Here is a 55507-nt window from a genome sequence, read left to right as displayed (position 1 = left end):
CTGGCGGACCTCGCCGACGCGGTTGTCGCTGGCGAGCGCGGGGGTGGAGAGCAGGGCGGCGGCACCGATGCCGGTGGCGAGCGCGGTGGCGATGATGGCGGTGGCGATCTTGCGCGGGGTCTTCATGGCTTGGCTCCTTCTGGAAAGCGTCCGGAAGCGGACGGTGCCACTATGCGGAGTCGAGCCTGAAACGACGCTGAAAGCGGGCGCGGCGCTCACAGGATCGGCAGCGAGTCCTTCTCGCCGCGCTCGTACACCACGTTGGCGCGACCGACCAGCAGGGGGTCGAGCGGGCCGATGCGGTCGAGGTCCTTGTTGGCGTAGGGCAGCTTGTGCAGCACGTAGCGCATCGCGTTCAGCCGCGCGCGCTTCTTGCAGTCCGACTTCACCACGGTCCAGGGCGAGTCGGCGGTGTCGGTGTAGAAGAACATCGCTTCCTTCGCCTTCGTGTAGTCGTCCCATTTGTCGAGCGATGCGAGGTCGATCGGCGACAGCTTCCACTGCTTGAGCGGGTGTGCCTCGCGCTCCTTGAATCGGCGGCGCTGTTCGTCGCGGCTGACAGAGAACCAGAACTTGATCAGGTGGATGCCGCTGCGCACCAGATTGCGCTCGAACTCCGGCACCTGGCGCATGAACTCGTTGTACTCGTCCGGGCTGCAGAAGCCCATCACGCGCTCCACCCCGGCGCGGTTGTACCAGGAGCGGTCGAACAGCACGATCTCGCCGGTGCTCGGCAGGTGCTGGATGTAGCGCTGGAAGTACCACTGGCCGCGTTCGACTTCCGACGGCTTCTCCAGCGCCACCACGTGCGCGCCGCGCGGGTTGAGATGCTCCATGAAACGCTTGATCGTGCCGCCCTTGCCGGCGGCGTCGCGGCCCTCGAACAGGATCACCACGCGCTGGCCGCTCTCCTTGACCCAGGCCTGCAGCTTGAGCAGCTCGACCTGCAGGCGATACTTCTGCTTCTCGTAGTTCTTGCGCGACATCAGGTTGCGGTACGGATACCCGCCTTCGCGCCAGTCGAGGGCGAGCTCCTCGTCGGGGTGGCGCTCACCGCGCGCGGGCCGCGTTTCGCGCCGGAGCAGGGCCTTGCGCAGCAACTCGACCTCGTCCGCCGAGGCGCCTTCCATGATCGCGCCGAGCGCTTCGGTTGCGGAACGGATGTTGCCGCTCAGTGCGGTCTGCATGATGTCGGCGAGGGCGATCGCCTTCGCGTCCTCGGCGGCGGTGGTCGCCTGCTCCACCTCGAAGTGCTCGATGCCCTGTGCGCTGAGGGCCGGGGCGGTGTCGCCCGCGCTCGCCTTGCGCGGACGGGGCCCGCGCGGGCGGGGCGACTTGCGCGATGCGCGCTTCGAGCCGGCCTCTTCAGTGCCGGCAGGGTCGCCGGTTTCTGCAGCGCTGTCCTTGTCGATCATGCTCATTTCCGGGTCTCCGGCGAAGGGGTGAGGGTGGCTGCGGCGCAGGCGCATGCCGCTTCGGATGCGGTCATTTTATCGCCGTGCAGCGCAATGGGAGGCAGGTGGTCCCGGTAGAATTCCGCTTTTGGACAATTCCTGCCGGGCCCCCCGCCCTGTCTGCCCATGCCACTCACCCCCGAGACCCGCTCCCTGCTCGACATGGTCTACCGTGTCGGTGCGCCCAGGTTTCACGAAATCCCGCTCGCTCAGGCACGCCATTCCTTCGAGAAGCTCCAGTTCGCCTTCGGCGGCGAAAAGCCCGCGGTAGCAGCGGTCACCGAGGTGCCCATGGCCCGCGGCGGCGGCGCGCTGCTCGCACGCCTGTACCGCCCGTTCGACACGCACGCCGACGTGGCGCTGCCGCTGCTCATCTACTTCCACGGCGGCGGCTGGTGCGTGGGCGACGTCGCCAGCTATGACGGGCTGTGCCGCCGGCTCGCGAACGCCTCGCATTGTGCGGTGCTGTCGGTGGATTACCGCCTCGCCCCCGAGCATCCCTTTCCGGCGGCGGTGCAGGATGCCCGCTTCGCCTTCGAATGGACGCTCGACAACGCCGAGCTGCTCGGCATCGACCCGGCGCGGATTGCGCTCGGGGGCGACAGCGCGGGCGGCAACCTCGCCATCGTCAGCGCACTCGCGTTGCGCGACGCGGGTGGTGCGCAGCCGCGCTTCCTGCTGCTCGTGTATCCGAGCACCGAGATCCTCAGCGAGCGGCCCTCGCGCCGGCGCTTCGACGATGGCTACTTCCTCGATCGCGAGACCCTGCAATGGTTCTTCGAGCGCTACCTGCCGGCGGGCGAAACCGAAGACTGGCGCGCCTCGCCGATGCGCGCCGCCTCGCTTGCAGGCCTGCCGCCGATGCTGCTGGTGAGCGCGGAGTTCGATCCGCTGGTCGACGACTGTGCCGCCTTCGCCCAGCGGGTGCGTGAAGAGGGCGGCGAGGTGGAGTACCGCGAGGTGCCGGGCGTGATCCATGGCTTCCTGACCCTGGCCAAGGTCTTTCCGGAGTCGGCGCAGACGGTGGCGCTGGCGGCCTACGCGCTGCGCGAACGGCTCGGCGCGCGCGCGCCGCACGCGGGGGGCTGAGCCGCGGCGGGCGGGAAAATCGCCGCAATGCGGAACGTTTCCGCCCCCACGTCCTTCGGACAGTCAGGCCAACTACAGAGGACAGAGCGAATGATTCCCGACATCGACCATGCCTATCTCGAGGAGGTGCTGCTCCAGCTGCTGGCGATTCCCAGCCCGGTCGGCCTCACCGACGCGGCGGTGCGCTATGCCGCCGGGCGTTTCGAGGCGCTCGAGATCCCCTATGTGCTGACGCGTCGCGGCGCGATCCGCGCCACCCTGGCCGGACGCGAGGAGAGGCCGGCACGCGCGATCGTCGCCCACCTCGATACGCTCGGCGCGATGGTGCGCGCCCTCAAGGACAACGGCCGTCTGGCGATCGTGCCGATCGGTCACTGGTCGGCGCGTTTCGCCGAGGGCGCACGCCTGACGATCTTCACCGATGAAGGCCGGCTGCGCGGCACCTGCCTGCCACTGAAAGCGTCGGGCCATGCCTTCGGCGACGAGGTCGACAGTCAGCCAGTGGGCTGGGACTACGTCGAGGTGCGGGTGGACGCGCCGGTGCACGATCGGGCCGGGCTGGCGGCGGCAGGGATCAACGTCGGCGACTGGATCGCGGTCGATCCCCAGCCCGAGATTCAGCCCGGCGGCTACATCAACTCGCGCTACCTGGACGACAAGGCGGCGGTGGCGGCGCTGCTGACCGCGTGCAAGGCGGTGCGCGACCATGGTCTGGTGCTGCCGGTCGACGTCCATCCGCTGCTGACGCTGACCGAGGAGGTCGGCTCGGGCGCCTCGGCCGCCCTGCACGGCGAGGTGGCCGAGCTGGTGAGCCTGGACATCGCGATCGCCGCGCCCGGGCAGAACACCTCGGAGCATTCGGCGACCGTGTGCATGCAGGACATGTCGGGCCCCTTCGACTACCACCTGACGCACAAGCTGATCGCGCTCGCGAAGACGCACGACATTCCCCTGCGGCGCGATGTCTTCAAGTACTACCGCACCGACGCCGCGGCGGCGGTGGAGGCGGGCAACGACATCCGCACCGCGATGCTCGGCTTCGGCGCAGACGCTTCGCACGCCCAGGAGCGGACTCATCGCGACGCCCTCACCGCGCTGACGAAGATGATCGTCGCCTACATGACGAGCGAGCCGGTGGCGCGCCGCGACTGCCGGCCGATGGGCTCGCTGCAGGGCTTCACCGAGCAGTTGCAGCCCGGCGACATGGCGCCGCCGCAGACGCCGCTGCCGGCGCCGGGTGACTTCCTCGATACCTGCCCGCCGGCGAAGCCCTGAGGCCGCGCCGGCCCCGGGCGCTCAGCGCGTCCGGGTCTGCGTTTGCGGCGCCAGGCGCTCGGCCTCGGGCTTGGCGAAATAGGCCCGGGTCATGGCGACGATGACCGGGCTGAGCAGGATGAGCGAGATCAGGTTGGGAATCGCCATCAGCGCGTTCAGCGTGTCGGCGACCAACCACGCGAAGTCGAGGCTCAGCACCGCCCCGGGCAGGATCGCAAGCGTCCACAGGATGCGGAACGGCTTTTCGCAGCGGGTGCCGAGCAGGTATTCCCAGCACTTCTCGCCGAAGTAGGCCCAGCCGAGGATGGTGGTGAAGGCAAACACCGCGAGCGCGATCGCCAGCAGGTAGCGGCCGACGCCCGGCATCGCCGCCTCGAAGCTCGCCGAGCTCAGCACCGCGCCCGAGGCGCCCGAATCCCACACGCCGCTGACGACGATCGCGAGGCCGGTCATCGTGCACACGATGATGGTGTCGATGAAGGTGCCCATCATGCCGATGAGGCCGGAGAACACCGGGTCGCGGGTGGTGCCCGCCGCCTGCGCGATGCCGGCGGTGCCCAGGCCGGCCTCGTTGGAGAAGATGCCGCGCGCCACCCCCATGCGAACCGCCATCATCACGGTGGCGCCGAGGAAGCCGCCGCCGGCGGCGGTGGGTTGGAAGGCCTGCGTGAAGATCAGATCGAGCGCGGCCGGGATGCGTTCGGAGAAGACGAACAGCACGACGCCGACGCAGAGGATGTAGGCCACGCACATGGCCGGCACCATCAGCTCGGCGACCCGGCCGATGCGGCGGATGCCGCCGAGGATCACCGTGCCGGTGAGCGTCGCGAGCACCAGGCCGCTGACCCAGGTGGGCAGGCCGAAGGCGGTGTGCATCGCGCTCGAGATGCTGTTGGACTGGACCATGTTGCCGATGCCGAAGCCGGCGAGGCCGCCGAAGAGCGCGAACGAGGCGGCGAGCCAGCGCCAGTTGCGGCCGAGCCCGTTCCTGATCGCGTACATCGGCCCGCCGACGTGCTCGCCCTTGGCGTCGACCTCGCGGTAGGTCACCGCGAGCACCACCTCGCCGTACTTGGTCGCCATGCCGACGAGCGCGGTCATCCACATCCAGAACAGCGCTCCGGGGCCGCCGACCGCGATCGCGGTGGCGACGCCGGCGATGTTGCCGGTGCCGACCGTGGCCGACAGCGCGGTCATCAGCGCGGCGAAGGGCGAGATCTCGCCTTCGGCGCGCGGATCGCGGGTGCGGCTGCGCGCGATCATGCGAAAGCCGTAGAGGATGCGGCGGATCGGCATGAAGCCGAGACGGACCTGCAGGAAGAGGCCGGTGCCGAGGATAAGGACGATCATTGGGATTCCCCAGACGATGCCGTTGAGCGTGTTGAAGAAGTCGTTGAGCATCTGCATCGGGGCATTCCTGGTTGTTCTGGAAATGGGCGGGCGGCCTTGTCCATGCCGTCGCGCGTCGGAATTGTAAGGGCGTTTTCCAACGGATGCGGCTGAAAATCGGGCCTGGAATTCAGCCTGTGATGAATCGGTGCTATCGTGCCGCGCCCCGTGCAGCCCCCGTCCGAGCCCGCCCATGACCGACAAGAAATCCGCCGCCGCTCTCGCCGCATTCGTCCTGCTGTCTCTGATCTGGGGCTACAACTGGGTGGTGATGAAGAAGGTGCTCGCCTTCGCCGGTCCGTTCGACTTCTCGGCGCTTCGCACCCTGTTCGGCGCGCTGTCGCTGTTCGGCGTGATGCTGCTGCGGAGGCAGTCGCTGCGGCCGCGCGCGGTCGGCCGGACGGTGGTGCTCGGCCTGCTGCAGACTGCGGCCTTCACCGCGCTGATCCAGTCGGCGCTGATCAGCGGCGGCGCGGGCAAGACGGTGGTGCTGGTGTATTCGATGCCGTTCTGGCTGCTGCCGATGGCGTGGATCGTGCTGGGCGAGCGGGTGCGCGGCATGCAGTGGCTGGCGGTGGCGCTCGCGGTTGCCGGGCTGCTGGCGATCCTCGAGCCGTGGGGGACGCAGGGCAGCGTGCTCAGCAGCGTGCTCGCGCTCAGCGGCGGCGCCACCTGGGCGGTGAGCGCGGTGCTGGCCAAGCGGCTGCGGCAGAAGGTGGCGCTCGATCTGCTGTCGCTTACCGCCTGGCAGATGCTCTTCGGCGCACTCGTGCTGTGCGTGATCGCGCTGGTGGTGCCGGAGCGCCCGATCGACCCGACCGTCTATTTCTGGGGCGCGCTCGCCTTCAACGCGCTCGCTGCGACCGGGCTGTGCTGGCTGCTGTGGCTGTTCATCCTCAATTCCCTGCCGGCGGCGATGGCCGGGCTGTCTTCGCTCGCGATCCCGGTGGTGGGCGTGCTCGCAGCCTGGCTCGAACTCGGCGAGCGGCCGAGCGGCGCCGAGGCGCTCGGCATGCTGCTGGTGGGCGCCGCGCTCGGCGTGGTCAGCCTGCTCGCGCTGCGCAGCCCGCGCCCGCCTCAGGCGGCTTCGTCGAAGCGGTAGGCGTCCATCGCGAGCATGCCGTAGCGCACGTCCTCCGCGGCGAGCCGGCGCGCCTGCGCGTGTTCCCCGGCGGCGCCGCGGGCGAACATCAGCGGCAACAGGTGCTCGTCGGTCGGATGGGCGCGAACGGCATGCGGGGCGCGCGCGCGGTAATCGAGCAAGGCCTCGAGGTCATCCTCGGCGAGGGTGCGGGCGATCCAGTCGGCGAACTCGGTCACGTAGGGCTCGGTGGCCACCGAGCCGTCGCGCCACTCGTGCAGGTTGTGGGTGAGGCTGCCGGAGCCGACAATCAGCGCGCCGGCGGTGCGCAGCGGTGCCAGCGCGCGGCCGAGGGCGAAGTGCTCGCGCGGGCCGAACTGCGGGTGCAGCGAGAGCTGCAGCACCGGGATGTCGGCCTGCGGGAACATGTGCATCATCGGCACCCAGGCGCCGTGGTCGAGCCCGCGCGCGCGCTCGGCGCGGGCCTCGATGCCGGCCGCGGCGAGCGCTTCGAGCGCGCGCTCGGCCCATTCCGGCGAGCCCGGCGCGGGGTAGCTCAGGGTGTAGAGCTGAGGCGGGAAACCGCCGAAGTCGTGAATGGTCTCCGGGTGTTCGGTGCTGGTGACCGACAGTCGCCCACTCATCCAGTGCGGGGAGGCGACGATGATCGCCTGCGGTCGGGGCAGGCGCGCGGCAAGGGCGGCGAGTTCGGCGCCGGCGATGCCGGGCTCGACGGCGAACATCGGCGAACCGTGGGAAATGAACAGCGAGGGCAGGGGCGTCATGCGGGGGCCTCCGTTGGGGTTCAGGGTCTGCGCCAGTCTAGGCCAGCGCGTCCGGCGAATAAACGCCCCGGGACGGGAAGGCGTGTTCCATCGGCGCGACCAATCGCGGTGCAGAGCGGCCGCAGCGTGGGGGCGCGTCGCGACTTTTGCGCGAATCGGCGAGCGGACGCGGCGGCACGGGTCGCGCTCCGGTACACTTCGCGCTTTGCAGCGGTCGGATCGACGATGAAGGATGAGGATTACATGCGCGCCGCGCTCGAGCAGGCGCGCGAGGCGGGTTCCCTGGACGAGGTGCCGGTGGGCGCGGTGGTGGTGTGCGACGGCCAGATCGTCGGCCGCGGCTTCAACCAGCCGATCGGCCGCCACGACCCCACCGCCCACGCGGAGATCATGGCGCTGCGCGACGCGGCGCGAAACCTGGCCAACTACCGGCTGCCGGGCTGCGAGCTCTACGTCACCCTCGAGCCCTGCGCGATGTGCACCGGCGCGATCATGCACGCGCGGATCGCGCGGGTGGTGTTCGGCGCGCGCGATCCCAAGACCGGGGTGGCGGGCAGCGTGCTCGACCTCTTCGCCGAGCCGCGCCTCAACCATCACGCCACGATCGAGGGCGGCCTGCTCGCGGACGAGTGCGGTGCGATGCTGTCGAGCTTCTTCGCCGGCCGGCGCGGCCGGACGATGAACGCATGAGCGCCGGTTGCCGCATCCTGATCGACATTGGCAGCCAGACCTTGTCGCTGTTCGGTGCCGACGGCGCCTGCATCCGCCGCTACCGGGTGTCGACCGCACGCAACGGCGCCGGCGAGCGCGAGGGCAGCGGCTGCACCCCGCGCGGCCGCCACCGCATCCGGGCGAAGATCGGCGGCGGGGCGGCCCCGGGTGCCGTGTTCCGCGGCCGTCGGCTGACCGGCGAGCGGTGGACGCCGGCCTTCGCCGCCGAGCATCCGGGACGGGACTGGATCCTGTCGCGCATCCTGTGGCTGAGCGGCGAGGAACGGGGGCGTAACCGCCTCGGCGAGGTCGACACCATGCGCCGCTACATCTACCTGCACGGCACCGGCGACGACCAGCCGATGAGCGTGCCCCTGTCGCACGGCTGCGTGCGCATGCGCAACCGCGACATCATCGAGCTGTTCGAGCTGGTGCCGGCCGGCACCCCGGTGGAGATCGTCGAATGACGGCAGGGCCTAACATCTCCATCCGCGTCCTCGACTGGGCCGAGGCCGAGCCGAAGGCGATGCCGCTGCGGCTGCAGGTCTTCGTCGTCGAGCAGGGCGTGCCGGTCGAACTCGAGCGGGACGAATTCGATGCGGTGTCTAAGCACGCGCTCGCGGAAACCGCCGCCGGCGAGGCGCTCGCTACCGGTCGGCTGCTGCCCGACGGCCACATCGGCCGCATGGCGGTGGCGGCGTCGTGGCGTGGCCGTGGCCTGGGCGGTGCGGTGCTCGAGGCGCTGGTGGCCGAGGCCGCCGCGCGCGGCATGGATCACGCGCTGCTCAACGCGCAGACTCATGCGCTGGACTTCTACCGGCGGCACGGCTTCGTCGAGGAAGGCAAGGAATTCATGGAAGCAGGCATTCCGCATCGGACGATGCGCCGAACGCTCGAGAGGAACACATGAAAAGCGCGCTGTTCGTCGACTTCGACAATGTCTACTCCGGGCTGCGCAAGCTCGACCAGGCCAGCGCCGACCGCTTCGCGCGCCGGCCGCAGGAGTGGATGAACTGGATCATCGATTCGCTGGCGCTGCCCGAGCACGTCGCGGAAGGCGCCCGCCGGCGGGTACTGGTGCGACGCTGCTATCTCAACCCGCAGGCCTACCAGCGCTTCCGGCCCTCGTTCAACCTGGCCGGCTTCGAGATCATCGACTGCCCGGCGCTCACCGGCGAGGGCAAGACCAGCACCGACATCCACATGGTGCTCGACATCGTCGACCTCCTGCAGCACGAGGCGCACTACGACGAGTTCATCGTGTTCTCGGCCGACGCCGACTTCACCCCGGTGCTGCGCAAGCTGCGGCGCTGGGACCGGCGCACGACGGTGCTCGCGATCGGCTTTCCCTCGGCCGCCTACCGGGCCTCGGCCGACCTGCTGATCGACCAGGACGAGTTCATGCGCGCTGCGCTCGGCTTCCGCGACGAGGACGAGGCGGTCGCGCCGGTCGGGGCGACCGCGGTGGCCGCGGCTGAGTTCAGCGTGGCGATGCCGGCGGCGTCCCCCGCGGAGGGGTTGATCGAGCCGCCGACGCCGGCGGAGGCGAGCGATGCGGACGAGGGGCCGGCGGTCGTCCGGCTCATCCGCGAGGCGGTGACGGCGGCGGCCGAGCCGGTCGCCTGCGGGCGCCTCGCGTCGCTGGTGCTGGCCAGTCATCCGGAGCTCGCGGCCGACTGGAAGGGCAGGGGCTCCTTCCGCCGCTACGTGGAACATCTGGCACCTGCCGGCGTGGCCTTCGACTGGAGCGATTCCGGCGGTCGCGCCTACGACCCGGCGCGCCAGCCGCTCGCCGACCGCATCGTCCAGGGGCCGCAGCTCGACTGGGGCGACTTCGCCGACCTGCTGCCGGCCGCGCGGCAGGTGCACGAGGTCACCGGCGTGCCGCTGCTCCATCCCGACAAGTACCGTCAGGTGTTTGCCGCGCTGGCGCAGGACCTCGGCGAGCGTCCCTTCGAGCTCAACGAGACCAGTAAGCGGGTCCGCGATCGCTGTCGCGAGGCGGGCAACGGCGTCAGTCGCGCCGACGTTACCTTCGTCGTGCGCGGCCTGCTTTTCCGCGGGCACGTCTTCGGCGAAGGCCGCGACGACGTCGGCTCGCTGAGCCGCAAGCTGGCGGACAACGTGCGCTCGCTGTGCCTGCGCGAGCAGATGGTGATCGACGGCGCGCTCGACAGCGCGATCAGGCGCTGGATCGCGGGCGCCTGACCGGGGACGCCCGAGATCGGGCGCCCGAGAAGCGGCGACCGATGGCTGGACAGGGACTTACCTTCAACGGACGGGGCGGAAAGTGGACGAATTACAGAAGCGACGGGCGCAGTACGAACAGGCGGCGCGAGACGACGCGCCGCGCATCGAATGGACCGAAGGCGACGAGACGCGCAGTGCGGTCTGGCGCTCGGAGAGCGGCGCACCGGCGCCACGGCGGGTGCAGGTGGTGGACGACACGATGACCGCCGACACGGCTTTCCGGCTGGCCTCCGAGGGAACGTCGCTGCTGTGGCGCGGCGATTACCACAACGCGCGCCAGCTGCTGCAGGCGATCGCGCGCCGCATCGACGAGCGCCGCACGGGGAAGAAGCCGCGCAAGAAGCCGCCGATCGCGATGCCCGAGGCCTTCCATCTCCACCGCCAGGCGCAGGCGCAGCGCGCGCGCACCCTGGGGATGCTGCTGCTGCCCTTCGACGGCGACTACGCGATCCCGTTGCGGCGCGCGCCCGAGGTCGGCGAAGCGTGCACCGAGGCTTGGGGGCCGGCCCCGGGCGAGCCCTTCGTCGCCTCGCTGCGCGAACTGCTCGGGGTGATCGGCGCCCACGAGTGGCGGCGCAAGGGGGTGGAGATCGCGGCGCTCGGCGCGCGCATCCATCCGCACTATGGGGTGTTCTCGCCGGTACGCGGCGAATACCTCGCGCTCGTGCAGCGAGCGCCGCTGCCGGCGGGCACGCTCGCCTTCGACATCGGCGTCGGCACCGGCGTGATCGCCGCGCTGCTCGCCCGCCGCGGCGTAGCGCGCATCGTGGCGACCGAGCAGGATGCGCGCGCGCTCGCCTGCGCCGCCGACAACCTCGGCCGCCTTGGCCTGGCCGGACGCGTCGAGCTGGTGCACACCGACCTTTTCCCGCCGGGACGCGCGCCGCTGGTGGTGTGCAATCCGCCCTGGCTGCCGACGCGGCCGAGTTCGCCCATAGAAAACGCGGTATACGACCCCGACAGCCGGATGCTGCGCGGCTTCCTCGCCGGGCTCGGCGCGCATCTGGAGGCTGGCGGCGAAGGTTGGCTGATCCTCTCGGACCTGGCCGAGTTGCTCGGCCTGCGCAGCCGTGACGAGCTGCTCGCGCTGATCGAGGCGGGCGGGCTGAAGGTGCTCGACCGGCTCGATATCCGGCCGAGCCATCCCAAGGCAAACGACGCGGGCGACCCCCTCCACGCGGCGCGTGCAGCGGAGACCACCTCGCTATGGCGGCTGGCGGCGGCCTGAGACCGGCGGGCGCGATGACAAGCGAAGGGCGCCCGGCAGGGGAGGCGGCGACCGATGCGGCCCGCGACACCGGCGAGGCGCAGGGGCTGGGCGAGCATCCCTTCGTCGCCGAGCACGCGGGACTGCGCTCCCTGCAGTTCGACGGCCTCACCGTGCAGAGCCTGATGTCGCTCGCCGATCCGAGCGCGCTGATGCTCGACTACACGCGCACGATGATGGGCTTCCTGCTCTTCGTGCCCGCGCCGCGCCACATCCTCATGATCGGGCTGGGTGGCGGCTCGCTGGCGAAGTACTGTCTCGCGCGCCTGCCCGACGTGCGCTTCACCGCGGTCGAGATCGACTCCGGGATCATCGCGCTGCGCGAACGCTTCGGCATCCCGGCCGACGACGAGCGCTTCCGCGTGGTGTGCGCGGACGGCGCCGACTACCTGCGCGATGTGCAGGCGGATGCCGACGTGCTGCTGGTGGACGGCTTTTCGGCACACGGCATGCCGCCGGCGCTCGGCAGCGCCGACTTCTATGCCGACTGCCGGGCGACGCTGGCGCCCGGCGGCGTCCTGGTGGTGAATCACTGGTCGGGCGAACCGCGCTACGGCCTCTATGCCTCGCGCATTCGCGACTGCTTCGACGAACGGGTGGTGGTGGTCGGCGCCGAGGACGGCGACAACCGCATCGTCTTCGCCAGCGGCAGCGGCCGCTTCCCGCCGAGCCGCAGCCAGCTGAGCGGCCGCGCCCGCGAACTCGCCTCCGTCCACCCGGCGCTCGACCTCACCGCGCTCGCGACCCGCATCCAGCAGCGCCTCGACCGCCGCAGCCGGCTCACGCCAGGGCTGTGGAACGACGGCGACGCAGCGGACGATTGAGCCCCACGGCGCCTCCCGGACCCCGGGTAGCAGCGGCGACCGCCGCGTCACCACCGCCGTCGCGGCGGTCGCCGCTCCTACAGCACGTCCCCGGTAACAGCGGCGACCGCCGCGTCACCACCGCCGTCGCGGCGTTCCCCGCGCCTGCCGCACCCCCGCCGCCGCTCAGGTCCAGCCTTCGAGCCGCATCGTCGCCCGTACCAGGCGCTGCTCCTCCTGTTCGATCTCGCGGAAGTTCTCCAGCACGCTGCCGATGTGCTCGAGCGCGGCGCGCTGCGCGCGTTCGGGCTGGCGGTCGATCACCGCCTGGTAGAGGCGGGCGTGCTGGCGGTCGATCTGCCGCTTCTGGGGCGGGCGATGGTAGAGGTTGTTCACCGAGGCGAACACCGAGCTCAGCATCAGGTCGGTGAGCGATTGCAGGGTGTGCACCAGCACCGGGTTGTGCGAGGCCTCGGCGATCGCGCGGTGGAAGGCGTGGTCGAGGCGGGCGTGGCGCTGGGGGTCGGTGCCGGGCGCATCGTCGGCGGCGCCCAGCATCTCCTCGTAGCGACGGCCGATCAGCACGAAGTCGGCCGGGGTGCCGCGCAAGGCGGCGAGGCGGGCGGATTCGCCCTCGAGCAGGGCGCGCACCTCGAGCAGGTCGTAGAGGGTGCGCGGCTGCGAGCTGAACAGGTGCATCAGCGGGCTGTCGTCGGGCGCGCGCGACAGACGGGCGACGAAGGAGCCGCGGCCGTGGGCGGTCTCGATGATGCCCAGGCCGCGCAGCACGCGCAGCCCCTCGCGCAGCGCCGAGCGCGAAACGCCCAGCTTGGCGCACAGGCTGCGCTCGGAGGGCAGGGCCTGGCCCGGCTTGAGCACGCCGTCGACGATCAGGCGCTCGATGCGCTCGGCCACGATGTCGGCGACCTGGCGGCGTTCGAGTCCGGTCGCCGCGTTGGCGAAGCGGTGATCAGTGGTCCGACCCGTGATTTGTAGGGGCGGCATGGGGCTGGGCACGTTTGGCAAGTCGCTGAAAGGAAAGGGTCAAAAAAGTATAGCGGTGACTACAATAGAAAAAAACTGGTCCGACCACTAAAAAACCATTGGACCTTTGCGACCCTCCGCTCTTAGCATTCGCCGAGTTCTGCGCCGAGCGGGCAAATCTGGCTGGCGCCTGCATCGGCAAACCCTGGAGAGCGACACGCATGAACCTGCTCTATGACGAACGCCTCGACGGCCCGCTGACGAAGACCGATCGCCAGACGCTGCTCGCCGAGATGCGCGCGGCGGTGCCCGACCTCGAGATCCTGCATGCCGAGGAGGATCTGCGCCCCTTCGAATGCGACGGCCTGTCGGCATATCGCGCGGTGCCGCTGCTGGTGGTGCTGCCCGCGCGCATCGAGCAGGCCGCCGCGGTGCTCAGGCTGTGTCACGCGCGCCGGGTGCCTGTGGTCGCACGCGGCGCCGGCACCGGCCTGTCGGGCGGCGCGCTGCCGCTCGAGCAGGGGGTGTTGCTGGTGATGGCGCGCTTCAACCGCATCCTCGAACTCAACCCCGCCGGCCGCTGCGCGCGCGTCCAGCCCGGCGTGCGCAACCTCGCGATCTCGCAGGCGGCCGCGCCCTACGGGCTCTATTACGCGCCGGACCCCTCTTCCCAGATCGCGTGCACCATCGGCGGCAACGTCGCGGAGAATGCCGGCGGCGTGCACTGTCTGAAATACGGCCTGACGGTGCACAACCTGCTCAAGCTCGAGGTGCTGACGATCGAGGGCGAGCCGCTCACCCTCGGCGCCGACGCGCTCGACGCGCCCGGCTTCGACCTGATGGCGCTGTTTACCGGGTCCGAGGGCATGCTCGGCATCGTCACCGAGGTCACGGTGAAGCTGTTGCCCACGCCGCGCGTGGCGAGGGTGCTGATGGCGAGCTTCGATTCGGTGGACAAGGCCGGCCGCGCGGTGGGCGACATCATCGCCGCCGGCATCATTCCCGGCGGCCTCGAGATGATGGACCAGCTCGCGATCCGCGCCGCGGAGGAGTTCATCCACGCCGGCTACCCGGTCGAGGCCGAGGCGATCCTGCTGTGCGAGCTCGACGGGGTCGAGTCCGACGTGCAGGAAGACATCGCGCGGGTGCGCGCGGTGCTCGAGCGCGCCGGCGCCACCGAGGTCAGCCTCGCCCGCGACGAGGCCGAGCGCGCGCGCTTCTGGGCCGGTCGCAAGAACGCCTTCCCGGCGGTCGGCCGCATGTCGCCCGATTACTACTGCATGGACGGCACCATCCCCCGGCGCCACCTGCCGCGCGTGCTCAAGGGCACCGCCGAGCTGGCGGAGAAGTACGGCCTGCAGGTGGCCAACGTGTTCCATGCCGGCGACGGCAACATGCACCCGCTGATCCTGTTCGATGCCAACCAGCCGGGCGAGCTCGAGCGCGCCGAGGCGCTCGGCGGCGAGATCCTCGAGCTGTGCGTCGCGGTCGGCGGCACCATCACCGGCGAGCACGGCGTCGGCCGCGAGAAGATCAACCAGATGTGCACCCAGTTCAATCCGGACGAGATCGGCTGCTTCCACGCGGTGAAGGCGGCCTTCGACGCCGAAGGGCTGCTCAACCCCGGCAAGAACATCCCCACCCTAAACCGCTGTGCCGACTACGGCGCGCTGCGGGTGCACGGCGGCAAGCTGCCGTTCTCCGAGCTGGAGCGTTTCTGATGAGTGTCGACATCGTCAATGCCGATTGCAGCGCCGACCTGCTCACCCGGGTAGAGGCGGCGCTCGCTTCGAACACCCCGCTGCGCATCCGTGGCGGGGGCAGCAAGGGTTTCTACGGACGGGCGGTCGACGGCGCGCCGATCGACACCCGCGGCCATCGCGGCGTCGTCAGCTACGATCCGAGCGAGCTGGTGGTCAGCGTGCGTGCCGGCACCCCGCTCGCCGATCTCGAGGCGGTGCTCGCCGACGCCGGCCAGCAGCTCGCCTGTGAGCCGCCGCACTTCGGCGCCGGCGCCACGGTCGGTGGCATGGTCGCCGCCGGCCTGTCCGGTCCGCGCCGCCCGTGGGTGGGCGCGGTGCGCGATTTCGTGCTCGGCTGCCGGGTGATCACCGGGCAAGCCAAGCACCTGCGCTTCGGCGGCGAGGTCATGAAGAACGTCGCCGGCTACGACCTCTCGCGCCTGATGGCCGGCAGCCTCGGCTGCCTCGGCCTGCTCACCGAGGTTTCGCTGAAGGTGCTGCCGCTGCCGCGCGCCTCCGCCAGTCTGCGCATCGCGATGACTCCCGCGACCGCGCTGGCGAAGTTCGCCGAATGGGGCCAGCAGCCGCTGCCGATCAGTGCCGCCTGCCACGAGGGCGAGGCGCTCAACCTGCGCCTCGAGGGGGGCGAGGGCTCGGTCCAGGCCGCGCGCGAGCGCCTCGGCGGAGAGGAACTCGACGCCGGCTTCTGGCGCGAACTGCGCGAGCACCGGCTGGCCTTCTTCGCCGACCCGCGCCCCCTGTGGCGGCTGTCGGTGCCGGTCCATGCCGCGCTGCTCGATCTGCCGGGCGACCAGCTCATCGACTGGGGCGGCGCCCAGCGCTGGCTGAAGTCCGACGCGCCGGCCGAGCGGATTCGCGCCATTGCGACCGACGCCGGCGGGCATGCGGCCTGCTTCACGGCGGGCATGGTCGACAGCCCGCTGCAGCCGCTGCCCGCGGGCCTGCTGCGCTATCACCGCCAGCTCAAGGCGGCACTCGACCCGAAGGGGGTGTTCAACCCCGGGCGCATGTACGCCGAGCTCTGATCCCCGGGAACACGACATGCAAACGAACCTGAGCGAAGTCGCCAAGCGCCTGCCGCGCGCGGAGGAAGCCGAGCGCATCCTGCGCACCTGCGTGCATTGCGGCTTCTGCAACGCGACCTGCCCGACCTATCAGCTCCTCGGCAACGAGCTCGACGGGCCGCGCGGACGCATCTACCTGATGAAGCAGATGCTCGAGGGCCAGCCGATCACCGAGGCGACCCGCATCCATCTCGACCGCTGCCTGAGCTGCCGCAACTGCGAGACCACCTGCCCGTCGGGGGTGGAGTATCACTCGTTGCTCGACATCGGCCGTGCGGTGGCCGCCGAGCTGGCGCCACGCCCGCTGGCCGACCGGCTGCAGCGCGAGGCGCTGCGTGCGGTGCTGCCGCGCCCGACGCTGTTCAAGGCGCTCGGCAGCATCGGCCAGGCGGTGCGTCCGCTGCTGCCCGCCAAGCTCGCCGACAAGCTGCCGAGAACGATCGCCGCTCCCGGGGCGCGTCCGGCGGCGCGCCACGGCCGCAGGATGCTGATGCTCGAGGGCTGCGTGCAGCCGACGCTGTCGCCCAACACCAATGCCGCCACCGCGCGCGTGCTCGATCGCCTCGGCATCAGCGTGGTGGCGGCGACCGAGGCCGGCTGCTGCGGCGCGGTGGACTATCACCTCGATGCGCACCACGCGGGGCTCGAGCGCGCGCGCCGCAACATCGACGCCTGGTGGCCGGCGATCCAGTCCGGCGCCGAGGCGATCGTGCAGACCGCCAGCGGCTGCGGCGCCTTCGTCAAGGAATACGGCAAGCTGCTCGCGCAGGACCCGGCCTACGCGGCGAAGGCCGCGCGGGTCAGCGAACTGGCCAGGGACCTGGTCGAGATCCTGCGCGAGGAGCCGCTGGAGACGCTCGCCAGCGGCAAGGGCAGGCGGCTCGCCTTCCACTGCCCGTGCACCCTGCAGCACGCGCAGAAGCTCGGCGGGGCGGTCGAGGACGTGTTGCGCCGGCTCGGCTTCGAGCTCACCCCGGTGCCGGACGCCCACCTGTGCTGCGGTTCGGCCGGCACCTACTCGATCACCCAGCCCGAACTGTCGCTGAAATTGCGCGACAACAAGCTCGACGCGCTCGAAAGCGGCAAGCCCGAGCTGATCGCCACCGCCAACATCGGCTGCCAGACCCATCTCGACGGTGCCGGGCGCACGCCGGTGCGGCACTGGATCGAACTGGTCGACCAAGCCCTCGCCTGACAAGACCACCACCTGGAGTTTTTTCCGCATGAAGACGAAAGCCATCCTGGGCCACGACGACGTCGCCCGCATCATCGCCGCGGCGCGCGCCGAGGCCGAGAACAACCAGTGGCCGATGGCGATCGCGGTGGTCGACGACGGCGGTCATCCGCTCGCGCTGGTGCGCCTCGACGGCTGCGCGCCGGTGGGCGCCTACCTGGCGATCGAAAAGGCGCGCACCTCAGCGCTCGGGCGGCGCGAGTCGCAGAGCTACGAAGACATGATCAACAACGGTCGCACCGCGTTTCTCTCCGCGCCGGTGCTCAGTGCTACCCTCGGGGGCGGTGTGCCGGTAATCTTCGACGGTCAGGTGATCGGGGCGGTCGGCGTCTCCGGCATGAAACCCGATCAGGACGCCCAGGTGGCCAAGGCCGGCGCCAGCATCGACCTGATGTAAACGTAAACAGAACGAGAGAGAAATCGAGACATGACTGAACGTGTGAATTGTCAGCGCCTCCAGGTTGCGAGCAACCTCCACCGCTTCATCGAAGAGCAGGCCCTGCCCGGTACCGGGGTGGACAGCGCCGCCTTCTGGAAGGGCCTGGATGCGCTGGTACACGACCTGGCGCCGAAGAACAAGGCCTTGCTCGCCGAGCGCGACCGCCTCCAGGCCGAGCTGGACGCCTGGCACCGCGCCAATCCGGGCCCGATCAGCGACATGGCCGCCTACCGCGCCTTCCTCGAGTCGATCGGCTACCTGCAGCCGGAGCCCGCCGCGTTCAGGATCGGCACCGAGAACGTCGATGACGAAATCGCGGTGCAGGCCGGCCCGCAGCTCGTGGTGCCGGTGATGAACGCGCGCTACGCGCTCAACGCCGCCAACGCGCGCTGGGGGTCGCTGTACGACGCGCTCTACGGCACCGACGCCATCTCCGAACTCGAAGGGGCGGAGCGCGGCAAGGGCTACAACCCGGTGCGTGGCGCCAAGGTCATCGCCTTCGGCCGCGCGCTGCTCGACCAGGCCGCGCCGCTCGCCGGCCCCTCGCACACCGAGGCCGCGGGCTACGCGGTGGAGAACGGCCAGCTCGCCGTCACCCTGCAGAGCGGTGCCAGGGTCGGCCTCAAGGACGCGGCCCGCTTCGTCGGCTATCGCGGCGACGCCGCCGCGCCGAGCGCGGTGCTGCTGAAGAACAACGGCCTCCACATCGAGCTCCAGATCGATCGCAACGGCGGCATCGGCAAGACCGACGCGGCCGGCGTCAACGACATCGTGATGGAAGCGGCCCTGACCACGATCATGGACTGCGAGGACTCGGTCGCCGCGGTCGATGCCGAGGACAAGGTGCTCGCCTACTCGAACTGGCTCGGCCTGCTCCGTGGCGATCTCGTCGAGGAGCTCGAGAAGAACGGCAAGCTGATCACCCGCAGCCTCAACCCGGATCGCGAGTACACCGCCGGCGACGGCTCGACGCTGCGCCTGCACGGCCGCTCGCTGCTGTTCGTGCGCAACGTCGGCCACCTGATGACCAACCCGGCGATCCTCGATGGCGACGGCAACGAGGTGCCCGAGGGCATCATGGACGCGGCGGTCACCGGCCTGATCTCGATGCGCGACCTCGAGCGCAAGGGCAACTCGCGCACCGGCAGCATCTACATCGTCAAGCCGAAGATGCACGGCCCGGCCGAGGTCGCCTTCGCCGACGAGCTCTTCGGCCGCGTCGAGGACTTGCTCGGCATCGCCCGCAACACGCTGAAGATCGGCATCATGGACGAGGAGCGCCGCACCAGCGCCAACCTCGCCGCCTGCATCGCCGCGGCCAAGGACCGGGTCGCCTTCATCAACACCGGCTTCCTCGACCGCACCGGCGACGAGATGCACACCGCGATGGAAGCGGGCCCGATGCTGCGCAAGGGCGACATCAAGAACACCCCCTGGATCAAGGCCTACGAGCGCCGCAACGTGCTGATCGGGCTGAACTGCGGCCTGCGCGGCAAGGCGCAGATCGGCAAGGGCATGTGGGCGATGCCCGACCTGATGGCAGGGATGCTCGAGCAGAAGATCGCCCATCCGAAGGCCGGTGCGAGCACCGCCTGGGTGCCGTCGCCGACCGCCGCCACCCTGCATGCGCTGCACTACCACCAGGTGGACGTGTGGGACGTGCAGCGGGAGATGGAGAAGATCGACTACGCCGCCGAGCGCGAGCAGCTGATGAACGAGTTGCTGACCCCGCCGATCGCCGCGCGTGCCGACTGGAGCGCCGCCGAGCGCCAGGAAGAGCTCGACAACAACTGCCAGGGCATCCTCGGCTACGTGGTGCGCTGGGTCGAGCAGGGCGTGGGCTGCTCCAAGGTGCCCGACATCAACGACATCGGCCTGATGGAAGACCGCGCCACGCTGCGTATCTCGAGCCAGCACATCGCCAACTGGCTGCGCCACGGCGTGGTCCCCGCCGAGCAGGTCGAAGAGACCCTGCGCCGGATGGCGAAGGTGGTCGACGGCCAGAACGCGGGCGATCCGGCCTACCGGCCGATGGCACCCAACTTCGACGCCTCGGTGGCCTTCCAGGCCGCACGCGCGCTGATCTTCGAGGGCTGCGCCCAGCCGAGCGGCTACACCGAGCCGCTGCTGCACCGCTACCGGCAGCAGTTCAAGGCGATGACCGCGCGCTGATCGCGCACGCGGTGTGCACAACCGGACCCGAGGAGGGGTCCGGTTTTTTTACGCTTCACATCCCCGTCCGAGCCTTCCTGCAAGCCTAAAACGATACTTTGGAGACGACATCGAGATGAGCCAGACCGTACTTTCACTGCTTGCCTTCCTGCCGCTGGTGCTCGCCGGCGTGCTGCTGATCGGCTTTCGCTGGCCGGCCAAGTACGCCATGCCGGCGGTTTACGTGATCACTGCCGCGATCGGCCTGTGGGCCTGGGAGATGAGCTTCAACCGGGTGCTGGCCTCCACCCTGCAGGGCCTGATCCTGACCGCGGCGATCCTGTGGATCATCTTCGGCGCGATCCTGCTGCTGAACACCCTCAAGCACTCCGGCGGCATCGCCGCGATCCGCCGCGGGTTTTCGGGGATCAGTCCCGACCGCCGGGTGCAGGCGCTGATCGTGGCGTGGCTGTTCGGCTGTTTCATCGAGGGCGCCTCGGGCTTCGGCACGCCTGCCGCGGTCGCCGCGCCGCTGCTGGTGGCGCTCGGCTTCCCGGCGCTGGCGGCGGTCGTGCTCGGCATGATGGTGCAATCGACTCCGGTGTCCTTCGGCGCCGTCGGCACGCCGATGATCGTCGGCGTCCAGGGCGGTCTCGACCGCGTGGCGATGACCGAGCAGCTGGTCGCCCTCGGTTCGAACTGGGAAACCTTCTTCTCCATCCTGGTCGGCCGCGTGGCGACGGTGCACGGCATCGTCGGCCTCCTGATGCCGCTGATCATGGTGATGATCATGACCCGCTTCTTCGGTCGCGAGAAATCCTGGGCCGCCGGCCTCGCGGTGGCGCCGTTCGCGCTGTTCACCGCGGTCTGTTTCGTCGTGCCCTATGTGGCCGCGGGCGTATTCCTCGGCCCCGAGTTCCCGTCGATGATCGGCGCCCTGATCGGCCTCGCGATCGTCGTCCCGGCGGCGAAAAAAGGCTTCCTGCTGCCGAAGAAGACCTGGGACTTCGCCCCGGCCAGCGAGTGGCCGAGCGAGTGGGTGGGCAGCATCGAGATGAAACTCGACCAGCTCGTCTACAAGACCCCGATCTCCACTCCGATGGCGTGGGCGCCCTATCTGCTGCTGGCAGCGCTCCTGGTCGCCTCGCGCATCATCCCCGAGTTCAAGGCGGCGCTGATGTCGCTCAAGTTCGGGTGGACCAACATCCTCGGTGAGACCGGCGTCAGCGGCAGCATCGAGCCGCTCTACCTGCCTGGCGGCATCCTGGTGATGGTGGTGCTGCTGACCTTCTTCCTGCACCGCATGCATTTGAGCGGGCTGGTGAAGGCGGTGGGCGAGTCGAGCAAGACCCTGCTCGGCGCCGGCTTCGTGCTGATCTTCACCATCCCGATGGTGCGGATCCTGATCAATTCGGGGGTCAATGGCGCCGACCTGATGTCGATGCCGGTCGCGATGGCGCAGCTCGTCGCCGATAGCGTGGGCAACGTGTATCCGTTCTTCGCGCCGTGGGTGGGTGCGCTCGGTGCCTACATCGCCGGCTCGAACACGGTGTCGAACCTGATGCTGTCGCAGTTCCAGTACGATACCGCGGTGCTGCTCGGGGTGTCGGGCACGATGATGGTGGCGCTGCAGTCGGTGGGCGCGGCTGCCGGCAACATGATCGCCATCCACAACGTGGTGGCGGCCTCGGCGACCGTCGGCCTGCTCGGCCGCGAGGGCATCACGCTGCGCAAGACGCTGCTGCCGACCCTCTACTACCTCATCATGGCAGGCCTCATCGGGCTCATCGCGATCTACGTGCTCGGCGTCACCGACCCGCTGCACGCGGCGCGCTGAAGGCAGGGCCGCAGCAGAAAAACGAGCGGGCGCCGAGGCGCCCGTTTTTCATGGGTGCGGGCCGCGCCGGGCGCCGCTCAGGCGCCGATCGCGAACTCGTGCGTGACCGCACTGCGCAGCGCGCCGGCCTCGTCCCAGGTCCATTCGCGAAAACGCGTGCCGCCGTCCGCGCCCACCGTGAGCACGCTCGAGCAGCGGGTCCCATAGCCGGGCGCGCGGATGAAGGCCGGGGACAGCCAGCGCTCCCATTCGAGGCTGAGGCCGGTCTCGGGGAGGTGGTGGTCCGGCGCCGGCGTGTCGTCGCGCAGCAGCGCGAGCAGGGGGGCCTCGGCCGGCAGCGCGTCGAGGCCGTTCTCGAGTGCCTTGCGCGCGCGCTCGAGCTTGGGCCAGGGGGTGTCGAGCAAGTGGTTCGACAGGCCGTAGACCCCGGGTTCGAGCAGCCGCACCGCACCGCTCGTGCTCTCGTGCACCCCGAGGCTGAGGCCGTCGCACATCAGCAGGTTGAAGCCGGCGTAGTGCGGGCTTTCGGCGGCGATCGCGCGCAGCGTGTCGAGAGTGTCCTCATCGCCCTCGAGCGCGCTGCGCACCAGCTGGCCGCGCGAGGGCGCGCCGGCGAGACGCTGGCTCGGATCGCGGTAATTGGTCAGCGCGGCGAAGCGGCCGTCGCGGCGCATCCCCATCCAGGTGCCGCCGGCCTCGAGGTCGCGCCCGGCGAGCAGCTCGGGCGCTTCCGGCCACCAGTGTGCGGGCGCGGCCGGGCGCGCGAGGTATTCATCGCGGTTGGCGGCGACGACGAGCGGGTAGCGGGGGTGGACGCGCCACGCGAAGACGATCAGGCACATGGCTCAGTCCGACTCGACGAAGCATTCGAGGTGACGGGCGCTGCCCGGCTCGATGATCTCGTCGAGCCGGTTGGCCTCGACGGCCGCCTCGAGCGCGGCCTCGAAGGCCTGCCTGTCGCGGACGCCGCGGTAGATCTCCATCCAGGTGGTGGCCTCGTCGGCCCGCTGCAGCAGGCGGGTCTCGAGACCGTCGAAGCCGTGCGCGAGCGAGGACTGCATCAGTTTCGCCCTGGCCCGCACCGAACCGGTGTCGAGCCCGCCGCGTACCCGGTAATAGACGAAGTAATCGAAGCTGGTGCCGGCTTCCATCGCGTCCACCTCAGGCGAGCGGGTAGGGCAGGGGGAGCACGCGCAGCGCGGCGCCTGCCGGGCGGCCGAGCTGCAGATCGCCCGCCTCGGCGGCGGCGATCTGGAGCACCGCCAGTGCCTCGAAGCCGCCGTCCGCCGCTGGTGCGACGTTCACCAGCTTGCCCGCCGACTGCTCGCCGAAAGCGGGCGCGAACACGTCCGTGCCGACCTCCGGCGCGGCGCCGGCGGGGATCGCGACGCGGTACATGCGCTTCTTCAGCTTGCCGAGGTAGCGCGTGCGGGCGACGATTTCCTGGCCCGGGTAGCAGCCCTTGGTGAAGGAGACGCCGCCGATGAGGTCGTAATTGACCATCTGAGCGACGAACTCCTCCTGCGTCGCCGGGCTCAGCAGCGGCACACCTGCGCGGATCATCTTCAGCTGCCAGGCGGCGGTGCCTGCCCGTGCGGCGCCGGCGTCGAGCAAGGCAGCGTACACCTCGGCCGCCTGGTCGGCGGCCAGCGCGAGCACGAAGGCGTCGTCGCCGATGCGGATGCAGCGCCGGCCGGCGTCGCCCGCCTGTTTCATCGGTGCGTCCGGCAGCGGCAGGCCGGCGCGCTCGAGTACGCCGGCGGCCTCCGGCCCGGCGAGGCCGACGAGCGCGGTGTCGGCGCTCGCGTCGCTCACTCTGGTCTTGCTGCGCAGCACGTACATCGAGAACTTCTTCGTCATCGCCGGCACCAGCTCGGCCGACATCATGAGCGCATGCCCCTCGGCTTCCGGCCACAGCAGGAAGTTCGTCAACATGCGCCCCTTGGGCGAGTTGAAGCTGTTCCAGCAGGCGGCGTCGGCGGCGAGCTTGAGCACCTCGTTCGACACCAGGTTGTGCAGGAAGGGGGCGGAATCGGGGCCGACGCTGCGGATCAGGCCGAGATTCAGCAGCGGCACGGCGATGGTGACGTCATCGACGAGGCGGGCCTCGGTGGCCGGGTCGTCGAAGGCGAGCGCGTTGCCATCGAGGCGGGCACCCAGTCGGGCGAGATGGTCGGTCCAGGCGGTCATGGTCGGTCGTTCTGTCGGTCTCACATTGGTGGGAAAGGGCCCCGTCCCGCGGCTGCCCGCCGCGGGACGGGGCCCTTGCGCGATGCAGTATTATAGGGGTCCCGTTGCGCGCCGCCAGCGGACGACCGATCCGGTCTCCGTCCCAGCCCGCCTTCTGCCGGAAGCGAATGCGAATGAAACGACTCCTTGTGCGCCTCCTGATCCTCGCCATCTTCGCCCTTGCGGCGATGGCGCTGGCCGGTTGGTGGTATGCGCAGCGCGCACTGCCGCTGTCGGCGCCGGTGATCGACTTCACGGTCGAGCGCGGCAGCAACATGCGCCAGGCCGCGCGTGCGATCCGCGCCGCCGGTGTCGAGGTCGATTCCGACCTGCTCTACTGGCTGGCGCGGCTCGGCGGCAAGGCGGAACGGATCAAGGCCGGCAGCTACGAGGTGCACACCGGCGTCACGCCGTGGTCGCTGATCCTCAAGCTGTCCGACGGCGACGTTTCCCAGTCCTCGGTGGTGCTGGTCGAGGGCTGGACCTTCCATCAGCTGCGCCAGGCGCTGGAATCCCATCCCGAGATGAAGCCCGATACCGCCGGACTCAGCGACGCCGAGATCCTCGAGCGCATCGGTGCCAGCGAGGAGCATCCGGAGGGCCTGTTCTTCCCCGACACGTATCTGTTCGACAAGCGTTCCGGGGGGCTCGCGGTGCTCGCGCGCGCCTACCAGGCGATGCAGCACCGGCTCGCCGACGTCTGGGAAGAGCGCGATCCGGCGCTGCCGCTGAAGTCACCCTACGAGGCGCTGATCCTCGCCTCCATCGTCGAGAAGGAGACGGGGCGTCCCGAGGACCGCGGCCTGGTCGCGTCGGTGTTCGCCAACCGGCTGCGAATCGGCATGCCGCTGCAGACCGATCCCACGGTGATCTACGGCCTCGGCCCCGAGTTCGACGGCCGCCTGCGGCGGCGCCATCTCGACACCGATCATCCCTGGAACACCTATACCCGCCGCGGACTGCCGCCGACGCCGATCGCGATGCCGGGTCCGGCGGCGCTGCGCGCCGCGGTACGCCCTGACGAATCCGACTATCTCTACTTCGTCTCCCGCGGCGACGGCAGCAGCGAGTTCTCGCGCAACCTCGCCGAGCATAATCGCGCGGTGGACCGTTTCATCCGCAACAGGAGCACGCCTTGAGTCCGACGCAGTTCCGCGGCCGCTTCATCACCTTCGAGGGCATCGACGGCGCCGGCAAGAGCACGCAGATCGCCGCCGCCGTCGCCCTGCTGGAGGCGCGCGGCATCGCCGTCGTGCAGACGCGCGAGCCCGGCGGCACGCCGCTCGGCGAACGGCTGCGCGAGCTGCTGCTGCACGAGCCGATGCACCTCGAGACTGAGGCCATGCTGATGTTCGCCGCCCGCCGCGAGCACCTCGCAGCGAAGATCGAGCCGGCGCTGGCGCGTGGGCGCTGGGTGGTATGCGACCGCTTCACCGATGCCACCTATGCCTACCAGGTCGGCGGACGCGGCCTCGACCGGGACAAGTTCGACGTGCTGGAGGCCTGGGTGCATCCGAATCTGCAGCCCGACCTCACTCTGGTGTTCGACCTCTCCCCCGAACTCGCTGCCGCCCGCATGCAGGCCGCGGGCAACGCGCCCGACCGCTTCGAGCGCGAGCAGCGCGCCTTCCACGAGCGGGTGCGCGCGGCCTATCTCGAGCGCGCCGGTCGCGCGCCACAGCGCATCCGCGTGATCGACGCCGGACGCGAGCCGGCCGTGATCCGCGCCGAGGTCGAGGCGATCGTCGGCGGGCTGTGCGCGGCATGATCCACCCCTGGTTGCAGCCGACCTGGACGCGCCTCGTCGAGCTCGGCGGGCGGCTGCCGCACGCGCTGCTCTTCGTCGGCCCGAGCGGGCTGGGCAAGCGCGAGCTTGCGGAGGCTTTCGCCGCCCGCCTGCTGTGCGATGCGCCGCGGCCCGATGGGCATGCCTGCGAGCAATGCGAGCCCTGCCAGTGGCGGCTCGGCGGCAATCACCCCGATCTGCAGCGCGTCGTGCCGGCCGCCGACGCCGTCACCTCGGAGGCGTCGGGTGAGGAGGGCAGCGGGGCGAAGGAGGGCGGCAAGGCCGCCTCCAGCCAGATCGTGATCGAGCAGATCCGTGCGCTGCAGTCTTCGCTCGCGGTCACCGGACACCACAGCGCGCGGCGGGTAGCCATCATCGATCCCGCGGAAGCGATGAATTCCTTCACCGCCAACGCCCTGCTCAAGCTGCTCGAGGAGCCGCCGGCCGGCTGCACCTTCTTGCTGGTGTCGTCCTCGCCGCGACGGCTGCTGCCGACGATCCGCAGCCGATGCCAGCAGTGGAGCTTCGGCCGCCCGGACGCGGCGGAGCTCGCCCGCTGGCGCAGTCGCACCGGAGCCGCGGGAGAGGCGCTGCTCGCACTCGGCGGCGGCATGCCGCTGGCTGCCGAACGCCTCGCCGCCGCCGGCGGCGAGGCCCTGCTGGCGCGCTTCGTGCGCGATATCGGCCCGCTGCGCGCCGCCGACGCATTGCGCCTGGCTGGGCAATGGGAGCAGTGGCTGAAGTCGAAGGAGGCGATCGCCGCCGGCTTCGGCATGCCCGAGCTGGTCGATTGGATGCAACGCTGGGTCAGCGACCTCGCGGCGCTGCGCCTCGGTGGGCGCGTGCGCTTCTTTCCGGCCCAGGACGGCGTTCTGTCGGCGCTCGCGACGCGCTCCAGCATTGCCGCGGTGAGCCGTTGCTACAATGATTTCGCCCAGTTGCGCAGGGTGTCACGCCACCCCCTGAACGCCCGCCTCTTCCTGGAGGACATGCTGCTACGCTATGCGCGCGCAATCACAGGAACCCGACCATGAACGACCCGGTCAGACCCCAAGTCGCACGCCCGAGCGTGCTTTCGCTGAACATCAACTCGAAGTCGGCCCTCTACGCGGCCTACATGCCCTATCTGACCAACGGCGGCATCTTCGTGCCCACCTCCAAGAACTATCAGCTCGGCGACGAGGTCTTCATGCTGCTGCAGCTGATGGATGATCCGCATCGCCACCCGGTGGCGGGGACGGTCGCCTGGATCACGCCCGCCGGCGCGCAGGGCGGCCGGGTGCAGGGCATCGGCGTGCAGTTCTCCGAGGACGCATCGAGCAAGGCGCTGTGCCGTGCGATCGATCAGGTCCTCGCCGCCCATCTCGGTTCCAACCGGCCGACGCACACCCTGTAGGCGCCGTGCGCCCCCGGTCGTCACCCACCCACACGAAGCTCGAAACTGCCGATGTACGTTGATTCACACTGTCATCTCGATTTCCCCGGCCTGCTCGAACGCGAGGAAGAGGTCCTCGGCACGATGGCGGAAAATCGTGTCGGCCAGGCGCTGTGCGTCAGCGTCCGGCTCGAGGACTTCCCGCGCGTACTCGCGCTCGCCGAGCGCCACGACGGGTTGTGGGCCTCGGTCGGCGTGCATCCCGACAATGCCGACTGCGAGGAACCCGACGTCGCCCGTCTGCTCGCGCTCGCCGACCATCCGCGCGTGGTCGCGATCGGCGAGACCGGGCTCGATTACCACTGGCACGAGGACGCCCCGGAGTGGCAGCGCGAGCGTTTCCGCACCCACATCCGCGCCGCCCGCGCCTGCGGCAAGCCGCTGATCGTGCACACCCGCAGCGCGGCCGAGGACACCATCCGGCTCATGCGCGAGGAGGGCGCGAGCGAGGCCGGCGGCGTCATGCACTGCTTCACCGAGTCGTGGGAGGTGGCCGCGGCCGCCCTCGATCTCGGCTTCTACATCTCCTTCTCCGGTATCGTCACCTTCCGTAACGCGAAGGACATCAAGGCGGTGGCGAAGCGGGTGCCGCTCGACCGCCTGCTGATCGAGACCGATGCGCCCTATCTCGCGCCGATGCCGCACCGCGGCAAGACCAACCAGCCGGGCTGGGTGGTGCATGTGGCCGAGGAGATCGCGCGCCTGCGCGAGGAGCCGCTCGAGCGCATCGAGCAGGCCACCACCGACAACTTCTTCCGACTCTTCCGCCATGCTCATCTCTGACAGCAAGTTCGCTCCCGCCCTCCGTGCGCTCGCCGCCGGCACCGCCGCCCTCCTGCTGCTGTTCGCCGGCCCGGCGCGGGCCGCCAGCTTGGACGACGCCCTGATCGCTGCGCGCATGGGCGACACGAAGGAGATCGTCAAGCTCGTCGAGCGCGGGCTCGACGTCGATACCGTCGATCCGAACGGCAATTCGCTGCTCATCCTCGCCGCGCGCGAGGGCAAGGGCGCCACCGTGAGGGCCCTGATCGAACGCGGCGCGCGGCTCGACTACCGTAACCGTGCCGGTGACTCGGCACTGATGCTGGCAGTACTGAAGGATGAGCGCGAGGTCGCCGGGCTGCTGATCGACGCGGGGGCGAGCCTCAACCACGAGGGATGGGCACCGTTGCATTACGCCGCCTTCGAGGGAAGGGTGGAACTCCTCGATCGCCTGCTCGCCGCCGGCGCCGATCCCGAAGCGCTGGCGCCGAACAAGTCGAGCCCGCTGATGCTGGCCGCGCGCAACGGTCATATCGAGATCGTGCGCCGCCTGCTCGCGCTGCCGGTGAACCTCGAGCAGGTCAATGACGCCGGCTTCGACGCCGAGCGCTGGGCGCTGTCGAACGCGAACACCGACATCGCCGAGCTGATCCGCATGGAGCGCGCGCGCCGCCAGGGCGGGCGCTGAAGGACCGATCGTTCGGCCGGGAGCGCAGTCCCACGCCGGAGCGCGGCGGCGAACGCCGCGTCATCGGCCGCAATCGCGGCGGTCGCCGCTTCTACCGGCGCGCATTTCCGGTCGCAGCGCCGGACGCCGCGTCTGCTGCATGCAGCGTGCGACTGCCGGCTGCGGCGCTTGAGGGCGGCGCGGTGGCGATCCAGCCCTCGAGCGGATCGACGTCGGCCGGCAGGCCGTAGCCGGGCGCGCCCCGCTCGAGGCACCAGGCGGCCTGCATGAGCGCGAGCACCGCATCGAGGCGGTCGCCGCCGGCGTCGGCGACCAGGGCCTCGGCCTCACGCCCGTCCACGTCCAGCCGCTTGCCGAGCGGGTGCTCGCCGCGCCGCAGGGCGTCGACCAGAGACTTGCGCACTTGGGCGCGCGCGGGCGTCTGCTTGCGCCGTTCGTCGCTCTTGTAGGGCTGGGCGGTGATCGCGCGTGCGAGCAGCCCGGGATAGGCCTCGACCGCGACGCGGTGGGGATCGGCTTCATGCATGGCGGGCAGCGAGACGCCGGCCGCGAGCAGGCGTGGCGCGCCCTCGAGGAACATCAGGCCGACCGGCGGATTCACCAGCTTGAGCGGGCTGTGCGAGCGTGCCGCGTGGTCGGTGGCGCGATGCGCGTAGCGGCTGCCGATCGGTCGTGTCTCGCGGTAGACGTCGAGCGCGGCGCGGAAAGCAGGCCGCCCCAGCCCGGCGCAATGGGCGACGAGCGCCGGCCAGGCCTGTGGCCAGCCGAGATCGTGCGACGCTTCGCGCGGAAGGCCGAAGGGAAAGTCGAAGGCGCCCAGCCACGGGCCATCGCGCGTGAGGAGGGCTTCGAAGGCCGTCCAGTCGGTGAGGGTCTCGATCCGCTCGAGCACTACGCAAGCCCCGTCGAGCCGGCCGTGAGCGGCCACGATCGGCTTTGCTTGGCGCGGCGCAGAGGTGAAATCCACGCCGAGCAGTCGCCACGCCCGCGCGGCCGGCACGACCGGTACGTCGTCAGCCCCCGCGGCGGTGGGCGGCACGGCGGTCGCGCAGGAAGAGGTGGTTGCCGCGGCGCTCGGTCTCGAACAGGCCGGTCGCCTCGATCAACTCGCTCAGCTTGCGGTAGCCATAGTTGCGCGGATCGAAGGAGGTCTGGTTGGAGATATGCGAACCCACCGCCGACAGGCTGGCCCACCCATCATCCTCGTCGCAGGCGTCCACCGCGTTGCGCAGCAGCGATACGAGCCGGGCGTCGCCGCGCAGCTCGCGCGCCGGACGGGGCGCGGACCCGGGCTCGACGCCGTCCTCGACTTCCGCCTCCACCTCGCCGACGGTCTCGAGGTTTTCCAGGTAGAGGAAGCGGCTGCAGGCGTTGACGAAGGGCATCGGCGTCTTCTTCTCGCCGAAGCCGAACACTTTCAGGCCATTGGCGCGGATGCGCATCACCAGCGGGGTGAAGTCCGAGTCCGAGGAGGCGAGGCAGAAGGTGTCGAGCCGCTGCGTGTACAGCAGATCCATTGCGTCGATGATCATCGCCGCATCGGTGGCGTTCTTGCCCTTGGTGTAGGCGAACTGCTGCATCGGCTGGATGGCGTATTCATGCAGCACGCTCTCCCAGCCTCTCAGACCGACGCTCTTCCAGTTGCCGTAGGCGCGGCGGATGCTGGTGACACCGTGCTTGGCGAGCTCGTCGAGCATGACGGCGATCTTCGAGGCCGGGCAGTTGTCGGCATCGATCAACAGGGCGATGCGGCTTTCCTCACTCATGAGATGGCTTCCTTGGGCGCGAACAGGCGGGCGGCGCGCAGTATGGTGTTGGCGTGGATGGCGACCGTGTCGTCGATGGTGCGAGCATAGCCGCCGGCCATCGCGATGGCCACCGGCACCGCCGCCGCGTGGCAGCGACCGAGCACGCGTGCGTCGCGCGCGGCGAGGCCCTCCATGCTGAGCGCGAGGCGGCCGAGGCGGTCGTCGGCATAGGGGTCGGCGCCGGCGAGGTAGATCACCAGCTCGGGGCGGAAGTCATCGAACACGCGTGCGAGCGCACCGTCGAGCGCGACGAGATAGGCCTCGTCACCGGTGTCGTCGGCGAGTTCGACGTCGAGGTCGCTGCGCTGCTTGCGGAAGGGAAAATTCTTGGCGCCGTGCAGGCTGCAGGTGAAGACCTCGTCCTCGCCGGCGAGGATGGCGGCACTGCCGTCGCCCTGGTGCACATCGCAATCGACGATCGCGACCCGGCAGACGCGCCCCTCGGCGCGCATCGCCAGCGCGGCGATGGCGGCGTCGTTGAACACGCAGAAGCCGGCGCCGAAGTCGCGATGGGCATGGTGGGTGCCGCCGGCGAGATTGGCCGCCCAGCCGCCGGCGAGCGCGCTGCGGCAGGCGGCGAGGGTGGCGCCTGCCGATCGTCGCGAGCGCTCGGCCATCCCGGGCGACCACGGAAAGCCGATGCGGCGCTGCTCGGCGGCGTCGAGCGTGCCGCGCAGCACCCGGTCGACATAGGCAGGGTCGTGGGCACGCAGGATCTCGGCCTCGCTCGCCGCCTCGGGCACCGCGAAGTCGCCCGGCGCGAATGCTCCGCTGGCGAGCAGGCGCTCGCGCAGCCGGGCGTACTTCTCCATCGGGAAGCGGTGGCCGGCCGGCAGCGGCAGGACGAAGTGGTCGGCGTAGAACAGTCTCAAGCGGGCAGCCCGGTCGGTGCGCGGCGCGGGGGAACTCGCGCCGCGGCGGCAAGTCTTGCAAGAGTGATCATTGTAAGGCCGATACGGCTGCGATCGCCCTGGGGGCAGGGCTCCTACCGGGGCGGGGCGCCCGTCGCGGCCACGGATCGGCGTCGATCGCCGGCGCCGTAGGAGCGCAGCCCTCTGCGCGATGAACGGCGGCTGTGCGGGCGATGACGGCTGCGATCGCCCTGGGGGCAGGGCGCCTAGAGGGGGGCGCGTCCAGCGGTGGGCGCGGCTGCCGGGGCGCTTTCCTTTGTTTGTAATAGACTCATGGGTTCCGCGCGCACGCCCGGCGCGACGAAACCATCTGGTGAAGGCATGAGCATCCTCGACATCGTCCGCCCCTACCACGACAAGCTGACCGCCATCAGACGCGACATTCACGCCCATCCCGAGCTCGCCTTCAACGAGCACCGCACGGCCGAGCTGGTTGCGCGCCACCTCGAGCAGCTCGGCATCGAGACCCATTGCGGTATCGGCGGCACCGGCGTGGTCGGCGTGATCCGCGGCGGGCGCAGCCTGCGCGCGATCGGTCTGCGCGCGGACATGGACGCGCTGTCGATCACCGAGCGCAACGACTTCGAACATCGCTCGACGGTCGCAGGCTGCATGCACGCCTGCGGGCATGACGGTCATACCACGATGCTGCTCGGCGCGGCCGAGGTACTGGCGCAGCGGCGCGACTTCGACGGCACGGTGTACCTGATCTTCCAGCCCGCCGAGGAAGGCGAGGCGGGAGCGCGGGTGATGATCGAGGACGGCCTGTTCGAGCGCTTCCCGATGGAGGCGGTATTCGGCATGCACAACTGGCCGGGTCTGCCCGTGGGCAGTTTCGCCGTGCATTCCGGCGCGGTGATGGCGGGCACCGACCGCTTCGACATCCGCGTGCTCGGCGTCGGCGCGCACGCCGCGATGCCCCATCTCGGAATCGATCCGGTGCCCGCGGCCGCGGCCCTGGTGCAGGCGGCGCAGACCATCGTCAGTCGCACACTCGATCCGCTCGATGCCGCGGTGGTCTCGATCACCCAGTTCCACGCCGGCGAGGCCTACAACGTCATTCCCGACCGCGCCGAGCTGTGCGGCACGGTGCGCAGCTTCTCGGCGTCGGTGCAGACCCGCGTGGAGGCCGCTCTGCGCCGGGTGTGCGAGGGGATCGCGACTAGCTTCGGGGTCGAGGTCGAGCTCGAATTCCGCCGCAGCTACCCGCCGACGATCAACACCGTCGCCGAGGCCGCGATGTGCGCCGAGGTCGCCCGCTCGGTGGCCGGTGCGGCGCAGGTGCAGACCGAGCTGCGGCCAAGCATGGGGGCGGAGGACTTCGCCTTCTTCCTCCAGCACAAGCCGGGTGCCTATGTGTGGATCGGCAATGGCCCGGGCGAGGGCGGCTGCACCCTGCACAACCCGCACTACGACTTCAACGATGAGGTGATCCCGGTCGGCGTCGCCTATTGGGTCGAGCTCGCGCGCCGCCTGCTGTCGGAGCCGCGATGAAGAGCCTGCGTCTCGCCGCGCGCATGATGCTGCGCGATCTGCGCGCGGGTGAGCTCCACCTGCTCGGGCTGGCGATCCTGATCGCGGTCGCGAGCCTGACGAGCGTCGGCTTTCTTGCCGACCGGGTGGGGCGCGCGCTCGACCGCGAGGCCAATCAGCTGCTCGGCGGCGATCTCCTGCTGCGTGCCGACCGTCCCTGGCCCGCGGCCTTTGGCGAAGAGGCGGGGCGTCGTGGCCTGCGGCAGACGACCACGGTCCTGTTCACCTCGATGGCGAGCACCACCGAGGCGGCCCAGCTCACCGGGGTGAAGGTGGTGGCGGACGACTATCCCCTGCGCGGCACGGTGCGGATCGCTCCCGGGCCGAACCAGCCGGACGAGGTCGCCGGGCGCGCGCCTGCCTCCGGCGAAGTGTGGCTCGACGAGCGTTTGTTCGCCGAGCTCGGCGTCGCGACCGGAGACCGTCTCGGCCTCGGCCAGTTGGAGTTCCGCGTCGGCGCGATGCTGACCTTCGAGTCGGATCGTGGCGCGAACTTCTTCAGCCTGCTACCGCGGGCAATGTTCAACGCCGCCGACCTCTCCGCCACCGGCCTCCTTGGGCCTGGCAGCCGCGCCACCTGGCGGCTGCACGTGACGGGAAGCCAGGAGGCGGTGGCGGACTTCGAGCGCTGGGCGCGTGCTCGCCTCGAGCGCGGCCAGGTGGTGGAGACGATCGACAATGCCCGTCCCGAGGTGCGCGCCAGCCTCGACCAGGCGCAGCGCTTCCTGCGGCTCGCCGCCCTGCTGGCGGTGATCCTCGCCGCGGTGGCGGTGGGGTTGTCGGCGCGCCGCTTCATGCAGCGCCACCTCGACGGCTGCGCGGTGATGCGCTGCCTCGGCGCACGCCAGTCACAGGTGCTGGCGATCGTGGTCGGTGAGTTCCTGCTCTTCGGCCTGTTCGCCGCGCTGCTCGGCAGCGCGCTCGGGTGGGCGGTGCAGGCGGGCCTGGCGGGCGGCCTGCGTGAGCTGCTCGCGACCGAGCTGCCGGCGCCTTCGCTGCTGCCGCTCGCCCACGGCGTGGTGGTCGGCATGGTGCTGCTGGCGGGCTTCGTGCTGCCGCAGCTGCTGCAACTGGGCAGGGTCAGCACGGTGCGGGTGCTGCGGCGCGAGTTCGATGCCGCCGAGCCATTGTCGGGTGGCGCCTGGGCGCTCGGCCTTGCGGCGCTGCTCGGACTGATCTTCTGGATCGCGGCCGATCTGAGGCTCGGGCTGATGGTGACGCTCGGCTTCGCCGGCGCGCTCGGCCTGTTCGCGCTCGCCGCGTGGGCGGCGCTGCGACTGGCCGGACGCTTCAAGGGCGAGGGCAGCCTGCGCGGTGGCGGCTGGCGCTACGGCGTGGCCGCGCTCGGCCGACGGATGGGCGGCAGCGTCATGCAGGTTACGGCGCTCGGTCTGGGCATGACCGCGCTGCTGCTGCTGACCCTGGTGCGTGCCGACCTGCTCGACAACTGGAGCCGGATGGCCCCGCCCGACGCCCCCAACCGCTTCGTCATCAACATCCAGCCCGACCAGCGCGAGGGAATCGTCGCCCAGTTCGCCGCCGAGGGCCTGCCGGTGCCGAAGATCCAGCCGATGATCCGCGGCCGCATGGACGCGATCGACGGCCGCAGGATCGACCCGGACGCCTACGAGGACAGCCGCACCAAGCGTCTGGCCGAGCGCGAGTTCAACCTCTCCTACGCCGCCGTGCTGCCCGAGGGCAACAAGGTGGTCGCTGGACGCTGGCACGGCGATGCGTCCACGCCACAGTTCTCGGTGGAGAAGGGGCTGGCGGAGACCTTCGGGCTGAAGCTCGGCGACGTGGTGCGCTTCGAGATTGCCGGGCAGATGGTCGAGGCGCCGATCACCAGTGTGCGCGAGCTCGAATGGGACTCGATGCGGGTGAATTTCTTCTTCATCGCCTCCGAGGGCGTGCTCGAAGCCTATCCGGCGAGCCTGATCACCAGTTTCCACCTGCCGGCTGCGGTGCACGATTTCACCACCCGGCTGGTCAATGCCTTTCCCAACCTGTCGGTGATCGATACCGCGGCGGTGCTCGCCCAGGTGCGTTCGCTCACCGACCGCCTGATCGTGGTGGTGCAGTTCGTCTTCGTCTTCGCGGTGCTCGCCGGCCTGGTGGTGCTGTATGCCGCCCTGCAATCGACCCACGACGAGCGCGAGTACGAGCTCGCCATGCTGCGTACGCTGGGTGCGCGCAACCGCCAGGTGCGCCAGGCGCTGCTCGCCGAGTTCCTCGTGCTCGGCGGCGTGGCCGGCGTGCTCGCCGGGCTGGGCGCGAGCGTGCTCGGCTGGGCGCTGGCGACCTGGGTGTTCAGGATGGCCTACGTGCCGAGCGTGCTACCCCTGCTGGTGGCCGTGGTGCTCGGCGCCGCCGGCGTGGTGGCGGGCGGCTGGCTGGGCACGCGCGCGCTGCTGTCGCGGCCGCCGCTGGCGAGCCTGAGGGCGCTCGCGTGAGGGCGTCGGTTTGACGATGCTCGAGCGGTTCTCGCTGGCCGAGCTGGTGCTCGGCGGCCTGTTGCTGCTGGTCTGCCTGCTGCAGGTCTTCGCACTCTGGCGCCAGGCGCGTGCGGCGCGCATGCTGCAGGACGAGATCGGGCTGCAGCTGGCCGAGCAGCTCGAGCAGCAACTCAACGTGCAGCATCGAGAAGTGCTGCGTGACCTGCACGACGGCCTCGGGCGCCAGACCGACCGCATCGGCGAGCATGCGCGCGCCGACCGGGAACTGCTCCAGCGCGGTCTGTCGTCCGCTTCCGCCCAGCTCGCGCGCAGCATCGACAGCTTCACCCGCAGCGTGGATGGCCGCCTGGAGACGCTCGCCGGCCACGTTAACCAGCGGCTCGACGAAGGCTTTCGCAAGACCAACGAAACCTTCGCCAGCGTGATGGCGCGGCTGGCGACGATCGACGAGGCGCAGCGCAAGATCGACGGGCTCACGGTGAATGTGGTCAGCCTGCAGGAGCTGCTCGGCGACAAGAAGGCGCGCGGCGCTTTCGGCGAGGTGCAGCTCGAGGCCCTGGTGCGCAATGCGCTGCCGCCCGACGCCTACGCCTTTCAGGCCACGCTGCCCAACGGCACGCGTGTGGACTGCCTGCTCGAGCTGCCCGAGCCGACGGGCAAGGTGGCGGTCGACGCGAAGTTCCCGCTCGAAAACTACCATCGCATGTTCGAGCCGGCGCTCGCCGAAGGCGATCGCCGCGCGGCGCAGCAGGCCTTCCGTGTCGACATGCGCCGCCACGTCGATGCGATCGCCTCCAAGTACATCCTCGACGGTGTCACCTCCGACGGCGCGGTGCTCTTCCTGCCCGCCGAAGCGGTGTTCGCCGAGGTGCACGCCTACCACCCCGAGGTGGTGGCCTACGCGCAGCAGAAGCGGGTGTGGATCGTGTCGCCGACCACTCTGATGGCGGTGCTCAACACCGCGCGCGCGGTGCTCAAAGACGTCGAGACGCGCAAGCAGATCCATGTCATCCAGGATGCGCTCGGCAAGCTGGCGAAGGACTTCCACCGCCTCGACGACCGCATGGGCGCGCTCGCCCGCCACATCGACCAGGCCCGCCGCGACGTCGCCGACGTGCAGACTTCGAGCCGCAAGATCAGCGCCCATTTCCACCGGATAGAGTCGGCCCAGCTCGACGAGCTGGACGGCCTGGAGGGCAGCGAGAATCGCAGCGAGGGCGACGCCGTCCTGCCTGCACGGTGATCCGGTGCGACACGCCCCGGCCGTGCAGGCGATGAAGGCTGTTATCGCCCTGGGGGCGGGGCTCCTGCATCGGGGGCGTCGGCCGCGGGCATTGCAGGAGCGCACCCCTGTGCGCGATCGCGGTCGTAGTGCCCGGGCGGCAACGACTTGCAACGCCTGGATGCGCCATTCGCAAGGGCGCAGGAGTATCGTTGCGGCATTGCGCGCGGCTTGGCCGCTGGCGCGTGGGCAAAGGCCATGCGTCGCGGTTCATCTGGGAGGGAAGCGAGTTGAGGGCGGGACGGGCAGGGAGGCGGTGGCTGGTTGCGATGGCGATGGTGATGACGGTAGGGCCGGGCGCGGCGGTCGCGGCCGAGCGCAGCTGCGTGGGCGAACTGGGGCGGGTCCGGGTCGAACACGTGCGCGTGCCCGAGGGCGCGACCTGCAAGCTCACCGGCACCTGGATCAAGGGCAACGTGCGCGTCGGGCGCGGTGCCACCCTTCATGCGAACGGAATATGGGTCGACGGCAGCGTGTATGCGCGGGATGCGAAACTGGTGGCGATCGGCCACACCTCCCGGATCGGCGGCAACCTGAAGGTGCGGCAGGGGGAGGTGGCGAGGGTGGTCGACTCGGTGATCCGCGGCGACCTGATGCTGGAAGGCAACCGGCGCGAGACCCATGCACTCGGCAACGTCGTGCGCGGCAACCTGCAGCTGTTCGGCAACAGCGGCGCGGTGGCGGTGTCGGCGAACGAGGTCGGCGGCAATCTCGAGTGCAGGGAGAACCGTCCTGCACCGAGCGGCCGCGACAACCAGGTCGCCGGCGACAAGGAAGACCAGTGCGCCAAGCTGTGAGCGGCGCCGGCGGTCGTCCGGCCTAGCGCTGCGCCGACGGCCGCTCGGCGAGGCGGTCGCGCCAGGCCTGCAGCCGGGGCATGCCCTCCTGGCCGGGGCGGAACCTCATCAGGCCGCGGGCGAATTCCAGCGCACAGAAGGCGGTGATGTCCGCGATCGTGAAGCGCTCGCCCGCGACGTAGGGCTGGCGGCCCAGCTCGGCATCGAACCAGCGTGCGACATCGCGCATCTTCTCGCCCTGGGAGCGGCCGAAATCGGCGAACTGCGGCTGCTCGAGCGGCGCCAGGCCAGGATGGGTGTGGCGGATGCAGTTGGCGATGGTGCCGAACAGGTAGAGCTCCGCGCGGCGGTCGGCCATCTCGATGAAGGCGCGCTCCTCGAAGTCCCGCCCCATCAGGTTCGGCTCGGGCTGAACGCCCTCGAGGAAGGTGCAGATCGCGCGCGTTTCGCCGAGCACCCGGCCGTCGTCGAGTTCGAGCACCGGCAGCTTCGCAAACGGGCTTTTCTCGAGGTAGGCGGGCGACTTGTGCTCGTCGCGGCCGATCTCCACCACCTCCTCCTCGATGCCCTCCAGGCCCTTCTCGGCGATGAACATCTGCACCCGGCGGGGATTCGGTGCGCGCGGCGATACGTAGAGCTTCATGCGTTTCCTCTTCTGTTCGTCGTCATCGGACATGTTCACACACCGCCGCTGCGCGACTGGCCGGTCTCGACCATGGCGCGGGCGTTCTCCGAGAATTCCCGCGCCTTGTCCTCGCCGTCGCTCTCCAGGTCGATGCTCGAGGGCGGGATCTCGATGCCGCGCTGCACCGCCGGGCGCGCGCGGATGCTGTCGCGCCAGCGCTTCAGGTGGGGCAGGCCGTCGAGTTCGACACCCGACCAGCGATGCGTGCGGACCCAGGCCCAGTTGGCGATGTCGGCGATCGAGTAGTCGCCGGCGAGGTACTCGTGGGAGGCCAGGTGGGTGTCGAGCACGCGAAACAGCCTCAGCGTCTCGCCCTGATAGCGGTCGATCGCAGGCTGGATCTTCTCCGGGAAGTAGCGGAAGAATACGTTGGCCTGGCCCATCATCGGGCCGACGCCGCCCATCTGGAACATCAGCCACTGCAGCACCTGGGATCGTCCCTTGGCGTCCCGCGGCATCAGTCGGCCGGTTTTTTCCGCGAGGTAGATCAGGATCGCACCCGATTCGAACACCGCGAAGTCGTCGGCCTCGCGGTCAACGATCGCGGGGATGCGGCCATTGGGGTTGATGGCGAGGAAGGCAGGTGCCTTCTGCTCCCCCGTGGTGAGGTCGAGCACGTTCAGCCGATAGGGCAGGCCGAGTTCCTCGAGTGCGATCGAGATCTTGTGGCCGTTGGGTGTCGCGGCGGTGTACAGATCGATCATCGGTATCTCCTGTTGTCGGGGCAGGCCGACGGCCGCGGCCGCTCAGCCGCCGATGTAGGACATCTCGATTTTGCGCAGGGCGGCGGTCTCTGCGGTGCGGATCTCGGAGTAACGGTCTTCACGGCCCTGCCACACGGCTGCGATCGCTGCGTCGAGGCGTACATCGTCGGCGCCTCCGCGCAGCAGGCTGCGCAGGTCGTGACCGGACTGGGCGAACAGGCAGGTGTAGAGCCGGCCCTCGGTGGACAGGCGCAGACGGGTGCAGGCGGCGCAGAAGGCGTGGGTCACCGACGAGATCGCGCCGATCTCGCCGCCACCATCGACATAGCGCCAGCGTTCGGCCACCTCGCCCGCGTAGTTCGGATCGACGGGCTCGAGCGGGAAGCGGCGACCGATGCGCTCGACCACCTCGCGTGAGGGCAGCACCTCATCCATCTTCCAGCCGTTGGAGGCGCCGACGTCCATGAATTCGATGAAGCGCAGGATGTGGCCGCTGTGGCGGAAATAATCCGCCATCGGTTCGATCTCGTGGTCGTTGGTGCCGCGCTTGACCACCATGTTGACCTTGACCGGACCGAGGCCCGCCTCCTTGGCCGCAGCGATGCCGTCGAGCACCTTCTCGACCGGATAGTCGGCGTCGTTCATGCGCCGGAAGGTGGCGTCGTCGAGCGCGTCGAGGCTGACGGTGACGCGTGTGAGCCCGGCCTCCTTCAGGCGGCGTGCCATCTTGCGCAGCAGCACGCCGTTGGTGGTGAGCGTGAGCTCGACGCCGTCGAGGGCGGCGAGCATCTCCACCAGGCGCTCGATGTCCTTGCGCAGCAGCGGCTCGCCGCCGGTGAGGCGGATCTTGCGCACGCCGCGGGCGACGAACAGCCGCGCCACACGCGCGATCTCCTCGAAGCTGAGCAACTCGCGGCGCGCGAGGAAGGGGTAGTCGCTGCCGAACACCTCGCGCGGCATGCAGTACACACAGCGGAAGTTGCAGCGGTCGGTGACCGAGATGCGCAGGTCGCGCAGGCTGCGGCCGCGGCGGTCGACCAGGGGGGCGCCGGCGGGCGGCGTGGGGCCGGCCTGCGGCGCGAGCGTCCTGGCGTCGTTGATCGGGATGACTTTCATGGCGTCCTGCCTGGCTCGACGGGGGATTATCGGCACAGCTTGGACAGCGCGCAAGCCGTAAGGGTCAGGGGCTTCGCGGCGGCCGCGCGGGCGCGCGTGTATCATGGCCACAGCGCCGTTCCGGCCCCCGGGAGAAGAAGAAACATGTCCGACCTTGCGCCGCTGCCCGCTGCGGCCCTGCGCACCAGCTGCGATCCCGCCTGCTTCGATTTCGAAACCACCAATGAACTCGTGCCCCATCCGGGCGACCTCGGCCAGGCCCGCGCCGTCGAGGCGTTGCACTTCGGCCTCGCGATGGGTCACACCGGCTACCACGTCTTCGTGCTCGGCGAGACCGGCACCGGCAAGCACGCCACCACCTTCCGCCTGCTGGGCGAGCGGGCAGCGGCCGAGCCGGTGCCGCCCGATCTGTGCTACCTGCACAATTTCGACGAGCCGCTGCGCCCGCGCCTGCTGACGCTGCCCGCCGGACGCGGCGCGACCCTGCGCGCGCTGATGACCACGTTCATCCGCGAACTCGGGCCGGCGATCAACGCCGCGCTCGGCAGCGACACTCATTCCGACCGCATCGAGGCGCTGCAGAACAACCACAAGGCGCGCGAGGAAGCCGCCCTGCGGGCGATCGGCGACGGCTGCGCGGCGGAGGGGATCTCGTTGTTGCAGACCCCTGAAGGCTTCGTCTTCGCCCCGGTGCGCGACGGCGAGGCGCTGTCGCCCGAGGCCTTCGAGGCCCTGCCCGAAGCGGAGCGCAACGCGATCGAGCAGAAGGTGATGGCCTGGAGCGACAGGCTCGAGGACCTGCTCAACGAGGTGCCGGGCTGGCGCAAGGCACTGCGCGAATCGATCGTGCGCGCTGAGAACGATGCGCTCGGCCCGGCGGTGGCCCACCTGCTGCGCGAGGCGCGCGCGGCCTTCGCCGATCTGCCCGAGGTGCTCGGCTTCTTCGAGGCGGTTAGCCGCGACGTCCTCGACTATGCGGTCGACGGCATCGTGCCCGACGAGGAGGAAGAGGAGGGCATCGCCGAGACCGAGGAGAACACCCGCTTCCACCGCTACCAGGTCAAGCTGCTGGTCGATCATGCCGGCTCGCAGGGCGCGCCGGTGGTGTTCGAGAACAATCCCGGCTACGGCAACCTGATCGGCCGCATCGAGCATGTGGTGCAACAGGGTAACCAGGTCACCCACTTCAACCTGATTCGCGCGGGCGCGCTGCATCGCGCCAATGGCGGATACCTGGTGCTCGACGCCGAGCGCCTGCTGACCCAGCCCTTTGCCTGGGAAGGGCTCAAGCGCAGCCTGCGCGCGGGCGAGATCCGCATCGAGCCGCCGGCCGAGGCGCAGGGCTGGAGCGGCGCGCTGACGCTGGAGCCCGAAGCCGTCCCGTGCGAGCTGAAGGTGGTGCTGGTGGGCGACCGCGAGGTCTACTACCTGCTGATGGATCACGACCCCGACTTCGCCGACCTGTTCAAGGTCGCCGCCGACTTCGACGACGATCTGCCGCGCACGCCCGCCACCGAGTGCGAATACGCGCGCCTGATCGCGATGCTGGGCAAGGCCGCCGCGCTGCGTCCGATCGGCCGCTCGGGCGTCGCCCGCCTGGTGGAGCAGGGCGCGCGCCTGGCCGAGGACGCCGGCCGGCTGTCGCTCAACACCCGCTCGCTGTCCGACCTGATGCGCGAGTCCGACTACCACGCCGGGCTCGCGGACGCCGCCACCATCGAGCGTGCCCATGTCGAGGCCGCGCTCGCCGCGCGCACGCGGCGCAGCAGCCGCTATCCCACCCGGGTGCGCGAATCCATCCTCGACGGCACCACGCTGATCGCCACCTCGGGCGCGCGCGCCGGGCAGATCAACGGCCTCGTGGTGGTGGAGCTCGCGGGCGAGCAGTTCGGCCATCCGGTGCGGATCAGCGCGACCGTGCGCCTGGGCGAGGGCGACGTGGTGGACATCGAGCGCGAGGCCGAGCTCGGCGGCGCCATCCACTCCAAGGGGGTGCTGATCCTGTCCGCCTTCCTCGCCTCGCGCTACGCCCGCCACCAGCCCTTGTCGCTGTCGGCGAGCCTGGTGTTCGAGCAGTCCTACGCGCCGGTGGAGGGCGACTCGGCCTCGCTCGCCGAGTTGTGCGCGCTGCTCTCGGCGCTGACCCAGATCCCGATCCAGCAGCGCTTCGCGATTACCGGATCGGTGAACCAGTTCGGCGAGGTGCAGGTCATCGGCGGGGTGAACGAAAAGGTCGAGGGCTTCTATGATCTCTGCGCGGCGCGCGGCCTCGACGGCAGCCAAGGCGTGCTGATCCCGGCGGCGAGCGTGCGCCACCTGATGCTGCGCGAGGACGTCGTCGCCGCAGCCGGCGAGGGGCGGTTCCACATCTACGCAATCAATACGGTGGACGAGGCGATGAGCGTGCTCACCGGCGTGCCCGCCGGCGAGCCGGACGCGAAGGGCGTGATCCCGCGCGGCACGCTGAACCACAAGGTGGCGACCGTGCTCGCCGAGATGACCGAGGCGCGCCACGCGCACGAGGACAGCGGCAAGTCGACAGCCGGTTCGCGCCAGCACCGCCAGCGCCACGGCGGCTGAGGGCGCCGGGCGGGTACCGGCAACCGGGGAACGGTGCGGCGTTCCCGGGATCACATGCCGGGCTCGGCCAGCCTGCGCGGGACCTGCACCGCTCGCGCTTCCTTGCCCGAGCGGGCCTACCCAGAGGGAACGCGAGTCAGCGCTCGTCGGGCAGCACGAAGCCGTAATCGCGCATCACCGCGCGCGCCCCGGGGCTCGCCATGTAGTCGGCGAAGCGCTGCGCAAGCGCACTGGATTGGGCCCGCCTGGTGATGATGAAGCCCTGTTCGAGCGGCTGGTGCAGGCTGTCGGGAATCAGCCAGTAGCCACCGCGGCGGGCGAGCTCGGGGTTGAGCGCGAGCGAGAGGGCGATGATGCCGACCTGGGCGTTGCCGGTCTGCACGAACTGCGCGGTCTGCGCGATGTTTTCGCCATAGACCAGCTTCGGCTCGACCTGCGCCCACACGCCGGCGGCTTTGAGCGCTTCCACCGCCCGCTTGCCGTAGGGCGCGTGTTTCGGGTTGGCGATCGCGATGCGGGCGATGCGCGGATCGGCGAGGTCCGCGAGCGTCATCCCGCTCGCATCCACACCGGCGCTCCACAGTACGATGCGGCCGACGGCGTAGGGCTTCACCCTGGAGGCGGCGAAGCCGGCCTCGACCAGTCCGTGTGCGTAAGCGATGTCGGCGGAGAAGTAGAGATCGTAGGGCGCGCCTTGCCGGATCTGGGTGTGGAACTTGCCCGAGGAGCCATAGACCGGCTGCACGCGGTCGCCGGGGTTCGCCTTCCCGAACGCGGCGACGATCTCGTCCATCGCGAACTTGAGGTCGGCGGCCGCGGCCACCGTGATCTCGCCCGCCTGGACCGTCAGGGAGAGCGCGGCCGCGCAGGCGGCGAGAAGGGACTTGATGCCTGTCATGGGGGCGTAGGAAATCCTGTTCGATATTGCGGCTCAGCGAATCACGCCGGCCGCTTTCATCGCCTCGAGGGTGATCCCGGTCAGCGCCGCCACCTGGGCGTCGAGGTCGTCGTCGGCGCGGGCGCGGGCCGAGCCCGCCCACACCACCGAGCCGCGCGCGACGTCGAGCAGCGTGGTGCTCGAGTCCATGCCGTGGGTCACGCTCGCGCCCCCCAGCGGGAAGGAGATGCCGATGCCCCCGAAGCTGAAGCCGTCGTGATAGCCGCCGCTGCCGCCTCCGATGCCGAAGCCGAACTGGGGACCTGGCCTGACGACGGTGGCGCCGCTCGGCGCGAGACGCATCGTGACGACCGCCCGTGCGCCGCTGTCGCGCGCCGCGACGGCGATTCGCTCCGGCGTCAGTTCGGCGTCGGGCGGAAAACCGGGCAGCGAATAGCTGCGCAGCGTGGTGATGCGCTCGGCGGCGAGCCGGCGCGCCCAACCGTCCTCGCATACCCGGCGCAGGGCATCGTTGCCCGGCTGGCAAACGACGACCATGCCGGTGCCGGTGCCGAAGCCCGTGCCGAAGCTGCCATCCTTCCACTCGCTGCTCATCTCGGCACTGGCGCAGCCGGCGAGCACGGCGGCGCAGGCCGCGGCGGCGAGAAGGGGTGAGGCGAGGTCTCTTGGCTGCATGATCGGTCTCCGACGGTGCTGGGCTTGCGCAGGCGAGGCGCGACGCGCGCTTGCGGGGGGGAGGAACAGGCGGGGCCTTGCCCGCAGGCTTCACGATGGCGCAGGAAGCGGCTGTACTGCAAGCGCGAGTCTTCGGCCCGCCGCGCAGAAAAGAAAAAAGCCAACCCCGGAGGATTGGCTTTTTTCATTTTCTGGCTCCCCGACCTGGGCTCGAACCAGGGACCTGCGGATTAACAGTCCGTCGCTCTACCGACTGAGCTATCGGGGAAAAACTCCTGCTCTACGCTTTGTGCTGCCAGCCCGACGCCACACTGAGGTGGCATCGCGCCTTGAAACTTGGCTCCCCGACCTGGGCTCGAACCAGGGACCTGCGGATTAACAGTCCGTCGCTCTACCGACTGAGCTATCGGGGAAAGAAGCCGCGAATTCTAGGCAAGGCGCGGCCGGGCGTCAACATTCATGACAGCTTATTTCAGCCCTTCGCGACCTGCGCGATCGCCTTGGCGACATAGCCGATGTTCTTCGAGTTCAGCGCAGCCAGGCAGATGCGGCCGGTGGACACGGCGTAGATGCCGAAGTCCGACTTCAGCTTCTCGACCTGGTCGGCGGTGAGGCCGGTATAGGAGAACATGCCGCGCTGCTTGATGACGAAGGAGAAGTCCTGGGCCACGCCTTCGGCCCTGAGCTGGTCGACCAGGCCGGTGCGCATGGCGCGGATGCGCTCGCGCATGCCGCCGAGCTCGTCTTCCCACATCTGGCGAAGCTCGGCCGAGTTGAGCACCGCGGCGACGATCGCGCCGCCGTGGGTCGGCGGGTTGGAGTAGTTGGTGCGGATCACGCGCTTGAGCTGCGACAGCACGCGCGCCGACTCGTCCTTGCTCGCGGTGATGATCGACAGCGCGCCGACGCGCTCGCCGTAGAGCGAGAAGCTCTTCGAGAAGGAGCTGGAAACGAGGAACTGCAGGCCGCTCGCCGCGAAGGCGCGCACCGCGACCGCGTCGGGCTCGATGCCGTCGGCGAAGCCCTGGTAGGCCATGTCGAGGAAGGGCACGAGGCCGCGCTCGCGGCACACGGCGACGACCTCGTCCCACTGCGCGTCGCTGAGGTCGGCGCCGGTGGGGTTGTGGCAGCAGGCGTGCAGGACGACGATCGAGCCCGGCTGCAGGGCGTCGAGCTTGGCCTTCATGCCGGCGAAGTTGACCCCGCGGGTTGCGGCGTCGTAGTAGGGGTAGTTCTCGACCGGGAAACCGGCGGCCTCGAACAGGGCGCGGTGGTTCTCCCAGCTCGGGTCGGAGATGTAGACCGTGGCGCCGGGCAGCAGGCGCTTCAGGTAGTCGGCACCGATCTTCAGCGCGCCGGTGCCGCCGAGCGCCTGGGCGGTGACGACCTTGCCTTCGGCGATGAGGGCGGAGTCCTTGCCGAACAGCAGGTTCTGCACCGCGTTGTTGTAGGCGGCGGGACCTTCGATCGGCTGATAGCCGCGCGGGGGCTGGGCCTCCAGGCGGGCCTTCTCGGCAGTGCGAACGGCCGCAAGCAGCGGGACCTTGCCGTTGTCGTCGTAATAGACGCCCACGCCGAGGTTCACCTTCTCCGCGCGGCCGTCGGCGGCGAAGGCCTCGTTGAGGCCAAGGATCGGGTCACGGGGTGCCATCTCGACGGCGGCGAAGATCGAAGCGGTCATATCGACTCCAGTAGGGCCAGGGTGCTGGCGGTTCGCTCGCGCCGTGCGGTGGGCAGTCTGCCGTGCCTTGTGGCGCGATTTGGGAAATAATCAGCGTTTTCGCGCACGCACCCACCTGGTGCGTGCGGCCGAAAATCAAGCGGGAATTTTAGCATGACGAGTCAAGGCAAAAGTGCGGGGCCGGCGGTCCAGCCGGAAGGATCGGCCGCTTCGACGGTGCTGAGCTTCGAGGGCAGCCCCTTCCGCCTGCATCAGCCGTTTCCACCTGCCGGCGACCAGCCCGAGGCGATCCGCCTGCTGTGCGAGGGTGTCGAGGACGGGCTCATGTTCCAGACCCTGCTCGGCGTCACCGGCTCGGGCAAGACCTACACCATGGCCAACGTCATCGCCCGCATGGGGCGGCCGGCGCTGGTGCTGGCGCCGAACAAGACGCTGGCGGCGCAGCTCTATGCCGAGTTCAAGGAGTTCCTCCCGGAGAACGCGATCGAGTACTTCGTCAGCTACTACGATTACTACCAGCCCGAGGCCTACGTGCCTTCGCGCGACCTCTTCATCGAGAAGGACTCGTCGATCAACGAGCACATCGAGCAGATGCGGCTGTCGGCGACCAAGAGCCTGATGGAGCGGCGCGACGTGGTCATCGTCGCCACCGTGTCCTGCATCTACGGCATCGGCGACCCGGTGGACTACCACGCGATGATCCTGCACCTGCGCGAAGGCGAGCGCGTCGCCCATCGCGACCTGATCCAGCGCCTGGTGGCGATGCAGTACACCCGCGCCGACATCGACTTCCGCCGCGGCACCTTCCGCGTGCGCGGCGACGTGATCGACATCTTCCCGGCGGAGAACGCCGAACTCGCGGTGCGCATCGAGATGTTCGACGACGAGATCGAACACCTGACCCTGTTCGACCCGCTCACCGGGCATCTGAAGCACAAGCTGGCGCGCTTCACCGTGTATCCGTCGAGCCACTACGTCACGCCGCGCGACACCGTGCTGAAGGCGATCGAGGCGATCAAGGAGGAACTGCGCGAGCGGGTGGCCTTCTTCCAGCGCGAGGGCAAGCTGGTGGAAGCGCAGCGCATCGAGCAGCGCACCCGCTTCGATCTCGAGATGCTCAACGAGATGGGCTTCTGCAAGGGTATCGAGAACTACTCGCGCCATCTGTCGGGCCGCGGCCCGGGCGAGCCGCCGCCGACCTTGATCGACTACCTGCCGCAGGACGCGCTGATGTTCATCGACGAGTCGCACGTCGCCATCGGGCAGGTGGGCGGCATGTACAAGGGCGACCGCTCGCGCAAGGAGAACCTCGTCGGCTACGGCTTCCGCCTGCCCTCGGCGCTCGACAACCGCCCGCTGAAGTTCGACGAGTTCGAACGCCTGATGCCGCAGACCATCTTCGTCTCGGCGACGCCGTCGAAGTACGAGGCAGAGCACCAGGGCCAGGTGGTGGAGCAGGTGGTGCGCCCGACCGGCCTGATCGATCCGGTGGTGGAGGTGCGCCCGGCGATAACGCAGGTGGACGACCTGCTCGGCGAGATCAAGAAGCGGACCGAGATCAACGAACGTGTGCTGGTCACCGTGCTCACCAAGCGGATGGCCGAGGACCTCACCGACTACCTCGCCGACAACGGCATCCGGGTGCGCTACCTGCATTCGGACATCGACACCGTGGAGCGGGTGGAGATCATCCGCGACCTGCGTCTCGGCGAGTTCGACGTGCTGGTGGGCATCAACCTGCTGCGCGAGGGCCTGGACATTCCCGAGGTGTCGCTGGTGACGATCCTCGATGCGGACAAGGAGGGTTTCCTGCGCTCGGAGCGCTCCCTGATCCAGACCATCGGCCGCGCCGCGCGCCACCTGCACGGCACCGCCATCCTTTATGCCGATCGTATCACCGACTCGATGAAGGCGGCGATCGGCGAGACCGAGCGTCGCCGCCAGAAGCAGATCGCCTTCAACGAGGCCAACGGCATCGTGCCGAAATCGGTGACCAAGCGAATAAAGGACATCATCGACGGTGTCTACGGCGACGACGGCGCGAAGCGCGACAGCGCCCGCGTGGCGGAGAAGGGGGCCGACTACGGGACAATGGATGAGAAGGCGCTCGCGCGCACGATCAAGCGGCTCGAGAAGGAGATGCAGGAGCACGCCCGCAACCTGGAATTCGAGAAGGCGGCGGCCGCCCGCGACGAGCTCTTCCGCCTGCGCGAACGGGCTTTCGGCGCCGACCGTCACGATGCGACCTGAGGGAGAAAGATGAAACGGGTTCTGTTCGTTTGTACCGGAAATATCTGCCGATCGCCCACCGCCGAAGGGGTGGCGCGCCACTTCATCGAGACCGGAGGGCTTCAGCACCTGGTCGAGGTCGATTCGGCGGCGACGTACGGCTACCACGTCGGCGAGCCGCCCGATCCGCGGGCGGTGCAGGCGGCGGCCAAGCGCGGCTACGATCTCAGCGGGCTGCGGGCGCGCAAGCTGATGGCGCAGGACTATCAACGCTTCGACCTGCTGCTGGCCATGGACCACGGCCATCTGAAGATCATGAAGTCCGCCTGCCCCGAGGTATACCGGCCGCGGGTCGACCTGTTCCTGCGCTACGCGCCGGACAGCGAGTTCGACGAGGTGCCCGATCCTTACTACGGCGGCGCGAAAGGCTTCGACCTCGTCCTCGACCTGTGCGAACACGCGGTCACCGGGCTGCTCGACCACCTGGCGCACGCCCGCTGAGCTGCGCCGGCGCCCGTCGAACGGACGCGGGGTGGAGACAAAGAAAAGGCCATCCCGCGGGATGGCCTTTTCGGTGTGAGCGCTGCTGGTTTACTTGTGGGTTTCCACCTGCTGCAGCGCTTCCTCGACGATCACCGGCGCAGGACGCGGCTTGCGGCCGAGCTTCTGCGGCGCTTCGGGTTCACCGGTGCCGAAGGCGGCGAGCTTGCTGCTGTCGGTCTCGATCAGCACCAGGCCACTGGATTCGGCCGCCTCGTCGACCACGATCGGGCCGGGAGCGGTCGGGGTGGCCGCCGCCGCGACGGCCGCGGCCTCGGACGCCGGCGCCTCCACTGCCACCGCCGGGGCCTCGGCCTCTGCCACGACGGGCCTTTCGGGGGCAGCGGCCTGCGCCACGACCTCGACTTCGGGCTCGGTCTGCACGGCTTCCTCGGCCACGGCAGGCTGGGGAAGCTCGGCCTCCGGCGCGGGGTCGACGGCAGCGGTCACGGTTTCCTCGGCGGCTGCGACCGCCACGGGAGCGGGCTCGATCTCGACCGCGGACTCGACGACCGCCGGTTCCGCGGCGCTCGGCTCGAGTGCCGACGCGACCGGTTCCTGTTGCGCGGACTGCGGCTCCGCCGGCTGCTCCTGCACGGCGTCGGCGGCTGTCGGCTCGGCAGTCACCACCACCGGCAGCGGCGCGGTGCCGGCTTCGGCGACGATCGTTTCGGCACGGGCTGCGGCCACAGGCAGGGGGGCCTCCTCGGCTGCGGCCTCGGGCGTCGCCGCCTCGTCCGCCGCTTCGGTTGCGGTTTCGGTCTGGTCTGCTGCGACCGGGCCTTCACCCGCGCGACGACCACGACCACGGCCGCGGCGGCGGCGCTTTTCGGTGGGCTGGCCGACCTCTTCGTCGCCGCGCGCCTCGATTGCCGGCGTTTCTTCCTCCGGCACCAGGCTCACCGCGACCGCAGCGGCGCCCGCCGCGAGGGTGATTTCCTCGGTGATCGGTTCGGCGGCCTTGTCGGCCTGGCGGCTCGCGCCCCGTTCGCCGCGCGGCTGGCGCTCGCCCGCACGCTCAGCGCCGTTGCGCTCGCTGCCGGCTTCATCGCTGCGCGGTCCGCGACTGCGTCCGCGGCCGCGTCCGCCCTCGCCACGTTCCTGGCGCTCACCGCGTTCGGCCCTGTCCGCCTGCGGCGCGGTGCGCTGCGGGCGCTCGCCCGCTTCGGCGCGCTCGCCACGATTGCTGCGACTTTCGCCCTCGTTGCGACGGCTGCGGCCGCCGTTGCCGCGACGGTCGCCGTTGCGCTCGCCGCGTGCTCGTTGCTCGCGCTTGGGCTGGGCCTCCGCCACGGCTGCGGGCGCCGCCACCGGGGCGGGTTCGCCGCGCAGGAAGCGCATGATGCGGGCGAACAGGCCTTCCTTCGCGACCGCCGCGGGCGCTGCCGCCTCGGCGACCGGCGCGGCGGGCGCCGGCGTGGGCGCAGGCTGTCCCGGCGAGATGCCCTTGACCGCGGCTTCCTGGCGCACCGGCTTCTCGCTGCCCGGCACCGGCAGGCCGACGGTGGCCTCTTCCGGCTTATGCACCATCTGGTAGCTGGCGAGCGCGATGTCCTCGGCGTTGAGCTGGTCGTGGCGCAGGCGGATGATCTCGTGCGCCGGCGTCTCGAGGTGGCGGTTCGGCACGATGATGAGCTGCACCTTGTGGCGCATCTCGATGTGGGCGATGTCGGTCCGCTTCTCGTTGAGGAGGAAGGTGGCGACATCGACCGGCACCTGCAGGTGCACCGCGCCGGTGTTTTCCTTCATCGCCTCTTCCTCGAGGATGCGGATGATGTGCAGCGCGGAAGATTCGGTGCTGCGGATGTGGCCGGTGCCGTTGCAGCGCGGACAGGTGATGTAGCTGGTCTCGGCGAGCGCCGGGCGCAGGCGCTGGCGCGACAGTTCGAGGAGGCCGAAGCGGCTGATCTTGCCGGTCTGCACCCGCGCACGGTCGTGGCGGAGGGCGTCACGCAGGCGGTTTTCCACCTCGCGCTGGTTTTTCGCCGACTCCATGTCGATGAAGTCGATGACGATCAGGCCGCCGAGGTCGCGCAGGCGCAGCTGACGGGCGATCTCGTCGGCGGCCTCGCAGTTCGTGCGGAAGGCGGTCTCCTCGATGTCGGCGCCCTTGGTGGCACGGCCGGAGTTGACGTCGACCGACACCAGGGCCTCGGTATGGTCGATCACCACCGCGCCGCCGGAGGGCAGGCTCACCTGGCGGGAATAGGCCGACTCGATCTGGTGCTCGATCTGGAAGCGGGAGAACAGCGGCACGTCGTCTGCGTAGCGCTTGACCCGGCTGACGTTGTTCGGCATCACGTGGGCCATGAACTGCGTGGCCTGCTCGAAGATGTCGTCGGTGTCGATCAGGATCTCGCCGATCTCGGGCTGGAAGTAGTCGCGGATCGCGCGGATCACCAGGCTGCCTTCCTGGTAGATCAGGAAAGCGCCCGACTGGCCCTGGGCGGCGCCTTCGATCGCGCGCCACAGCTGCAGCAGGTAGTTGAGGTCCCACTGCAGCTCCTCGGCGCTACGGCCGATCGCGGCGGTGCGCGCGATCAGGCTCATGCCCCCGGGGACCTCGAGCTGGTCCATGTTCTCGCGCAGCTCGGCGCGCTCCTCGCCCTCGATGCGGCGCGAAACGCCACCGCCGCGCGGGTTGTTCGGCATCAGCACGAGGTAGCGGCCGGCGAGCGAGATGTAGGTCGTCAGCGCCGCGCCCTTGTTGCCGCGCTCGTCCTTCTCGACCTGGACGATCAGCTCCTGGCCTTCCTTCAGCGCTTCCTTGATGGACGCCTTGCTCGCGTCCACGCCGGGCTGGAAGTAGGAGCGCGCGATTTCCTTGAACGGCAGGAAACCGTGGCGATCGGCGCCGTAGTCGACGAAGGCCGCTTCGAGGCTGGGCTCGATGCGGGTGATGACCGCCTTGTAGATGTTGCTCTTGCGTTCTTCTTTTGCGGCCGACTCGATATCGAGGTCGATCAGTTTCTGACCGTCCACGATTGCGACGCGCAGTTCCTCGGCCTGCGTCGCGTTGAAAAGCATGCGCTTCATTTGTGTCGTTCTCCCGCGCAAATCACACGGGCAGGACGAACGGCGCGCACCATCGCGCTTTCCGGGATCAGGAGCGATTGGGTAGGGCTGCTTTCATCCGGTGATGTCTATCTGGGCTCTGATGGGTCGGGCTGGTCGAAATTCTCGTGTTCCCGCCTGCCGGGGCATTGCCGCCGGACGGCCGGAACATTTGATCCTGCGTATGTGTTGCGCGTCTAAATCCAAATGGGTGGATCGAAGTTTCGCGATTGCGTTACCATCGACGCCTTTTTCGGGCGCGGCCTGGAATGCGCTGGCTGGCCGGGAGCACTTCTGGAAGCTCATCGCCGGACATTTCCATCCGCACTCGCGGCGGTGGATCAATGCTGGCCTTGACCGGATTCAGCCGGGCGGAAGTATATTGCATGATGATGACCGAAGGCAAAGCCATTGCAGTGCGCCATGAGCGCATCGACGAGACCGCGGCCGGGCAGCGGATCGACAATTTTCTGTTGCGGCTGGCCAAGGGGGTGCCCAAGAGTCACGTCTACCGGATCCTGCGAAGCGGGGAGGTGCGGGTCAATGGCGGCCGGGTGCAGGCGACCTATCGCCTCGCGGTGGGCGACGAGGTGCGGATCCCGCCAATCCGTATCGCCGAGCCGGTGCGCAGCGCCCCTGCGCCGGCCGGCAAGCCGCTGCCGGTGGTGTACGAGGACGACGCCCTGATGGTCATCGACAAGCCCGCGGGCAAGGCGGTGCACGGCGGCAGCGGGGTCAGCTACGGGGTCATCGAGCAACTGCGCGCGCAGCGCCCCGAGCTGCGCATGCTCGAACTCGCCCACCGGCTCGATCGGGAGACATCCGGCCTGCTGATCGTCGCCAAGAAGCGCTCGGCGCTCACCGTGCTGCACGACATGATGCGCGAGAGCCGCATGGAGAAGCGCTATCTCGCGCTGGTGGCCGGTCGGTGGTCGAATCCGCTCCAGCACGTGAAGGCGCCGCTGCACAAGTACCTGACTGCCGAAGGCGAGCGCAGGGTGCGGGTGAGCGAGGAAGGCAAGCCCTCGCACAGCATCGTGCGGCTGGTGAAGCGATGGGCCGACTACAGTCTGGTCGAGGTGGAACTCCGCAGCGGTCGCACGCATCAGATCCGCGTGCACCTGACCCATCTCGGCTTTCCGCTGTGCGGCGACGACAAGTACGGCGACTTCGCGCTCAACAAGCGGCTCGAAGGCGAGGGGCTGAAGCGGATGTTCCTGCACGCGGCGAAGCTGTCCTTCGCCCATCCGCTGAGCGGGGAGCGGCTGTCCTTCGAGGCGAAGCTGCCGGCCGAACTGCAGGATTTCGTCGACCGCCTGGATGCGGAGCAGAAAGGGTCACAAGGCAAGAGAAATGGCTGAACGCTTCGAACTGATCGTCTTCGACTGGGACGGCACGCTGATGGACTCCGCGGGCGCGATCGTGCGTGCGATGAAGGCCTCGTGCGTCGATCTCGGGCTGCCCGAGCCGAGCGAGGACGATGCCCGCTACGTGATCGGGCTCGGCCTGATCGACGCGCTGCGCCATGTCGCCCCGGGGCTGGCCGAGCGCGACTATCCGAGGATCTCCGAGCGCTATCGCCACCACTTCCTGTCGTCGGACCACGAACTGGGTCTGTTCCCCGGAGTCGCCGACACCATCGCCTGGCTCGCTGATTCGGGTCGGATGCTCGGGGTGGCGACCGGCAAGAGCCGGGTCGGGCTCGATCGTGCGCTCGCCCACTCGGGGCTCGGGCCCTTCTTCCACAGCACGCGCTGTGCCGACGAATGCTTCTCGAAGCCGCATCCGGCGATGCTCGAGGAGATCATGGGCGAACTCGGGGTCGATCCCGCGCGCACCCTGATGGTGGGCGACACCACTCACGACCTGCAGATGGCGAGGAACGCCGGCGTCGCCGCGCTGGCGGTCAGCTTCGGCGCCCATCCGGCGGCGGCGCTGCAGGCCGAGTCGCCGCTCGCCTGCCTCGACACCCCGGCGGCCTTCGCCGCCTGGCTGCGCACGCACACCTGAAGCTTCAGCCTAGCAGCAGGAAGAGCGCGGGCCGTTTCGCAAGCTTCGCCGGCGGTGCCTTGCGCCACGCCGAGATCGTGCGGGTGTGGAGGAATTCCTCGGCGGTGGTGAGGTCGCACGCGATGCACAACCGGGTGTGCGGTTTGCAGTGCTTGAGCAGGGCGTCGACCAGGCGCTCGTTGCGGTAGGGCGTCTCGATGAAGATCTGGGTGCGCTGCAACTGGCGCGACTCCTCCTCGAGGGTGCGGATGCGCGCGTCGCGCTCGCTCTCGGCGACCGGCAGGTAGCCGTGGAACGCGAAGCTCTGGCCGTTGAGGCCGGAGCCCATCAGGCCGAGCAGGATCGAGGACGGACCGACCAGCGGCGCCACGCGGACGCCGAGCGCGTGGGCACGCGCCACCAGGCGGGCGCCGGGATCGGCCACCGCCGGGCAGCCGGCGTCGGACATCAGGCCGAGGTCGATGCCGGCGAGCGCGGGGCCGAGCAGGGCGTCGAGCGCGGCCTGCTCGCCGGCGCCGCCGACGGGCGGCAGTTCGCGGATGTCGGTCTCGCGCAGGGGGTGCGGGTAGTCGAGCTGCTTGAGGTGGGCGCGCGCCGAGCGCGCGGTCTCGACGACGAAGTGCCTGAGGCCGGCAGCGATCGCCTGCACCTGGGCGGGTACGAAGCTCGACCACGGGGCCTCGCCGAGACCGACGGGAATCAGGAAGAGGGTGCCGAGGGCCTTGCCGGGCGCGCCTGCGTTCATGGCAGTTCCACCCCTTCGGTACGCAGCATGCGCGACAGCGCGATCAGCGGCAGGCCGATCAGCGCGGTGGGATCGTCGCCCGACAGTGCGTCGAGCAAGGTGATGCCGAGCCCTTCGACCTTGGCGCTGCCGGCGCAGTCGAGCGGTCTTTCCTTCGCGACGTAGCGCCGGATCTCCTCGTCGCCGAGTTCGCGAAAGCGCACCAGGGTGGGCACTGCCTCGCACTGGATGCGTCCGCTGCGCGTATTGAGCACGGCGAGCGCGGTGTGAAAGGCGACGGTGCGGCCGCGCATGAGCTGCAGCTGCGCGATTGCGCCGGCCTCGGTGCCCGGCTTGTCGAACACCTCGTCGCCGAGGTGGGCCACCTGGTCGCTGCCGATGATCAGCGCGTCGGGGTGGGCGGCGGCGACCGCGCATGCCTTCGCGATCGCGAGCCGTTCGGCGGTGGCCGTCGGAGCCTCGCCCGGGAGCGGGGTCTCGTCGGTTTCGGGTCGGGCGGTTTCGAAGGGCAGCTGCAAGCGCTCGAGCAGCATGCGGCGATAGGCGGAGGTGGAGGCGAGGACCAGTTTCATCGGATCTGACGGTCGGGCGTTGGGGGAGACCCGTGATTGTCGCACCCGCCGATTCCGCCGGTCATGCATCGGCGTCGATTTTCGTTTGGCTAGTCGAAAAAATTGATATACTCACGCGCTTATGTCGGAGCAAAGCGTTCAATCCTCTTACATTGCCGACCCGTTCCGGTTCGCGGCCGAAGGCCGAAGCCTGTCCGGGACGGTGGCTGTTGCACGGCTCGTCCGTCTCGCGGATGCGCTCGCGGACGACAGCGGGACGGTGGTCTTCGGGATCGTTGGCCGGCTCGATGCCGAGCGCAGGCCGCAGTTGCGGCTGACGGCGCAGGGCGTGCTGAATCTGCGCTGCCAGCGCTGCCTCGGCGCGATCGCCTGGCCGCTCCAGCTCGACAGCGTGCTGCAGCCGGTGCGTTCGGGCCAGCCGATCCCGGAAGAGGAGCTGGAAGACGACGAGGTCGATGCGATCGAGGTGGATGGCGAACTCGGCGTGCTCGGTCTGGTCGAGGACGAAATCCTGCTTGCGCTGCCGATCGCACCACGACACCAAAACTGTGATTCGCTCCGCCCCGACGGCGGAACGGTAAAGGAATCGCCTTTTGCCAAGCTGTCCGCGCTACGCGGCACGGGCAAGAACTAGGCGCAAACATTTGTATCAGGAGCATTAATCATGGCCGTTCAGCAGAACAAGAAATCCCCCTCCCGTCGCGGCATGCGTCGTTCGCACGACGCCCTCGGCACCCCCGCGCTGGCCGTCGAGT

Annotated in this window: 52 protein-coding genes and 2 tRNA genes (1 of these 54 cut by a window edge); 32 read left to right on the top strand and 22 right to left on the bottom strand. The window is 69.7% G+C overall.

Features of this window, described 5'->3' with window-relative positions; all coding sequences use genetic code 11:
• Both BB334_RS05715 and ppk2 read right to left on the bottom strand, forming a co-directional pair.
• Positions 1 to 126, bottom strand: partial view of a PepSY domain-containing protein gene (locus BB334_RS05715; protein ID WP_068805480.1) — the 5' end (the start) only. It extends 207 nt beyond the left edge of the window; only the first 126 of its 333 coding nucleotides appear in the window; the start codon lies at positions 124 to 126; the stop codon falls past the left edge of the window.
• Between the two features lie 89 nt (positions 127 to 215).
• Positions 216 to 1421 carry a polyphosphate kinase 2 gene (gene ppk2, locus BB334_RS05710; RefSeq protein WP_232756659.1) on the bottom strand — a complete coding sequence of 402 codons (1206 nt, stop codon included), beginning with the start codon at positions 1419 to 1421 and terminating at the stop codon, positions 216 to 218.
• Between the two features lie 159 nt (positions 1422 to 1580).
• On the opposite strand from ppk2, the gene BB334_RS05705 reads away from it, so the two are divergent.
• Both BB334_RS05705 and BB334_RS05700 read left to right on the top strand, forming a co-directional pair.
• Positions 1581 to 2543 (top strand): alpha/beta hydrolase, encoded by a 963-nt coding sequence (locus BB334_RS05705; RefSeq protein ID WP_088179150.1) that lies wholly within the window; start codon positions 1581 to 1583, stop codon positions 2541 to 2543.
• 90 nt (positions 2544 to 2633) lie between these two features.
• On the top strand, positions 2634 to 3818 hold the full coding sequence (locus BB334_RS05700) for an osmoprotectant NAGGN system M42 family peptidase (protein ID WP_068805477.1): 1185 nt from the start codon (positions 2634 to 2636) through the stop codon (positions 3816 to 3818).
• A gap of 21 nt (positions 3819 to 3839) precedes the next feature.
• Here BB334_RS05700 and BB334_RS05695 read toward each other — a convergent pair whose 3' ends face one another.
• Positions 3840 to 5225 (bottom strand): alanine/glycine:cation symporter family protein, encoded by a 1386-nt coding sequence (locus BB334_RS05695; RefSeq protein ID WP_068805474.1) that lies wholly within the window; start codon positions 5223 to 5225, stop codon positions 3840 to 3842.
• A 175-nt stretch (positions 5226 to 5400) separates the two neighbouring features.
• Between BB334_RS05695 and BB334_RS05690 the strand changes: the two genes are divergently transcribed.
• Positions 5401 to 6309, top strand: coding sequence for a DMT family transporter (locus tag BB334_RS05690; protein WP_068805471.1), 909 nt, complete (start codon positions 5401 to 5403; stop codon positions 6307 to 6309).
• Here the strand turns inward: BB334_RS05690 and BB334_RS05685 are convergent.
• A complete protein-coding gene (locus BB334_RS05685; RefSeq protein WP_068805467.1) occupies positions 6285 to 7073 on the bottom strand; it encodes a DODA-type extradiol aromatic ring-opening family dioxygenase in 789 nt (262 codons plus the stop codon). The genes BB334_RS05690 and BB334_RS05685 overlap by 25 nt on opposite strands.
• 225 nt (positions 7074 to 7298) lie before the next feature.
• Between BB334_RS05685 and tadA the strand changes: the two genes are divergently transcribed.
• The 6 genes from tadA to BB334_RS05655 all read left to right on the top strand — a co-directional run bounded on the left by tadA (position 7299) and on the right by BB334_RS05655 (position 12125).
• On the top strand, positions 7299 to 7763 hold the full coding sequence (gene tadA / locus BB334_RS05680) for a tRNA adenosine(34) deaminase TadA (RefSeq protein ID WP_068805464.1): 465 nt from the start codon (positions 7299 to 7301) through the stop codon (positions 7761 to 7763).
• A complete protein-coding gene (locus tag BB334_RS05675; RefSeq protein ID WP_068805461.1) occupies positions 7760 to 8251 on the top strand; it encodes a L,D-transpeptidase in 492 nt (163 codons plus the stop codon). The genes tadA and BB334_RS05675 overlap by 4 nt, the downstream gene beginning before the upstream one ends.
• On the top strand, positions 8248 to 8694 hold the full coding sequence (locus BB334_RS05670) for a GNAT family N-acetyltransferase (protein WP_068805457.1): 447 nt from the start codon (positions 8248 to 8250) through the stop codon (positions 8692 to 8694). Before BB334_RS05675 ends, BB334_RS05670 begins: the two co-directional genes overlap by 4 nt.
• Entirely contained in the window at positions 8691 to 9992 is a 1302-nt protein-coding gene (locus tag BB334_RS05665; protein ID WP_068805454.1) for an NYN domain-containing protein, read from the top strand. The genes BB334_RS05670 and BB334_RS05665 overlap by 4 nt, the downstream gene beginning before the upstream one ends.
• Positions 9993 to 10137: 145 nt before the next feature.
• The gene (locus BB334_RS05660; RefSeq protein WP_068806181.1) at positions 10138 to 11262 is read left to right on the top strand and encodes a methyltransferase; all 1125 of its coding nucleotides are present in this window, start codon (positions 10138 to 10140) and stop codon (positions 11260 to 11262) included.
• A 14-nt stretch (positions 11263 to 11276) separates the two neighbouring features.
• Entirely contained in the window at positions 11277 to 12125 is an 849-nt protein-coding gene (locus tag BB334_RS05655) for a spermine/spermidine synthase domain-containing protein (RefSeq protein ID WP_108722494.1), read from the top strand.
• Between the two features lie 165 nt (positions 12126 to 12290).
• Here BB334_RS05655 and glcC read toward each other — a convergent pair whose 3' ends face one another.
• A complete protein-coding gene (gene glcC, locus BB334_RS05650) occupies positions 12291 to 13109 on the bottom strand; it encodes a transcriptional regulator GlcC (protein ID WP_083200298.1) in 819 nt (272 codons plus the stop codon).
• 200 nt (positions 13110 to 13309) lie between these two features.
• Here glcC and glcD point away from each other — a divergent pair, with 200 nt between their 5' ends.
• The 6 genes from glcD to BB334_RS05620 all read left to right on the top strand — a co-directional run bounded on the left by glcD (position 13310) and on the right by BB334_RS05620 (position 21576).
• Positions 13310 to 14809, top strand: coding sequence for a glycolate oxidase subunit GlcD (glcD, locus tag BB334_RS05645; protein ID WP_068805451.1), 1500 nt, complete (start codon positions 13310 to 13312; stop codon positions 14807 to 14809).
• Positions 14809 to 15876 (top strand): glycolate oxidase subunit GlcE, encoded by a 1068-nt coding sequence (gene glcE / locus BB334_RS05640; protein ID WP_068805448.1) that lies wholly within the window; start codon positions 14809 to 14811, stop codon positions 15874 to 15876. Before glcD ends, glcE begins: the two co-directional genes overlap by 1 nt.
• A 16-nt stretch (positions 15877 to 15892) precedes the next feature.
• Positions 15893 to 17110 carry a glycolate oxidase subunit GlcF gene (gene glcF, locus BB334_RS05635; protein ID WP_068805445.1) on the top strand — a complete coding sequence of 406 codons (1218 nt, stop codon included), beginning with the start codon at positions 15893 to 15895 and terminating at the stop codon, positions 17108 to 17110.
• 28 nt (positions 17111 to 17138) lie between these two features.
• Positions 17139 to 17546: a heme-binding protein gene (locus BB334_RS05630; RefSeq protein WP_068805443.1), complete on the top strand. Its 408-nt coding sequence runs from the start codon at positions 17139 to 17141 to the stop codon at positions 17544 to 17546.
• 30 nt (positions 17547 to 17576) lie between these two features.
• Positions 17577 to 19760 carry a malate synthase G gene (locus BB334_RS05625; RefSeq protein ID WP_068805441.1) on the top strand — a complete coding sequence of 728 codons (2184 nt, stop codon included), beginning with the start codon at positions 17577 to 17579 and terminating at the stop codon, positions 19758 to 19760.
• Between the two features lie 115 nt (positions 19761 to 19875).
• The gene (locus tag BB334_RS05620; RefSeq protein WP_068805438.1) at positions 19876 to 21576 is read left to right on the top strand and encodes an L-lactate permease; all 1701 of its coding nucleotides are present in this window, start codon (positions 19876 to 19878) and stop codon (positions 21574 to 21576) included.
• Between the two features lie 77 nt (positions 21577 to 21653).
• On the opposite strand, the gene BB334_RS05615 is transcribed toward BB334_RS05620, so the two are convergent.
• The 3 genes from BB334_RS05615 to ygfZ are packed head-to-tail and all read right to left on the bottom strand — an operon-like array spanning position 21654 to position 23766.
• Positions 21654 to 22418: an NRDE family protein gene (locus tag BB334_RS05615; protein ID WP_068805434.1), complete on the bottom strand. Its 765-nt coding sequence runs from the start codon at positions 22416 to 22418 to the stop codon at positions 21654 to 21656.
• 3 nt (positions 22419 to 22421) lie between these two features.
• Complete coding sequence (locus BB334_RS05610; RefSeq protein ID WP_068805431.1) at positions 22422 to 22727, bottom strand: DUF4936 family protein; 306 nt, start codon at positions 22725 to 22727, stop codon at positions 22422 to 22424.
• Positions 22728 to 22737: 10 nt separating this feature from the next.
• Positions 22738 to 23766 (bottom strand): CAF17-like 4Fe-4S cluster assembly/insertion protein YgfZ, encoded by a 1029-nt coding sequence (ygfZ, locus tag BB334_RS05605; protein WP_068805428.1) that lies wholly within the window; start codon positions 23764 to 23766, stop codon positions 22738 to 22740.
• A gap of 173 nt (positions 23767 to 23939) precedes the next feature.
• Between ygfZ and mltG the strand changes: the two genes are divergently transcribed.
• The 6 genes from mltG to BB334_RS05575 are packed head-to-tail and all read left to right on the top strand — an operon-like array spanning position 23940 to position 28476.
• Complete coding sequence (gene mltG, locus BB334_RS05600) at positions 23940 to 24944, top strand: endolytic transglycosylase MltG (RefSeq protein ID WP_068805426.1); 1005 nt, start codon at positions 23940 to 23942, stop codon at positions 24942 to 24944.
• Positions 24941 to 25573, top strand: coding sequence for a dTMP kinase (gene tmk, locus BB334_RS05595; RefSeq protein WP_068805424.1), 633 nt, complete (start codon positions 24941 to 24943; stop codon positions 25571 to 25573). The genes mltG and tmk overlap by 4 nt, the downstream gene beginning before the upstream one ends.
• A complete protein-coding gene (gene holB / locus BB334_RS05590) occupies positions 25570 to 26625 on the top strand; it encodes a DNA polymerase III subunit delta' (RefSeq protein ID WP_068806174.1) in 1056 nt (351 codons plus the stop codon). Before tmk ends, holB begins: the two co-directional genes overlap by 4 nt.
• A complete protein-coding gene (locus BB334_RS05585; protein ID WP_068805420.1) occupies positions 26622 to 26987 on the top strand; it encodes a PilZ domain-containing protein in 366 nt (121 codons plus the stop codon). The genes holB and BB334_RS05585 overlap by 4 nt, the downstream gene beginning before the upstream one ends.
• A gap of 51 nt (positions 26988 to 27038) precedes the next feature.
• Entirely contained in the window at positions 27039 to 27809 is a 771-nt protein-coding gene (locus BB334_RS05580; protein WP_068805417.1) for a TatD family hydrolase, read from the top strand.
• Positions 27796 to 28476, top strand: a complete 681-nt coding sequence (locus BB334_RS05575) for an ankyrin repeat domain-containing protein (RefSeq protein ID WP_068805414.1) — start codon at positions 27796 to 27798, stop codon at positions 28474 to 28476. Before BB334_RS05580 ends, BB334_RS05575 begins: the two co-directional genes overlap by 14 nt.
• A 91-nt stretch (positions 28477 to 28567) precedes the next feature.
• Here the strand turns inward: BB334_RS05575 and BB334_RS05570 are convergent, their stop codons facing one another.
• From BB334_RS05570 to BB334_RS05560, 3 genes are read right to left on the bottom strand one after another with little or no spacing between them, the layout of a single operon-like run.
• Positions 28568 to 29515 carry a DUF429 domain-containing protein gene (locus tag BB334_RS05570; protein ID WP_232756658.1) on the bottom strand — a complete coding sequence of 316 codons (948 nt, stop codon included), beginning with the start codon at positions 29513 to 29515 and terminating at the stop codon, positions 28568 to 28570.
• Positions 29490 to 30242 (bottom strand): NYN domain-containing protein, encoded by a 753-nt coding sequence (locus BB334_RS05565; RefSeq protein WP_068805411.1) that lies wholly within the window; start codon positions 30240 to 30242, stop codon positions 29490 to 29492. Before BB334_RS05565 ends, BB334_RS05570 begins: the two co-directional genes overlap by 26 nt.
• A complete protein-coding gene (locus BB334_RS05560; protein WP_068805408.1) occupies positions 30239 to 31156 on the bottom strand; it encodes a histone deacetylase family protein in 918 nt (305 codons plus the stop codon). Before BB334_RS05560 ends, BB334_RS05565 begins: the two co-directional genes overlap by 4 nt.
• Positions 31157 to 31516: 360 nt before the next feature.
• Between BB334_RS05560 and BB334_RS05555 the strand changes: the two genes are divergently transcribed.
• From BB334_RS05555 to BB334_RS05540, 4 genes are all read left to right on the top strand, one after another.
• Positions 31517 to 32689: a M20 aminoacylase family protein gene (locus BB334_RS05555; protein WP_068805404.1), complete on the top strand. Its 1173-nt coding sequence runs from the start codon at positions 31517 to 31519 to the stop codon at positions 32687 to 32689.
• Positions 32686 to 35181, top strand: coding sequence for an ABC transporter permease (locus BB334_RS05550; protein ID WP_068805401.1), 2496 nt, complete (start codon positions 32686 to 32688; stop codon positions 35179 to 35181). The genes BB334_RS05555 and BB334_RS05550 overlap by 4 nt, the downstream gene beginning before the upstream one ends.
• Before the next feature lie 16 nt (positions 35182 to 35197).
• Positions 35198 to 36427, top strand: a complete 1230-nt coding sequence (locus BB334_RS05545; protein ID WP_068805397.1) for a DNA recombination protein RmuC — start codon at positions 35198 to 35200, stop codon at positions 36425 to 36427.
• A 320-nt stretch (positions 36428 to 36747) separates the two neighbouring features.
• Positions 36748 to 37263: a hypothetical protein gene (locus tag BB334_RS05540; RefSeq protein ID WP_232756657.1), complete on the top strand. Its 516-nt coding sequence runs from the start codon at positions 36748 to 36750 to the stop codon at positions 37261 to 37263.
• Positions 37264 to 37285: 22 nt separating this feature from the next.
• Here the strand turns inward: BB334_RS05540 and BB334_RS05535 are convergent, their stop codons facing one another.
• The 3 genes from BB334_RS05535 to moaA are packed head-to-tail and all read right to left on the bottom strand — an operon-like array spanning position 37286 to position 39768.
• Positions 37286 to 37939: a glutathione S-transferase family protein gene (locus BB334_RS05535; protein WP_232756656.1), complete on the bottom strand. Its 654-nt coding sequence runs from the start codon at positions 37937 to 37939 to the stop codon at positions 37286 to 37288.
• A 2-nt stretch (positions 37940 to 37941) separates the two neighbouring features.
• Entirely contained in the window at positions 37942 to 38652 is a 711-nt protein-coding gene (locus BB334_RS05530; RefSeq protein ID WP_068805392.1) for a glutathione S-transferase family protein, read from the bottom strand.
• Between the two features lie 42 nt (positions 38653 to 38694).
• On the bottom strand, positions 38695 to 39768 hold the full coding sequence (moaA, locus tag BB334_RS05525; RefSeq protein WP_068805389.1) for a GTP 3',8-cyclase MoaA: 1074 nt from the start codon (positions 39766 to 39768) through the stop codon (positions 38695 to 38697).
• Between the two features lie 144 nt (positions 39769 to 39912).
• Between moaA and BB334_RS05520 the strand changes: the two genes are divergently transcribed.
• Entirely contained in the window at positions 39913 to 42348 is a 2436-nt protein-coding gene (locus BB334_RS05520; RefSeq protein ID WP_068805385.1) for a Lon protease family protein, read from the top strand.
• A 136-nt stretch (positions 42349 to 42484) separates the two neighbouring features.
• Here BB334_RS05520 and modA read toward each other — a convergent pair whose 3' ends face one another.
• The 5 genes from modA to BB334_RS05495 all read right to left on the bottom strand — a co-directional run bounded on the left by modA (position 42485) and on the right by BB334_RS05495 (position 45602).
• Complete coding sequence (gene modA, locus BB334_RS05515; RefSeq protein WP_068805382.1) at positions 42485 to 43246, bottom strand: molybdate ABC transporter substrate-binding protein; 762 nt, start codon at positions 43244 to 43246, stop codon at positions 42485 to 42487.
• Between the two features lie 33 nt (positions 43247 to 43279).
• On the bottom strand, positions 43280 to 43921 hold the full coding sequence (locus BB334_RS05510) for a hypothetical protein (RefSeq protein WP_068805379.1): 642 nt from the start codon (positions 43919 to 43921) through the stop codon (positions 43280 to 43282).
• Positions 43922 to 44113: 192 nt separating this feature from the next.
• A tRNA-Asn gene (locus BB334_RS05505) sits at positions 44114 to 44189 on the bottom strand.
• Positions 44190 to 44258: 69 nt separating this feature from the next.
• Positions 44259 to 44334, bottom strand: a tRNA-Asn gene (locus tag BB334_RS05500).
• A 59-nt stretch (positions 44335 to 44393) separates the two neighbouring features.
• The gene (locus tag BB334_RS05495) at positions 44394 to 45602 is read right to left on the bottom strand and encodes an amino acid aminotransferase (protein ID WP_068805376.1); all 1209 of its coding nucleotides are present in this window, start codon (positions 45600 to 45602) and stop codon (positions 44394 to 44396) included.
• A 153-nt stretch (positions 45603 to 45755) separates the two neighbouring features.
• Here BB334_RS05495 and uvrB point away from each other — a divergent pair, with 153 nt between their 5' ends.
• Together uvrB and BB334_RS05485 are read left to right on the top strand one after the other, a co-directional pair.
• On the top strand, positions 45756 to 47852 hold the full coding sequence (gene uvrB, locus BB334_RS05490) for an excinuclease ABC subunit UvrB (RefSeq protein ID WP_068805373.1): 2097 nt from the start codon (positions 45756 to 45758) through the stop codon (positions 47850 to 47852).
• A 9-nt stretch (positions 47853 to 47861) separates the two neighbouring features.
• Complete coding sequence (locus BB334_RS05485; RefSeq protein WP_068805371.1) at positions 47862 to 48332, top strand: low molecular weight protein-tyrosine-phosphatase; 471 nt, start codon at positions 47862 to 47864, stop codon at positions 48330 to 48332.
• 90 nt (positions 48333 to 48422) lie between these two features.
• Here BB334_RS05485 and BB334_RS05480 read toward each other — a convergent pair whose 3' ends face one another.
• On the bottom strand, positions 48423 to 51407 hold the full coding sequence (locus BB334_RS05480) for an Rne/Rng family ribonuclease (protein ID WP_068805369.1): 2985 nt from the start codon (positions 51405 to 51407) through the stop codon (positions 48423 to 48425).
• A 404-nt stretch (positions 51408 to 51811) separates the two neighbouring features.
• Here BB334_RS05480 and BB334_RS05475 point away from each other — a divergent pair, with 404 nt between their 5' ends.
• Together BB334_RS05475 and BB334_RS05470 are read left to right on the top strand one after the other, a co-directional pair.
• Positions 51812 to 52786 carry an RluA family pseudouridine synthase gene (locus BB334_RS05475; protein ID WP_068805366.1) on the top strand — a complete coding sequence of 325 codons (975 nt, stop codon included), beginning with the start codon at positions 51812 to 51814 and terminating at the stop codon, positions 52784 to 52786.
• Complete coding sequence (locus BB334_RS05470; RefSeq protein WP_068805363.1) at positions 52779 to 53435, top strand: HAD-IA family hydrolase; 657 nt, start codon at positions 52779 to 52781, stop codon at positions 53433 to 53435. Before BB334_RS05475 ends, BB334_RS05470 begins: the two co-directional genes overlap by 8 nt.
• 4 nt (positions 53436 to 53439) lie before the next feature.
• Here BB334_RS05470 and BB334_RS05465 read toward each other — a convergent pair whose 3' ends face one another.
• Together BB334_RS05465 and BB334_RS05460 are read right to left on the bottom strand one after the other, a co-directional pair.
• Positions 53440 to 54180, bottom strand: a complete 741-nt coding sequence (locus BB334_RS05465) for an SAM-dependent methyltransferase (protein ID WP_068805361.1) — start codon at positions 54178 to 54180, stop codon at positions 53440 to 53442.
• The gene (locus BB334_RS05460) at positions 54177 to 54752 is read right to left on the bottom strand and encodes a Maf family protein (protein WP_068805357.1); all 576 of its coding nucleotides are present in this window, start codon (positions 54750 to 54752) and stop codon (positions 54177 to 54179) included. Before BB334_RS05460 ends, BB334_RS05465 begins: the two co-directional genes overlap by 4 nt.
• A gap of 121 nt (positions 54753 to 54873) precedes the next feature.
• On the opposite strand from BB334_RS05460, the gene BB334_RS05455 reads away from it, so the two are divergent.
• Both BB334_RS05455 and rpmF read left to right on the top strand, forming a co-directional pair.
• On the top strand, positions 54874 to 55386 hold the full coding sequence (locus BB334_RS05455) for a YceD family protein (RefSeq protein ID WP_068805354.1): 513 nt from the start codon (positions 54874 to 54876) through the stop codon (positions 55384 to 55386).
• Positions 55387 to 55416: 30 nt separating this feature from the next.
• Positions 55417 to 55507 (top strand): 50S ribosomal protein L32 (gene rpmF, locus BB334_RS17470; protein ID WP_108722493.1); only part of this gene is annotated, 91 nt, incomplete at its 3' end.

Origin of the sequence: Thauera phenolivorans (genome assembly GCF_001696715.1) — a bacterium.
In the GTDB taxonomy this organism is placed as follows: Bacteria; Pseudomonadota; Gammaproteobacteria; order Burkholderiales; family Rhodocyclaceae; genus Thauera; species Thauera phenolivorans.
Note: the sequence above shows the minus strand (reverse complement) of the source record. Positions and strands in the feature narration are given on the sequence as shown.

Excerpts from the sequence above, each read along its gene's own strand:
- ppk2 (WP_232756659.1), bottom strand. The coding sequence starts at position 1,421 with ATGAGCATGATCGACAAGGACAGCGCTGCAGAAACCGGCGACCCTGCC.
- BB334_RS05705 (WP_088179150.1), top strand. The coding sequence starts at position 1,581 with ATGCCACTCACCCCCGAGACCCGCTCCCTGCTCGACATGGTCTACCGT.
- BB334_RS05700 (WP_068805477.1), top strand. The coding sequence starts at position 2,634 with ATGATTCCCGACATCGACCATGCCTATCTCGAGGAGGTGCTGCTCCAG.
- BB334_RS05695 (WP_068805474.1), bottom strand. The coding sequence starts at position 5,225 with ATGCAGATGCTCAACGACTTCTTCAACACGCTCAACGGCATCGTCTGG.
- BB334_RS05690 (WP_068805471.1), top strand. The coding sequence starts at position 5,401 with ATGACCGACAAGAAATCCGCCGCCGCTCTCGCCGCATTCGTCCTGCTG.
- BB334_RS05685 (WP_068805467.1), bottom strand. The coding sequence starts at position 7,073 with ATGACGCCCCTGCCCTCGCTGTTCATTTCCCACGGTTCGCCGATGTTC.
- tadA (WP_068805464.1), top strand. The coding sequence starts at position 7,299 with ATGAAGGATGAGGATTACATGCGCGCCGCGCTCGAGCAGGCGCGCGAG.
- BB334_RS05675 (WP_068805461.1), top strand. The coding sequence starts at position 7,760 with ATGAGCGCCGGTTGCCGCATCCTGATCGACATTGGCAGCCAGACCTTG.
- BB334_RS05670 (WP_068805457.1), top strand. The coding sequence starts at position 8,248 with ATGACGGCAGGGCCTAACATCTCCATCCGCGTCCTCGACTGGGCCGAG.
- BB334_RS05665 (WP_068805454.1), top strand. The coding sequence starts at position 8,691 with ATGAAAAGCGCGCTGTTCGTCGACTTCGACAATGTCTACTCCGGGCTG.
- BB334_RS05655 (WP_108722494.1), top strand. The coding sequence starts at position 11,277 with ATGACAAGCGAAGGGCGCCCGGCAGGGGAGGCGGCGACCGATGCGGCC.
- glcC (WP_083200298.1), bottom strand. The coding sequence starts at position 13,109 with ATGCCGCCCCTACAAATCACGGGTCGGACCACTGATCACCGCTTCGCC.
- glcD (WP_068805451.1), top strand. The coding sequence starts at position 13,310 with ATGAACCTGCTCTATGACGAACGCCTCGACGGCCCGCTGACGAAGACC.
- glcE (WP_068805448.1), top strand. The coding sequence starts at position 14,809 with ATGAGTGTCGACATCGTCAATGCCGATTGCAGCGCCGACCTGCTCACC.
- glcF (WP_068805445.1), top strand. The coding sequence starts at position 15,893 with ATGCAAACGAACCTGAGCGAAGTCGCCAAGCGCCTGCCGCGCGCGGAG.
- BB334_RS05630 (WP_068805443.1), top strand. The coding sequence starts at position 17,139 with ATGAAGACGAAAGCCATCCTGGGCCACGACGACGTCGCCCGCATCATC.
- BB334_RS05625 (WP_068805441.1), top strand. The coding sequence starts at position 17,577 with ATGACTGAACGTGTGAATTGTCAGCGCCTCCAGGTTGCGAGCAACCTC.
- BB334_RS05620 (WP_068805438.1), top strand. The coding sequence starts at position 19,876 with ATGAGCCAGACCGTACTTTCACTGCTTGCCTTCCTGCCGCTGGTGCTC.
- BB334_RS05615 (WP_068805434.1), bottom strand. The coding sequence starts at position 22,418 with ATGTGCCTGATCGTCTTCGCGTGGCGCGTCCACCCCCGCTACCCGCTC.
- BB334_RS05610 (WP_068805431.1), bottom strand. The coding sequence starts at position 22,727 with ATGGAAGCCGGCACCAGCTTCGATTACTTCGTCTATTACCGGGTACGC.
- ygfZ (WP_068805428.1), bottom strand. The coding sequence starts at position 23,766 with ATGACCGCCTGGACCGACCATCTCGCCCGACTGGGTGCCCGCCTCGAT.
- mltG (WP_068805426.1), top strand. The coding sequence starts at position 23,940 with ATGAAACGACTCCTTGTGCGCCTCCTGATCCTCGCCATCTTCGCCCTT.
- holB (WP_068806174.1), top strand. The coding sequence starts at position 25,570 with ATGATCCACCCCTGGTTGCAGCCGACCTGGACGCGCCTCGTCGAGCTC.
- BB334_RS05585 (WP_068805420.1), top strand. The coding sequence starts at position 26,622 with ATGAACGACCCGGTCAGACCCCAAGTCGCACGCCCGAGCGTGCTTTCG.
- BB334_RS05580 (WP_068805417.1), top strand. The coding sequence starts at position 27,039 with ATGTACGTTGATTCACACTGTCATCTCGATTTCCCCGGCCTGCTCGAA.
- BB334_RS05575 (WP_068805414.1), top strand. The coding sequence starts at position 27,796 with ATGCTCATCTCTGACAGCAAGTTCGCTCCCGCCCTCCGTGCGCTCGCC.
- BB334_RS05565 (WP_068805411.1), bottom strand. The coding sequence starts at position 30,242 with ATGAGTGAGGAAAGCCGCATCGCCCTGTTGATCGATGCCGACAACTGC.
- BB334_RS05555 (WP_068805404.1), top strand. The coding sequence starts at position 31,517 with ATGAGCATCCTCGACATCGTCCGCCCCTACCACGACAAGCTGACCGCC.
- BB334_RS05550 (WP_068805401.1), top strand. The coding sequence starts at position 32,686 with ATGAAGAGCCTGCGTCTCGCCGCGCGCATGATGCTGCGCGATCTGCGC.
- BB334_RS05545 (WP_068805397.1), top strand. The coding sequence starts at position 35,198 with ATGCTCGAGCGGTTCTCGCTGGCCGAGCTGGTGCTCGGCGGCCTGTTG.
- BB334_RS05540 (WP_232756657.1), top strand. The coding sequence starts at position 36,748 with ATGACGGTAGGGCCGGGCGCGGCGGTCGCGGCCGAGCGCAGCTGCGTG.
- BB334_RS05535 (WP_232756656.1), bottom strand. The coding sequence starts at position 37,939 with ATGTCCGATGACGACGAACAGAAGAGGAAACGCATGAAGCTCTACGTA.
- BB334_RS05530 (WP_068805392.1), bottom strand. The coding sequence starts at position 38,652 with ATGATCGATCTGTACACCGCCGCGACACCCAACGGCCACAAGATCTCG.
- moaA (WP_068805389.1), bottom strand. The coding sequence starts at position 39,768 with ATGAAAGTCATCCCGATCAACGACGCCAGGACGCTCGCGCCGCAGGCC.
- BB334_RS05520 (WP_068805385.1), top strand. The coding sequence starts at position 39,913 with ATGTCCGACCTTGCGCCGCTGCCCGCTGCGGCCCTGCGCACCAGCTGC.
- modA (WP_068805382.1), bottom strand. The coding sequence starts at position 43,246 with ATGACAGGCATCAAGTCCCTTCTCGCCGCCTGCGCGGCCGCGCTCTCC.
- BB334_RS05510 (WP_068805379.1), bottom strand. The coding sequence starts at position 43,921 with ATGCAGCCAAGAGACCTCGCCTCACCCCTTCTCGCCGCCGCGGCCTGC.
- BB334_RS05495 (WP_068805376.1), bottom strand. The coding sequence starts at position 45,602 with ATGACCGCTTCGATCTTCGCCGCCGTCGAGATGGCACCCCGTGACCCG.
- uvrB (WP_068805373.1), top strand. The coding sequence starts at position 45,756 with ATGACGAGTCAAGGCAAAAGTGCGGGGCCGGCGGTCCAGCCGGAAGGA.
- BB334_RS05485 (WP_068805371.1), top strand. The coding sequence starts at position 47,862 with ATGAAACGGGTTCTGTTCGTTTGTACCGGAAATATCTGCCGATCGCCC.
- BB334_RS05480 (WP_068805369.1), bottom strand. The coding sequence starts at position 51,407 with ATGAAGCGCATGCTTTTCAACGCGACGCAGGCCGAGGAACTGCGCGTC.
- BB334_RS05475 (WP_068805366.1), top strand. The coding sequence starts at position 51,812 with ATGATGATGACCGAAGGCAAAGCCATTGCAGTGCGCCATGAGCGCATC.
- BB334_RS05470 (WP_068805363.1), top strand. The coding sequence starts at position 52,779 with ATGGCTGAACGCTTCGAACTGATCGTCTTCGACTGGGACGGCACGCTG.
- BB334_RS05465 (WP_068805361.1), bottom strand. The coding sequence starts at position 54,180 with ATGAACGCAGGCGCGCCCGGCAAGGCCCTCGGCACCCTCTTCCTGATT.
- BB334_RS05460 (WP_068805357.1), bottom strand. The coding sequence starts at position 54,752 with ATGAAACTGGTCCTCGCCTCCACCTCCGCCTATCGCCGCATGCTGCTC.
- BB334_RS05455 (WP_068805354.1), top strand. The coding sequence starts at position 54,874 with ATGTCGGAGCAAAGCGTTCAATCCTCTTACATTGCCGACCCGTTCCGG.